55 protein-coding genes (2 of these 55 only partly in view) are annotated in these 56137 nt (G+C 69.9%); 27 read left to right on the top strand and 28 right to left on the bottom strand.

Translation table 11 applies throughout. From position 1 onward, the window contains the following. Nucleotides 1-616 carry the 5' portion of a CBS domain-containing protein gene (locus ACH413_RS05015; protein ID WP_360036137.1) on the bottom strand. Its footprint begins 5 nt before the window's first position, so only the first 616 of its 621 coding nucleotides appear in the window; it begins with the start codon at nucleotides 614-616; the stop codon falls past the left edge of the window. 8 nt (nucleotides 617-624) lie between these two features. Then, complete coding sequence (locus tag ACH413_RS05010) at nucleotides 625-1311, bottom strand: CBS domain-containing protein (RefSeq protein WP_360036134.1); 687 nt, start codon at nucleotides 1309-1311, stop codon at nucleotides 625-627. 225 nt (nucleotides 1312-1536) lie between these two features. Here ACH413_RS05010 and ACH413_RS05005 point away from each other — a divergent pair, with 225 nt between their 5' ends. The 3 genes from ACH413_RS05005 (at nucleotide 1537) to ACH413_RS04995 (ending at nucleotide 3140) form a co-directional block, all read left to right on the top strand. Then, nucleotides 1537-2031 (top strand): flavodoxin domain-containing protein, encoded by a 495-nt coding sequence (locus tag ACH413_RS05005; RefSeq protein ID WP_360036131.1) that lies wholly within the window; start codon nucleotides 1537-1539, stop codon nucleotides 2029-2031. Nucleotides 2032-2164: 133 nt separating this feature from the next. Continuing rightward, complete coding sequence (locus ACH413_RS05000; RefSeq protein WP_360036128.1) at nucleotides 2165-2500, top strand: spore germination protein GerW family protein; 336 nt, start codon at nucleotides 2165-2167, stop codon at nucleotides 2498-2500. 88 nt (nucleotides 2501-2588) lie between these two features. Next, nucleotides 2589-3140: a hypothetical protein gene (locus ACH413_RS04995; protein ID WP_360036125.1), complete on the top strand. Its 552-nt coding sequence runs from the start codon at nucleotides 2589-2591 to the stop codon at nucleotides 3138-3140. A gap of 99 nt (nucleotides 3141-3239) precedes the next feature. On the opposite strand, the gene ppk2 is transcribed toward ACH413_RS04995, so the two are convergent. From ppk2 to ACH413_RS04965, 6 genes are read right to left on the bottom strand one after another with little or no spacing between them, the layout of a single operon-like run. Beyond that, nucleotides 3240-4031 carry a polyphosphate kinase 2 gene (gene ppk2, locus ACH413_RS04990; protein WP_360037247.1) on the bottom strand — a complete coding sequence of 264 codons (792 nt, stop codon included), beginning with the start codon at nucleotides 4029-4031 and terminating at the stop codon, nucleotides 3240-3242. Further along, nucleotides 4031-6556, bottom strand: a complete 2526-nt coding sequence (locus tag ACH413_RS04985) for an HAD-IC family P-type ATPase (protein WP_360036122.1) — start codon at nucleotides 6554-6556, stop codon at nucleotides 4031-4033. Before ACH413_RS04985 ends, ppk2 begins: the two co-directional genes overlap by 1 nt. After that, nucleotides 6537-6932: a CBS domain-containing protein gene (locus ACH413_RS04980; protein WP_360036119.1), complete on the bottom strand. Its 396-nt coding sequence runs from the start codon at nucleotides 6930-6932 to the stop codon at nucleotides 6537-6539. The genes ACH413_RS04985 and ACH413_RS04980 overlap by 20 nt, the downstream gene beginning before the upstream one ends. Continuing rightward, the gene (locus ACH413_RS04975) at nucleotides 6929-7378 is read right to left on the bottom strand and encodes a universal stress protein (RefSeq protein WP_360036116.1); all 450 of its coding nucleotides are present in this window, start codon (nucleotides 7376-7378) and stop codon (nucleotides 6929-6931) included. Before ACH413_RS04975 ends, ACH413_RS04980 begins: the two co-directional genes overlap by 4 nt. A gap of 24 nt (nucleotides 7379-7402) precedes the next feature. Then, on the bottom strand, nucleotides 7403-9979 hold the full coding sequence (locus ACH413_RS04970) for a GNAT family N-acetyltransferase (RefSeq protein WP_360036113.1): 2577 nt from the start codon (nucleotides 9977-9979) through the stop codon (nucleotides 7403-7405). Then, on the bottom strand, nucleotides 9976-10479 hold the full coding sequence (locus tag ACH413_RS04965; protein ID WP_360036110.1) for a universal stress protein: 504 nt from the start codon (nucleotides 10477-10479) through the stop codon (nucleotides 9976-9978). Before ACH413_RS04965 ends, ACH413_RS04970 begins: the two co-directional genes overlap by 4 nt. 372 nt (nucleotides 10480-10851) lie before the next feature. Between ACH413_RS04965 and ACH413_RS04960 the strand changes: the two genes are divergently transcribed. Beyond that, nucleotides 10852-11298 (top strand): universal stress protein, encoded by a 447-nt coding sequence (locus tag ACH413_RS04960; RefSeq protein ID WP_360036108.1) that lies wholly within the window; start codon nucleotides 10852-10854, stop codon nucleotides 11296-11298. On the opposite strand, the gene ACH413_RS04955 is transcribed toward ACH413_RS04960, so the two are convergent. After that, complete coding sequence (locus ACH413_RS04955) at nucleotides 11295-12170, bottom strand: universal stress protein (protein ID WP_360036105.1); 876 nt, start codon at nucleotides 12168-12170, stop codon at nucleotides 11295-11297. The genes ACH413_RS04960 and ACH413_RS04955 overlap by 4 nt on opposite strands. Further along, nucleotides 12167-12733 carry a CBS domain-containing protein gene (locus tag ACH413_RS04950; protein ID WP_360036102.1) on the bottom strand — a complete coding sequence of 189 codons (567 nt, stop codon included), beginning with the start codon at nucleotides 12731-12733 and terminating at the stop codon, nucleotides 12167-12169. Before ACH413_RS04950 ends, ACH413_RS04955 begins: the two co-directional genes overlap by 4 nt. A 109-nt stretch (nucleotides 12734-12842) precedes the next feature. Here ACH413_RS04950 and ACH413_RS04945 point away from each other — a divergent pair, with 109 nt between their 5' ends. Both ACH413_RS04945 and ACH413_RS04940 read left to right on the top strand, forming a co-directional pair. Beyond that, the gene (locus ACH413_RS04945; RefSeq protein WP_360036099.1) at nucleotides 12843-13148 is read left to right on the top strand and encodes a hypothetical protein; all 306 of its coding nucleotides are present in this window, start codon (nucleotides 12843-12845) and stop codon (nucleotides 13146-13148) included. Nucleotides 13149-13225: 77 nt separating this feature from the next. Beyond that, nucleotides 13226-13882 carry a response regulator transcription factor gene (locus ACH413_RS04940; RefSeq protein WP_360036096.1) on the top strand — a complete coding sequence of 219 codons (657 nt, stop codon included), beginning with the start codon at nucleotides 13226-13228 and terminating at the stop codon, nucleotides 13880-13882. 167 nt (nucleotides 13883-14049) lie between these two features. On the opposite strand, the gene ACH413_RS04935 is transcribed toward ACH413_RS04940, so the two are convergent. Next, on the bottom strand, nucleotides 14050-15723 hold the full coding sequence (locus tag ACH413_RS04935; RefSeq protein WP_360036093.1) for a GAF domain-containing protein: 1674 nt from the start codon (nucleotides 15721-15723) through the stop codon (nucleotides 14050-14052). A 139-nt stretch (nucleotides 15724-15862) separates the two neighbouring features. Between ACH413_RS04935 and ACH413_RS04930 the strand changes: the two genes are divergently transcribed. Further along, the gene (locus ACH413_RS04930) at nucleotides 15863-16861 is read left to right on the top strand and encodes an Acg family FMN-binding oxidoreductase (RefSeq protein ID WP_360036090.1); all 999 of its coding nucleotides are present in this window, start codon (nucleotides 15863-15865) and stop codon (nucleotides 16859-16861) included. Nucleotides 16862-16875: 14 nt separating this feature from the next. After that, the gene (locus tag ACH413_RS04925) at nucleotides 16876-19251 is read left to right on the top strand and encodes a phosphoketolase (RefSeq protein WP_396424912.1); all 2376 of its coding nucleotides are present in this window, start codon (nucleotides 16876-16878) and stop codon (nucleotides 19249-19251) included. Nucleotides 19252-19257: 6 nt separating this feature from the next. Here the strand turns inward: ACH413_RS04925 and ACH413_RS04920 are convergent, their stop codons facing one another. Next, nucleotides 19258-21057, bottom strand: a complete 1800-nt coding sequence (locus tag ACH413_RS04920) for an ABC transporter ATP-binding protein (RefSeq protein ID WP_360042491.1) — start codon at nucleotides 21055-21057, stop codon at nucleotides 19258-19260. Between the two features lie 215 nt (nucleotides 21058-21272). On the opposite strand from ACH413_RS04920, the gene ACH413_RS04915 reads away from it, so the two are divergent. Beyond that, nucleotides 21273-21935, top strand: coding sequence for a Type 1 glutamine amidotransferase-like domain-containing protein (locus ACH413_RS04915; RefSeq protein ID WP_360042494.1), 663 nt, complete (start codon nucleotides 21273-21275; stop codon nucleotides 21933-21935). Between the two features lie 48 nt (nucleotides 21936-21983). Then, nucleotides 21984-22460: a hypothetical protein gene (locus tag ACH413_RS04910; RefSeq protein WP_360042496.1), complete on the top strand. Its 477-nt coding sequence runs from the start codon at nucleotides 21984-21986 to the stop codon at nucleotides 22458-22460. A 28-nt stretch (nucleotides 22461-22488) separates the two neighbouring features. Here the strand turns inward: ACH413_RS04910 and ACH413_RS04905 are convergent, their stop codons facing one another. From ACH413_RS04905 to ACH413_RS04880, 6 genes are all read right to left on the bottom strand, one after another. Beyond that, a complete protein-coding gene (locus ACH413_RS04905; RefSeq protein WP_360042499.1) occupies nucleotides 22489-23337 on the bottom strand; it encodes a hypothetical protein in 849 nt (282 codons plus the stop codon). Nucleotides 23338-23439: 102 nt separating this feature from the next. After that, the gene (locus ACH413_RS04900) at nucleotides 23440-24483 is read right to left on the bottom strand and encodes an aldo/keto reductase (protein WP_360042502.1); all 1044 of its coding nucleotides are present in this window, start codon (nucleotides 24481-24483) and stop codon (nucleotides 23440-23442) included. 21 nt (nucleotides 24484-24504) lie between these two features. After that, complete coding sequence (locus tag ACH413_RS04895) at nucleotides 24505-24879, bottom strand: DUF2255 family protein (RefSeq protein ID WP_360042505.1); 375 nt, start codon at nucleotides 24877-24879, stop codon at nucleotides 24505-24507. Then, nucleotides 24876-25910, bottom strand: a complete 1035-nt coding sequence (locus ACH413_RS04890) for a zinc-dependent alcohol dehydrogenase family protein (protein WP_360042508.1) — start codon at nucleotides 25908-25910, stop codon at nucleotides 24876-24878. Before ACH413_RS04890 ends, ACH413_RS04895 begins: the two co-directional genes overlap by 4 nt. Before the next feature lie 120 nt (nucleotides 25911-26030). Further along, entirely contained in the window at nucleotides 26031-26900 is an 870-nt protein-coding gene (locus ACH413_RS04885) for a helix-turn-helix transcriptional regulator (protein ID WP_360042511.1), read from the bottom strand. A gap of 85 nt (nucleotides 26901-26985) precedes the next feature. Continuing rightward, nucleotides 26986-27891 (bottom strand): AAA family ATPase, encoded by a 906-nt coding sequence (locus tag ACH413_RS04880; protein ID WP_360042514.1) that lies wholly within the window; start codon nucleotides 27889-27891, stop codon nucleotides 26986-26988. Between the two features lie 69 nt (nucleotides 27892-27960). Between ACH413_RS04880 and ACH413_RS04875 the strand changes: the two genes are divergently transcribed. Continuing rightward, a complete protein-coding gene (locus ACH413_RS04875) occupies nucleotides 27961-28863 on the top strand; it encodes a hypothetical protein (protein ID WP_360042517.1) in 903 nt (300 codons plus the stop codon). Here the strand turns inward: ACH413_RS04875 and ACH413_RS04870 are convergent. Further along, the gene (locus tag ACH413_RS04870; protein ID WP_360042519.1) at nucleotides 28854-29360 is read right to left on the bottom strand and encodes a helix-turn-helix domain-containing protein; all 507 of its coding nucleotides are present in this window, start codon (nucleotides 29358-29360) and stop codon (nucleotides 28854-28856) included. The two genes, ACH413_RS04875 and ACH413_RS04870, sit on opposite strands and share 10 nt — an antisense overlap. A 74-nt stretch (nucleotides 29361-29434) precedes the next feature. Here ACH413_RS04870 and ACH413_RS04865 point away from each other — a divergent pair, with 74 nt between their 5' ends. The 4 genes from ACH413_RS04865 (at nucleotide 29435) to ACH413_RS04850 (ending at nucleotide 32796) form a co-directional block, all read left to right on the top strand. Continuing rightward, nucleotides 29435-30145: a nitroreductase gene (locus ACH413_RS04865; RefSeq protein WP_360042522.1), complete on the top strand. Its 711-nt coding sequence runs from the start codon at nucleotides 29435-29437 to the stop codon at nucleotides 30143-30145. A gap of 47 nt (nucleotides 30146-30192) precedes the next feature. Continuing rightward, complete coding sequence (locus ACH413_RS04860) at nucleotides 30193-31011, top strand: SDR family NAD(P)-dependent oxidoreductase (protein WP_360042525.1); 819 nt, start codon at nucleotides 30193-30195, stop codon at nucleotides 31009-31011. A gap of 172 nt (nucleotides 31012-31183) precedes the next feature. Next, nucleotides 31184-31933, top strand: a complete 750-nt coding sequence (locus ACH413_RS04855) for a glycoside hydrolase (RefSeq protein ID WP_360042528.1) — start codon at nucleotides 31184-31186, stop codon at nucleotides 31931-31933. Nucleotides 31934-32172: 239 nt separating this feature from the next. Further along, nucleotides 32173-32796 (top strand): DedA family protein, encoded by a 624-nt coding sequence (locus ACH413_RS04850; protein WP_360042531.1) that lies wholly within the window; start codon nucleotides 32173-32175, stop codon nucleotides 32794-32796. On the opposite strand, the gene ACH413_RS04845 is transcribed toward ACH413_RS04850, so the two are convergent. Further along, the gene (locus tag ACH413_RS04845) at nucleotides 32786-33643 is read right to left on the bottom strand and encodes a LysR family transcriptional regulator (protein WP_360042534.1); all 858 of its coding nucleotides are present in this window, start codon (nucleotides 33641-33643) and stop codon (nucleotides 32786-32788) included. The genes ACH413_RS04850 and ACH413_RS04845 overlap by 11 nt on opposite strands. A gap of 183 nt (nucleotides 33644-33826) precedes the next feature. Here ACH413_RS04845 and ACH413_RS04840 point away from each other — a divergent pair, with 183 nt between their 5' ends. Genes ACH413_RS04840 through ACH413_RS04825 form a run of 4 tightly spaced genes read left to right on the top strand, consistent with a single transcriptional unit; the run spans nucleotide 33827 to nucleotide 37513 of the window. Next, on the top strand, nucleotides 33827-34942 hold the full coding sequence (locus tag ACH413_RS04840) for an FAD-dependent monooxygenase (protein WP_360042537.1): 1116 nt from the start codon (nucleotides 33827-33829) through the stop codon (nucleotides 34940-34942). Beyond that, a complete protein-coding gene (locus ACH413_RS04835) occupies nucleotides 34939-36696 on the top strand; it encodes a CocE/NonD family hydrolase (protein ID WP_360042540.1) in 1758 nt (585 codons plus the stop codon). The genes ACH413_RS04840 and ACH413_RS04835 overlap by 4 nt, the downstream gene beginning before the upstream one ends. Next, entirely contained in the window at nucleotides 36693-37178 is a 486-nt protein-coding gene (locus ACH413_RS04830; protein WP_360042543.1) for a nuclear transport factor 2 family protein, read from the top strand. Before ACH413_RS04835 ends, ACH413_RS04830 begins: the two co-directional genes overlap by 4 nt. 20 nt (nucleotides 37179-37198) lie before the next feature. Further along, nucleotides 37199-37513 carry an NIPSNAP family protein gene (locus tag ACH413_RS04825; protein ID WP_360042546.1) on the top strand — a complete coding sequence of 105 codons (315 nt, stop codon included), beginning with the start codon at nucleotides 37199-37201 and terminating at the stop codon, nucleotides 37511-37513. Between the two features lie 8 nt (nucleotides 37514-37521). Here the strand turns inward: ACH413_RS04825 and ACH413_RS04820 are convergent, their stop codons facing one another. Continuing rightward, nucleotides 37522-38106, bottom strand: coding sequence for a WHG domain-containing protein (locus tag ACH413_RS04820; RefSeq protein ID WP_360042549.1), 585 nt, complete (start codon nucleotides 38104-38106; stop codon nucleotides 37522-37524). Nucleotides 38107-38297: 191 nt separating this feature from the next. On the opposite strand from ACH413_RS04820, the gene ACH413_RS04815 reads away from it, so the two are divergent. The 6 genes from ACH413_RS04815 (at nucleotide 38298) to ACH413_RS04790 (ending at nucleotide 42462) form a co-directional block, all read left to right on the top strand. Continuing rightward, nucleotides 38298-39134: an alpha/beta hydrolase gene (locus tag ACH413_RS04815; protein WP_360042552.1), complete on the top strand. Its 837-nt coding sequence runs from the start codon at nucleotides 38298-38300 to the stop codon at nucleotides 39132-39134. Nucleotides 39135-39493: 359 nt separating this feature from the next. Then, complete coding sequence (locus tag ACH413_RS04810; protein WP_360042555.1) at nucleotides 39494-40627, top strand: glycosyltransferase; 1134 nt, start codon at nucleotides 39494-39496, stop codon at nucleotides 40625-40627. Beyond that, the gene (locus tag ACH413_RS04805) at nucleotides 40624-40893 is read left to right on the top strand and encodes a hypothetical protein (RefSeq protein WP_360042558.1); all 270 of its coding nucleotides are present in this window, start codon (nucleotides 40624-40626) and stop codon (nucleotides 40891-40893) included. The genes ACH413_RS04810 and ACH413_RS04805 overlap by 4 nt, the downstream gene beginning before the upstream one ends. After that, nucleotides 40890-41309 (top strand): HPF/RaiA family ribosome-associated protein, encoded by a 420-nt coding sequence (locus ACH413_RS04800; RefSeq protein WP_360042560.1) that lies wholly within the window; start codon nucleotides 40890-40892, stop codon nucleotides 41307-41309. The genes ACH413_RS04805 and ACH413_RS04800 overlap by 4 nt, the downstream gene beginning before the upstream one ends. A 111-nt stretch (nucleotides 41310-41420) precedes the next feature. Next, nucleotides 41421-41831 (top strand): STAS domain-containing protein, encoded by a 411-nt coding sequence (locus ACH413_RS04795; protein ID WP_360042563.1) that lies wholly within the window; start codon nucleotides 41421-41423, stop codon nucleotides 41829-41831. A gap of 136 nt (nucleotides 41832-41967) precedes the next feature. Next, complete coding sequence (locus tag ACH413_RS04790) at nucleotides 41968-42462, top strand: hypothetical protein (protein ID WP_360042566.1); 495 nt, start codon at nucleotides 41968-41970, stop codon at nucleotides 42460-42462. Nucleotides 42463-42549: 87 nt separating this feature from the next. Here the strand turns inward: ACH413_RS04790 and ACH413_RS04785 are convergent, their stop codons facing one another. Then, nucleotides 42550-43689: a nucleotide disphospho-sugar-binding domain-containing protein gene (locus tag ACH413_RS04785; protein ID WP_360042569.1), complete on the bottom strand. Its 1140-nt coding sequence runs from the start codon at nucleotides 43687-43689 to the stop codon at nucleotides 42550-42552. 498 nt (nucleotides 43690-44187) lie between these two features. On the opposite strand from ACH413_RS04785, the gene ACH413_RS04780 reads away from it, so the two are divergent. Beyond that, nucleotides 44188-44376, top strand: coding sequence for a transposase (locus ACH413_RS04780; protein WP_396424869.1), 189 nt, complete (start codon nucleotides 44188-44190; stop codon nucleotides 44374-44376). Between the two features lie 18 nt (nucleotides 44377-44394). On the opposite strand, the gene ACH413_RS04775 is transcribed toward ACH413_RS04780, so the two are convergent. Together ACH413_RS04775 and ACH413_RS04770 are read right to left on the bottom strand one after the other, a co-directional pair. After that, complete coding sequence (locus tag ACH413_RS04775; protein ID WP_360042572.1) at nucleotides 44395-45975, bottom strand: translation factor GTPase family protein; 1581 nt, start codon at nucleotides 45973-45975, stop codon at nucleotides 44395-44397. Nucleotides 45976-46187: 212 nt separating this feature from the next. Beyond that, nucleotides 46188-48599 (bottom strand): hypothetical protein, encoded by a 2412-nt coding sequence (locus ACH413_RS04770; RefSeq protein WP_360042575.1) that lies wholly within the window; start codon nucleotides 48597-48599, stop codon nucleotides 46188-46190. 351 nt (nucleotides 48600-48950) lie between these two features. Between ACH413_RS04770 and ACH413_RS04765 the strand changes: the two genes are divergently transcribed. Beyond that, nucleotides 48951-49844 (top strand): type II CAAX endopeptidase family protein, encoded by an 894-nt coding sequence (locus tag ACH413_RS04765; protein ID WP_360042578.1) that lies wholly within the window; start codon nucleotides 48951-48953, stop codon nucleotides 49842-49844. A gap of 7 nt (nucleotides 49845-49851) precedes the next feature. Here ACH413_RS04765 and ACH413_RS04760 read toward each other — a convergent pair whose 3' ends face one another. The 4 genes from ACH413_RS04760 to ACH413_RS04745 all read right to left on the bottom strand — a co-directional run. After that, nucleotides 49852-50376 carry a hypothetical protein gene (locus tag ACH413_RS04760; protein WP_360042581.1) on the bottom strand — a complete coding sequence of 175 codons (525 nt, stop codon included), beginning with the start codon at nucleotides 50374-50376 and terminating at the stop codon, nucleotides 49852-49854. A gap of 50 nt (nucleotides 50377-50426) precedes the next feature. After that, nucleotides 50427-50945: an RICIN domain-containing protein gene (locus tag ACH413_RS04755; RefSeq protein ID WP_360042583.1), complete on the bottom strand. Its 519-nt coding sequence runs from the start codon at nucleotides 50943-50945 to the stop codon at nucleotides 50427-50429. Between the two features lie 141 nt (nucleotides 50946-51086). Next, entirely contained in the window at nucleotides 51087-53930 is a 2844-nt protein-coding gene (locus tag ACH413_RS04750) for a M48 family metalloprotease (RefSeq protein ID WP_360042586.1), read from the bottom strand. Nucleotides 53931-54064: 134 nt separating this feature from the next. Further along, nucleotides 54065-56137, bottom strand: partial view of a molybdopterin-dependent oxidoreductase gene (locus ACH413_RS04745; protein WP_360042589.1) — the 3' portion only. Its footprint extends 171 nt past the window's final position; only the last 2073 of its 2244 coding nucleotides appear in the window; the start codon falls outside the window, past its right edge; it ends in the stop codon at nucleotides 54065-54067.

The raw sequence follows: 56137 nt of genomic DNA, 5'->3' as shown, positions 1-56137 counted from the left end.
TCCCCGCGCGCACGGCTTCGGTGGTGAACTCGACGTCGGTCACGCCCGCGATCGCGCGGACCAGCACGTCGACCACGTGCCGCTCGGTGGCGCTGTTCCCGTTGTCCACTATGGACACCCTGCCGTCGGTCACCGCGACCTGCCACCGCGTTGCGCCGCCGACCATGCCGAGCCGGTTGTGGATCTCGGCCTCGACGACCCAGTCCGCACGGGTGATGGACCGCAGCATGTCCCTGCGGGTCACGATGCCCGCGAGGTGGCCCTCGTGCACGACCGGCACGCTGCGCACACCGTGGTCGAGCATCAGGCCCGCGACCTCGGCCAGATCGGTGTTCGGACTCGCCGTCACCGGCGAGGTCGTCATGACCTGGGAGACCACGTCCGCGGGCGCCTGCCGGGCTTGGGCGGGTTCGCCGTGCACCAGTCCCCGCGGATCCTGAGGCAGGCGATCTCGCAGCAGATCGGCTTCGCTGACCATGCCGACCAACGCGCCCAGGGCGTCGACCACCGGCAGGGCGGTGAAGCCGCGGTCGGCGATCAGCCTGGCGGCGTCGCGCGCCGGGGTGTTCTGGTCGACGACCACGACGTCCGTCGTCATCACGTCTCGAGTCCTCATGTCGCTCCTCAGCCGAAGATCTCGGTCTGGTGGGTGTGGGTGGTGTCGTTCCATCCGGCCCGCAGTTGGTTGTGCACGTCCACCACGCCGGGCAGGGCGCGCACGAGGTGTTCGGCGATCTCGACCTCGCTTTGCCGCTCCAGCTGTCCCTGCACCGTCACCACGCCGCCGGTCACCGCGACGTGGAGGGAGTCGGGGTCGACCCACAGCACCCGGCCGAAGATCTCGTCGCGGATCGTGGTGCGCAGCTCGTCGTCCTCACGCACGAAGAGCTTCAGCAGGTCGCGGCGGGACAGCACGCCGACCAGCGCGCCGTCGGAGTCCACGACGAAGAGCCTGCGCACGCCGGTGGCGGCGAGTTCGCGGGCGGCCGCGCTCGCGGCGAGGTCCGGCGGGATGCTCCGGACCGGCGAGGTCATCACGTCGCGGGCGGTCACGCCACTCGCCTGCTCCCAGCGGTGCTTCGTCGCACGGCTCGCGAACAGACCAGGTGCTTCTCCGGTGCCGCCGCGGAACTCCTCCTTGGGCAGCAGGTCTGCTTCCGAGACGACGCCGACCGGACAGCCGCCGTCGAGCACGGGGACCGCGCTGATCTTGTCGTCCTCCAGCAGCCGCACGAGCTCCTTGAACGGGCACTCGACGTCTGCGGTGATCACCTCACGCGTCATCAGCGAGGCGACTGTCGGTTCACGCATGTCACCCTCCGGCACTCCCTGGTTCGTGTGTGACCAAGCCTCGTCGGCGCCGCGGCGGGCTGACACCTGCCAAGGACGTGGGCGAGCCGGGACGTTCCGACCTGTCGAGAGGACCGAACGACTCTGCGTCGGGCGGGCTCAGGTCTGCCACGAGCAACCGGCGACCCGTCGCCACTGAGCACAAGGGCTCTGTCCCCGTCTGGCCGGCGCGACGATGGTGCCGGTATGACAGAGATCCTCGTCGCCTACGCGACCAAGATGGGCGCTACCAAGGAAATCGCCGAACTGATCGCCGCACGGATCCGCTCGGCGTCGCACGAGGTCGTCGTGCTGGACGCCGCGGACGTCGGTTCGGTCGAGCCCTACAAGGCCGTCGTGCTCGGCAGCGCGCTGTACGCGGGCCGGTGGCGCCGGGAGGCGGTGAAGCTGCTGACCCGCAACGAGAAGCTCCTGCGCACCCGGCCGTTGTGGCTCTTCCACAGCGGACCGCTCGGAACCGACCTCGCCCCTCGGCAGGCGCCGCGGAAGGTGCGCGAGATCGCCGCGCGCATCGGGGCTGAGGAGCCCTTCACCTTCGGCGGCAGGCTCACGCCGGAGACCGCTGTCGGCTTCATCGCCAGGAAGATGGCGACAAGACCGATGGCGGGCGACTTCCGGGACCGGGACGAGATCGACCGCTGGGCGTACACGATCGCCCAGCGGCTGGTCGCGGCGCGCTGACTGCTCAGCCGCGTCTTCAGCAGCTGGAGCCCATCGCCCACCTGGCACGACCACGCGGAGTCGAAGGACCCTGCCCGGCGGGGCCCGTTCGCCGGATGCTGGGGGGCTGACGACCGACTGCTCAGGAGTGATGATGAAGATCGACGAACTGATCGCCAGCGTCAAGGACTCCGTGGAGGCGAAGAAGGTCTACGCCGAGCCGTACGAGCGCAACGGGGTCACGGTCATCGCCGCCGCGTCCATCTCGGGTGGCACCGGTGGTGGCTCCGGCCGGGACGAGAAGGGCCAGGAGGGCGAGGGCGGCGGATTCGGGATCTCCGCGAAACCGACCGGCGCCTACGTGATCACCGGCGACAACGTGCGGTGGGTACCCGCGGTCGACGTGAACCGGCTGATCGCGACCATGGGCGCGGTCGTGGTCGCGGCGATCTTCGTGGCCGCTCGCCGGTATCGCCGCGGCGGGTCGTGATGTCCCGGCCGGACCGGGACCAAGGGCTGCGTTCGCGGGTGGCGCCTCTGACCAGACTTCAACCAGAAGAACTTTCTGGGAGGTAAAGATGTCCGCTGTTCACGCTCCTGCTCGCACCCGAACCGGAACGGGTGCAGTGCCCCTCGCGGTGCTGCGCATCGTGACCGGGTTGCTGTTCCTCTGGGCGTTCCTCGACAAGGCGTTCGGTCTCGGCTACGCCACCCAGTCCAAGAACGCGTGGTTCTCGGGAGGCTCGCCCACGAAGGGCTTCCTCAGCCGGGTCGCGGTGGGGCCGTTCGAGTCGTTGTTCCACGACATCGCTGGGGCCTGGTGGGCGGACGTGCTGTTCATGGCCGGTCTGCTCGCCGTCGGGGTGGCGCTGGTGCTCGGCATCGGCCTGAAGATCGCGGCCGTGAGCGGTGCGCTGATGATGCTGCTCATGTGGGCCGCGGAATGGCCGCCGGCACAGCACACCTCGACCGGCGAGGCGACGATGTCGACCAACCCGCTCATCGACTACCACGTCGTCTACGCCCTGGTGCTGATCGCCCTCGCGGCCACCGCGTCCGGCGTCACGTGGGGTCTGGCGCGCTGGTGGAACGGTCTGCCGGTGGTCAAGGCGAACCCTTGGCTGCGGTGAACGACAAGAGAAGTGAGCGAGGGCGCCGCGGACGCGGCGCCCTTTCTCTTCGTCCGCGAGAGGTCGAGCAGCGAAGCGCGATCACCGAACTCCCCGCGTTCAGACCAGCTTGGCGGCGTGATCCGGTACTTCTCGTTGCAGAGCCCGGTCCGTGCGCTGGTAGCCGCTGGACGGCGGCCGCGCGGGCAGCTTGATCTTCGGCGCGGTGACCTCGTGGTAGTCGATCGTGCTGAGCAGGTGGGCGATCATGTTGATCCGCGCCCGTCGCTTGTCGTCGCCTTCGACCGCGTACCAGGGTGATTCGGCGATGTCGGTGTGGACCATCATCTCGTCCTTGGCGCGCGAGTAGTCCTCCCAGCGCGTCAACGACTCGAGGTCCATCGGGGAGAGCTTCCAGCGCTTGAGCGGGTCGTCGAGGCGCTTGCGGAAGCGGCGTTCCTGCTCGGCGTCGCTGACCGAGAACCAGTACTTGCGCAGCAGCACACCATCTTCGACGAGCATGCGTTCGAACTGCGGGCACTGCCGGAGGAACAGCCGGTGCTCCTCCGGGGTGCAGTAGCCCATCACGCGTTCGACTCCGGCGCGGTTGTACCAGCTGCGGTCCAGCAGCACGATCTCCCCCGCCGCCGGCAGGTGTGCGGTGTAGCGCTGAAAGTACCACTGGGTGCGTTCGCGTTCGCTGGGCGCGGGCAAGGCGACGATCCGGGCGACGCGCGGGTTGAGGTGCTCGGTGATCCGTTTGATCGCCGAGCCCTTGCCCGCCGCGTCCCTGCCCTCGAACGCCACCACGAGCCGGGCACCGGTGGCCTTCACCCACTCCTGCAGCTTCACCAGCTCGGTCTGCAGCCGGAGCAGCTCCTGCTCGTAGACCTCGCGCCCCAGCTTCGCCATCAGCTCCCGTTCCCGCGGCGCTGCCGCCACTTCTCCAGCTCCACGACGACGTACGCCGCCGCACTCAGCATGAAGACCACCAGCCAGGGCTGCCACCCGAGCGGTGCGGTGTGGAACAGGTCGTTCATGAACGGCACGTACGTGAGCAGCAGTTGCAGCCCGACGGTCAGTCCGACACCGACCCACAGCCACCGGTTCGGTCCGGTGCTCGGCCGCCACTTCTCCAGCGAGCGGCAGTTGACCAGGTAGGCGATCTGGGCGCCGACGAAGACGTTCACCGCCACGGTCCGCGCGACCTCCAGCGTGGCGCCCGAGGCGAGCTGCCAGCGGAACGCGCCGAAGGCGCAGGCCAGCAGGATCGCGGAGACGAACACGATCCGGCCGACGAGTTGCCGGGTCAGCAGCGGGAGCGACGGCGGCAGCGGCGGTCTGGACATCACGTCGGCCTCGCGGGGCTCGAACGCCAGCGTCAGTCCCAACGCGACGGCGGTGGTCATGTTGATCCACAGGATCTGCACCGGCAGGATCGGCAGTGCCGTGCCGAGCAGGATCGCGGTGAGGATCACCAGGCCCTCGGCCATGTTGGTGGGCAACGTCCAGATGATGAACTTGCGCAGGTTGTCGAAGACCGCACGCCCTTCCTCGACGGCGGCGCGGATCGAGGCGAAGTTGTCGTCGGTGAGCACCATGTCCGCTGCCTGCTTGGCGACCTCGGTGCCGCCCTTGCCCATCGCCACGCCGATGTCCGCGCGCCGCAACGCCGGGGCGTCGTTCACCCCGTCGCCGGTCATCGCGACGACCTCGCCGCCGGCCTGGATCGCCTTGACCAGCCTCAGTTTCTCCTCGGGCGCGACGCGGGCGTGCACGTCGGTGATGCCGAACTCCGCCGCGATGGCACGGGCCGTGGCCGGGTGGTCGCCGGTGATCATCTTGACCTCGATGCCCGCGGCCTGGCAGGCACGGACGGCTTCGATCGCCTCGGGCCGTGCCGGGTCGTGCATCGCGACCAGGCCGAGCAGGACCACGTTGCCCCGCAGGCCTTCCTCGGACAGCTCGACACCCGCGGCGCGACCGATCGCCAGCACCCGCAGCCCTGCGGCGGCCAGCTCCTCGGCTTCGACGCACCGGTCCAGACCGGCGAGGGTGAGGATCCGTTCGACCGCGCCCTTGACGTAGACGACGTCGCCGGCGTGCCGGGTCGCCATGAACATCCGTTCCGAGCTGAACGGCAGCACGTCCACCCGTTCCGGCACGTCGCTCTCGTCGAGCCCGGCCTTGCGTGCCGCCACGACGAGCGCGGCCTCGGTCGGATCGCCGACGGGGAGCCAGCGTCCGCCGTCCTCCACGATCCGCGCGTCGTTGCACGCGAGACCGGCCAGCAGGCATGCGCGCAAAGCCGAGTCCGGCTCAGGCGTGATGGCCCCGGCGGGCTCGTAGCCGATGCCCGAGAGCTCATGACGCGTGCTTCCCACCACGACCGCGCTGACCGTCATCGCGTTGGCGGTCAACGTCCCCGTCTTGTCCGTGCAGATCACCGTGGTGCTGCCCAGCGTCTCGACGGCGGGCAACCGGCGGATGATCGCGTTGCGCTTCGCCATCCGCGCCACCCCGATCGCCAGCGTCACGGTGACCGCGGCGGGCAGGCCTTCCGGGATCGCGCCCACGGCGAGAGCGACGGCCGCGGTGACCATCTCCGCGAGAGGTTCGCCGCGCAACAGGCCGACCAGGACGCTGAACGCCGCGAGCCCGAGGATCACCACGGTCAGGATCTGGCTGAAGCGCGTGAGCTTGCGGGTCAACGGGGTCTGCACGGTGGTGGTCGTGCTGACCAGCCGGTGCACGCGGCCGATCTCGGTGTCCGTGGCGGTCGCGACCACGACGCCACGCCCGCCGCCCGCGGTCACGAGCGTGCCGGAGTAGGCCATGTTGGTCCGGTCGGCCAGCGCGGTGTCCGAGGGCAACGCCACCGAACTCTTCGCCACCGGCAGGGACTCCCCGGTCAGCGCCGACTCGTCGACGCGCAACTCCTTCGTGGTGACGAGCCGCAGATCCGCGCCGACCTGGTCGCCCGCCTCCAGCACGACCAGGTCGCCCGGCACGAGTTCCGCCGACGGGACCCGTGCGGTGAGACCGTCACGCACGACGGTCACCTCGGTGCGCACCATCGCCGTCAACGCGTCCAAAGCCCGTTCGGCACGCGCCTCCTGGATGAACCCGATGACGGCGTTGACCACGACGACGCCGAACACCACGGAGGCGTCCACGATCTCGCCCAGTGCCGCGGTGATGCCCGCGGCCACCAGCAGGACGTAGATGAGCGGGTGGTGCAGCTGTCCGAGCAGCCGCACCACCCAGCTCTGCCCGCGCTGGGCGGGCAGCTCGTTCGGCCCGAGCGCGGCCAGCCGGTCCCGCCACTGGGTGGTGGTGAGTCCGGCGGCCTCGTCGGTCTCCGCGTTCAGGACGACCTCGGCCACCGCCAGTCGGTGGTGGAGGACGTCCTCGCGGTCAGCCGTGCTCAGCGGCATGGCCCACTCGCAGGTGCGGGTCGTCGTGGCTGAGGGCCCTCAGCACGTCCAGGCGGGTGACCACGCCGATGACCTGGCCGTAGTCGAGCACCGGCACGCAGAGCACCTCGTAGCGGGCCATCGCCTCGAAGAGCGTCGCCACGTCGAACTCCGGCCCGATCGTCAGCGCCGGCTGCGACATGACCTGCTCCACCTTGAGCGAGCCGCCCTCGCCACGGCGGCAACCGGCCTTGGTCACCACGGCGATGAAGACGCTCCCGTCGACGACAGGCAGCATCGTCAGGCCGAAGTCGTCCATCAGCCCCTCGGCGTGGCGGGCGAAGTCACGCGGCCCGACCGTGACGAGTGGACGGGCCATCGCGTCGGCGGCCTTCATCGCGCGGTCTCCGCGAGCTCGCGGTCGTTCACGGGGATGACGACGATCGGCGCGTGCGCGTGCCGCACGACGTGCATGCTCGTCGAGCCCAGGACGATCTGACGGATCCGGTGCCCGGTGTGCGAGGCGACGACCAGCAACTCGGCACCCTCCGACACCTTCTCGAGCGCCTCGGCGGCGTCGCCGCGCACGCTCGTGCGGACGATCTCGGGCAGGTCCTGACGCTGCTCCGACGCCTTCAGCACCGCCTTCTCGAGCAACGCCTCCGACTCGGCCCGCACGCGCTGTTCGGTGGTCTCGGTCCAGTCCGCGAGCGCCTCGAACGTCCAGGCGTGGACGACCTGCAACGGGCATCCCCGCACGACCGCCTCGTCCAATGCCCATTCCAGTGCTCGGTCCGACGCGGGCGTTCCGTCGACGCCCACCACGATCGGCTTGGTGCTCATGGCTTTCTCCTCTGGTTCGCGTTGTCAGGTGGTGCGCAGGCGGCGCAGGAACGGATCGATGTGCCGGGCGGGCGCGACGCGCACTCGTGCGTCGACGACCACGCATCCCTGGTCCGTCAGCACCAGGGGGTTGATGTCGAGCTCGACGACCTCGGGCAGGGCTCCTGCCAGTTCCGCGACTCGGAGCAGGACTTCGCGGACGGCGGCCTCGTCGGTGCCGGCGAGCACGTGGCCCGCGGTGCGGAAGCCGTGCAGCAGGTCGTCGGCGTCCGCTGTGGACAGTGGCGCGAGAGCCGCGGCGCGGTCGTCGAGCAAGTCGGTGTCCACGCCGCCGAGTCCGGTGACCACGAGTGGTCCGAACTTCTCGTCGGTGACCACGCCGACCAGCAGTTCCCGGCCGCTGGAGGCCATCGGCTGCACGAACACACCGCGCAACCGGTCGCCGAACCGCTCCTGGAACGCGCGGAAGGCTTCCGCCACACCGGCCGCGCCGGCGACTCCGAGCTCCACGCCTCCTCCCTTGCTCTTGTGCAGCAGGCCGTCGGCCACCGCCTTGAGCGCGACCGGAGCGTCGTAGGCCTGCTGGGCCGCCACCGCGTGCTCCGCGGTCGTCGTGAGCGTTCCGCCCAGCACCGGCAGGCCGAACGCGGTGAGCAGCGTCATCACCTCGTCCGGAGGCAGCCAGCCCTCCTTCTCGGCAACGAGCGCTTTCGCGGTGTCGAGGTCGATCCGGTTCAGGCGGGCGAATTCCCTCGGGCGAGTCAGCCAGTCCGCCCGCTCCACCAGCCGTGCGAGTGCGGCGGCGGCGCGAGCGGGTTCGGCGTAACAGGGCACGTCACCCGCGAGCCGTCCGGTCTGGCCGGTGCGCACCGCGAGCACGGGCTTGCCTTCGACGTTGTGCACACCGCCCGTGGGTTCACCGAGTGCGGTCGGCACCGTCACGGTGATCACGGAGTCGACCGCCGGGTCCGCGCCGACGAGGTCGAGGCAGCGGGCGAAGGTCTTCTCGTCGACGACCGCGGTGGTGTCGACCGGGTTCTGCACGCTGGCCGTGGGCGGGACGAGCTGCGCCAGCGCCTGGCGGGTCTCCTCGCCGAGCGTGGCCATCTGAAGGCCTTGGCGGACGCAGGCGTCCGCGGCCAGCACGCCGAGCCCGCCCGCGTTGCTGAGCACCGCGACCGACCGTCCACCGGGGAGCGGCTGCCAGCTCAGGGCCATCACGGCGTCGGTCAGCTCGGGCACGCTGCCGACCGCGATCACGCCCGCCTGCCGGAACAGCGCGTCCCTGGTGACCGACGGCGTCGCGGTCGAGGCGGTGTGCGAGGCGGCGGCACGCTGACCGGCTTCGCTGGTGGCGGCGCGAATGGCGAGCACCGGTTTGGTGGCGGCGACGCGGCGGGCGACGCGGGCGAACTTGCGCGGGTTGCCGAAGGACTCCAGGTACAGCGCGATGATCCGGGTGTCCTGGTCGTGCTCCCACCACATCAGCAGGTCGTTGCTGCTGATGTCGAGCTTGTCGCCGGTGGAGACGAGGTTCGACAGTCCGAGACCCAGCCGCCGCAGCTCTTCCTGCACGCCGATAGCGATGCCACCGGACTGGGTGATCAACCCGATGTGGCCGGGGAGCGTGCTGTGCGCCGCGAAGGTCGCGTTCATCCGCACGCCCGGCGAACTGGTCGACACACCAAGGCAGTTCGGGCCCACGAGCCGCATGCCGTGCGCGCGAACCGCGTTCAGCAGCTCTTCCGCGTCGACACCGGACGAGATGACGACCAGGGCCCGCACCCCGCGACGACCGCATTCCTCGGCGACGGCAGGAACGGCCTTCGCCGGCACGCACAGCACCGCCAGCTCCGGTGCCTCGGGCAGCTCGTTCACCGAGGTGTGGCAGTCGACGCCGGCCACGGACTTCGCGTGCGGGTTGACCGCGTACAGGTCGCCCGCGAAGTCACCCTCGGCGAGGTTGCGGAGGACCGCGTGACCCACCGAGTCCGGCGACCGGCCCGCTCCGATCACGGCGATCGAGGCGGGACGCAACACGTGCGTCAGACTCGCGACGTCGGCGCGCGACTCCCGTTCGCTCACCACGTCGAGGTAGTGGTCGCCGGGCTCGAGGACGAGCTCGACGTAGATGACCTCGCCATCGGGCACGATCGAGGTCACGAGACCCATGCTCGTGAACACGCGCAGCATCCGGCCGTTGATCGTGAGCACGTCGGCGGTGAACCGCCGCACGCCCCGGCTGCGCGCCAGCGACGCCAGGTGCTCCAGCAGCAGGGTGCCGACGCCGTGGACCTGCTCGGCGTGCGACACGACCAGCGCGACCTCCGCGAAGTCCGTCCGCCGCACCACCACGTAGCTCGCGGCCCCCAGCAGCCGGTCGTCGCGGTAGGCGCCGAGCACCACGTGGTGCGGGGAGTCCGGCGAGACCATCCGCTCGACGAAGTCCTCCAGCTGCCGCGGCGACGTGCTGAAGAACCTGAGGTACTGGTCCTCGATCGGCAGTCCGCGGTGCAGTTCGAGCAGCGCCGAGACGTCGTCCAGGCCCAGCTCGCGCACGGTGACGACCGAGCCGTCCGTCAGCAACGCCGCCGCGTTCACAGCAGTGGTCCAGGCGTCAGCGGTGCGGCCGCAGTGGCGAGCGCGTACTCCTTCTTGACCTTCGGCTCGCGGATCACGACGACCGGGCACGCGGCGTGGTGCACGCAGTAGGAGCTGACCGAACCGAGGACGGCCTCGACCACCGTGCTGTGCCCGCGGCTGCCGACCACCAGCAGTTCGGCGTCCTCCGACGCTCTGGTGAGCGCGTCCCTGGGGTCGCCCTCGACCAGGATCCGGCGGATCTCCACGCCCTCGAACCCCTGCACGGCACCGTCGAGTGCCTTCTGCGCCGAGTCCTTCATCGCCTGCGGCGACATCGCCATCAGCACCTCGGCGGGCACGGGGCCGATCATCCCGCCGTAGTCCGGGTGCCACGCCGTGATCACGTCGACCGGGCACCCGCGCCGACGAGCGTCCTCCACTGCCCACCGCAACGCCGACTGCGCGGCCGGTGATCCGTCAATGCCGACCACCACGGGCCGGGACTCGTTCTCGCTCATGTACTTCAGCCTCGCCGTCCGCACCGCGAGCGGTGAGTGCCCCGGGTCCCGCGCCGTCCGGGACCTTCGTCCCCGGCCTGCCAGGCCGTGCCCGGACCGACCGCGACCTGCTCTCCACTACTCAGCCCGCGTGAAGGCGTGCTGCCTCTACGCCAATGCTTGACCGCAGTGATCCGTCCGCGCCGCCGCCGGGATCTACCAGCCAGCCGCCCCTCTTCGCCTTCATCGCGTCCTCGGTTCGATCGATGTGATCGACGGTTCGCCACGCGCGTGCACGTCAGCGGTGCGGATGGGCTCGCCCGGCTCGTGACGTTGGCCCCTGCCGGCGCTCACTTCCAGGCCGCACGCTGGTTCCGAGCGATGGGAGCAGCCATGAGGACACCTGTGATCCTGGTCGGCGTCGACGGGTCGACCGAGTCGCGTGCGGCGTTGCGGTGGGCGATGGAGGAGGCAGCGCACCGCGGCGCGCGGGTGGAGGCGATGTTGGCCTACGAGAAGGAGCCGGTGGTCGTGCCGGCCGTGCCGATGGGGCTCAACCCGTACGGAGAGGTGCCGCGAAGGCATCCGGCGCGCGAACTCCACGACACCGTGCGGCAGGTGCGCGGCGCGATGCTCCACGCGCCGGACGTCGCCGAGTGCGTGGTCGTCGGCGACGCGGCCGAACACCTGGCGGAGGCGTCGAAACACGCCGCACTGCTGGTGATCGGCACGCGTGGCCGTGGGGCGGTTCGCGAGTTCCTCTCGCACGGCGTCGCCGCGAACTGCCTGCGCCAAGCCTGTTGTCCTGTCGTGGTCGTTCCCCCGGCGGCGGCCCGCTAGTCGGGTCGCACGATCGCCAACGGGCAAGGCGCGTTGTAGACGAGTGCCTGACTCGTCGAGCCGAGCAACATCCCGGTGAACCCGCCGTGCCCGTGGCTACCCACCACCACGAGCTGAGCCTCAGCCCCATAGCGCATCAGCGCCCGCACCGGCCGATCGCGCACGACCACCGGGTGCACCTGCACGTCCGGGTACTTCTCCTGCCACCCGGCGAGGCGTTGCGCCAGCAGCCTGCGCTCGTCGGCCTCCACCTGTCCCCAGTCCACAGTGAACCGTGAGGCGGTGTAAGCGCTCTCCACCATGAAGTCCTGCCAGCACATCACCACGGTGAGCTGCGCGTCGCGCATCGAGGCCGTCTCGAAGGCGAACGCGAGCGCGGCCTCGCTGGTCGGGAACCCGTCGACGCCGACGACCACCGGGCCGTCGGGAACGGCGGTGCCGCGGACCACGATGACCGGGCTCTTGCCGTGCGCTGCCAACGCCAGGGCGGTGGAGCCGACCAGCATGCCGGTCACCGTGCCAAGGCCCTGCGAACCGACCACGACCAGGCGCGCGGACTTCGACTCCTCGATCAGCAGCGCGGTGGAGCCGCAGCACACGATCTCCGTCGTCACCTCGACTTCCGGTGCCACCGCCCGTGCTGCCGCGGTGGCCTCCTCGAGTTTGTCGCGGCCCAGGTTCTCGATCGCCTGGCGGATCTCGTTGCCGGTGAGGATGACCTCGGGGTAGCCGCGGGTCGGCAACGCGTAGGCGTGCACGAGCCGCAGCGGCACCCGGTGGCGGGCGCATTCCCGCGCGGCCCAGGTGACGGCGGACAGCGCCGAGGCGGAGCCGTCGACGCCGGCCACGATCGGGGCGGATGGGGCTTTCATCGTCGTCCTCCAGTCAGAACGCGGGTGCGGAGCACGCCCGGCACCGCGTCGGCGAGTGCGACGAGGACCCGTTCGGTCTCCTCGTCGGTGGTGGCGGCGCCGATCACGGCTTCGCCGTCGTGGACCGTGACCGTCCACTTGCGACCGCTGCCGTACATGTCGAGCACCCGCTGGACTTCCGCGGCCACGGTCGTGTCGGCCCTGGCGAGCACTCGCACCAGGTCGCGGCGGGTGACGACGCCGATCACGGTCGAGCCGTCGACGATCGGGACGCACCGCCTGCGGTCGTCGATCATGACGCGGGCCAGCATCTCGGCGGGGGCGGCGGCGTCCATCGCCACGGCGGGGGTGGTCATCACGTCGGCGACCACGCCGCCGGTCTCCTCGAGGTAGCCACCGCGCACCAGGTCGGCCTCGGTGACAATGCCGACGAGACGCTTGTCGTCGTCGACGACGGGCAGCGCGGTGAACCCGTGCGAGACCATCAACGCGGCCGCGCCCTTGAGCGGGACGGCCGGCGTCACGGTGATCACCGGGCTGGTCATGATGTCGCGAGCACGCATGGCGGACTCCCTTCCGGCTTCAACGCTAGGAATCGGCGCGGCCCGCGGACGCGGTCGTTGGTCCCGTGCCGACCGGGCCCTTGGCACCGCCCGTGCGGACAGAGCGGACGTGCTCACCCGGATCGGGCACTTGGGCTCTCCGCACGACCGGTTCCACGGGAAGAGCCTGGACACGACAACGGAGGCGAAGATGATGAACTGGTACTACGGAACCGCGATGGGCTGGGGCGGGTTCCCGATGATGGCGCTGACCCTGCTGGTGTCCTGGGGCGGTCTGGTCGCGTTGGTGGTCGTCCTGCTGCGCCGATCGCCGCACACCGGTCCGGAGACCCGCGTGCTGGGGGAACGGCCGGCCAGGGGTGAGATCGACACCGAGGAGTTCGAGCGGGTGCGGAGCACACCGGCTTCCAGGTGACAGGGTCTTTGGTCCCTGTGTGCCGCGGGCCGGCTGAGAGATCGTGATCGCGGAACGATCGAAAGAAGGTGGTTGCGGTGGTGTCGCGAGTCTTCCTGGTGGACGACCACGAGATCGTCCGGGTCGGCATCAGGGAGCTGCTGAGCGCCTCCCCCGACCTGGAGGTCGTCGGGGAGGCGGCCTCGGTGACCGAGGCGCTCACGATGGTCCCGGCGACCAACCCCGACGTGGCGGTGCTGGACGTGCGGCTGCCCGACGGCAACGGCATCGAGCTGTGCCGGGAGCTGATGTCCCGGCTGCCGGACCTCAAATGCCTGATGCTGACGTCGTTCACCGACGACGAGGCGCTCTTCGACGCCATCATGGCCGGCGCGTCCGGGTTCGTCCTCAAGCGCATCCTCGGCACCGACCTCACGACCGCGGTGAAGACCGTCGCAGCAGGACAGTCGCTGCTGGACGCCCGATCGACCGCCGCGTTGCTGAACCGCATCCGCCGCGAGCGCGAGCAGGGCGACCCGGTCCGTGCGCTCACCGAGCAGGAGCGGACCGTGTTCGACTACATCGGCGACGGCCTGACGAACCGGCAGATCGCGGACAAGATGTTCCTCGCGGAGAAGACCGTGAAGAACTACGTCTCCCACCTGCTGGCCAAGCTCGGCCTCGAACGCCGCACCCAGGCCGCCGTGCTCGCCTCGCAGCTGCGCAAACCCACCCACGACAACGAGACCGGCTGAGGCCCTAGGTCGTGTCCTGCAAGTTCGTTCGGTGAGAGGCGCGGGCGAGAGACTCGGAGGCGGTGTCGCCGCAATGCCCTCATACCGGGCGTGTTCGGGCGTTGCGGCGGTGTCGTCTCCGGGTCCCTCGGCTGCCACTGTCGCCCAACGAACTTGCAGGACACGGCCTAGTCCAGGGGAACTCGCCACGTCACCCGCGTGCCACCACCGGGTTCCTCGCCGACGGTGAGCGTCCCGTTCAGCCCGGCCGCGCGCTGTTCGAGGTTGCGCAGTCCGCTCCGCGCGACTTCCAGCGGCATCCCCCGGCCGTTGTCGACCATGGTGATGACCAACGCGTCGCCCGCTTCGACGGTGAGCGTCAGTTCCGTGGCGTGTGCGTGGCGCAGTGCGTTGCTCACGGTCTCGCGAACGACTGCCTCGGAGTGCTCGCCGATGTAGTCGGGCACCAGGCTGTCGATCGTGCCCGACATGCGGATCGCCGGACTCAGCTCGGCGTCCTCGGTGATCTCGGCGACGATGTTGAGCAGGCGCCGCCGCAGGCCCGTGTCGCCGGAGTCCGCCTGCAGGTCGAAGATCGACGTGCGGATCTCCAGCACCGTCTGGTCCAGCTGGCTCACCGCCTTCGTCACCCGCCTGCGCGCCTCCGCGTGGGTCACCCAGGTCAACGCGCCCTGCAGGCTCATGCCGGTGGCGAACAGCCGCTGGATCACGTGGTCGTGCAGGTCGCGGGCGATCCGGTCGCGATCCTCCAGCACGTCGACCAGGCGCTTGGCGCTCTGGTTCGCGGCGAACTCGATCGCGACCACCGCCTGATCGGCGAACGACGCCAGCAACGGCATCAGGTCCGCACCGAACGGAGCGGCGTCCTTGTCCCGGACGGCGAGCAGGACACCGGTCACCGCGGCGCCGGCTCGCAGCGGCAGCACCACCGCGGCGCCCGTCTGCGCGGGCAGGTCGCCCAACTGGTCGTCGACCTCCTCGATCAACGCCGGTGCGGCCGTCTCGAGCACCTGCGCGAGCACCGGTGTGTCGGAGGAGAAGGCGTCAGGCACGGACTCGTTGCCCGCGTACGCCGCTTTGCGGAGCTCCTTCCCATCGCGCAGCAGCACCACCGCCCACGAGGCCGACGCCAGCTCCACGGTGCGTTGCGCGATCAACCGCAACGCGTCATCAGCCGTCGCGCCGGCGAGGAGCTGAGCGTTGATCTCCGCGGTCGCCTCCAGCCACCGCTCGCGCGTCCGCGAGCGTTCGAACAGGCGGGCGTTCTCCACCGCGACGCCGGCCGCCGCCGCCAGTGCTTCCAGCACGACCTCGTCGTCCGCGGTGAAGTCGCCGCCGCCGATCTTCTCGGTCATGTACAGGTTCCCGAAAACCTCGTCCCGCACCCGCAGCGGAGCGCCGAGGAAGCTGTGCATCGGCGGGTGGTTGGCCGGGAAGCCGACCGACGCCACGTGCGCGGACAGGTCGTGCAACCGGATCGACCTCGGGTCCTTGATCAGCAACCCGAGCAGGCCCTTGCCCTCGGGCAGGTGACCCATGTGCGCGCGGGTCTCGGGGGCGATGCCGACGTAGACGAACTGCGACAGGTTGTGCCGCGAACCGAGCACACCCAGCGCCCCGTAACGAGCGCCCACGAGCTTCACGGCCGCCTGCACGATCCGCTGCAGCGTCGAGTCCAGCTCCAGCCCGGCACCGACCGCCAGCACCGCGTCGAGCAGGCTCTGCATCTTGTCCCTGGTGGACCCGATCTCGGCGAGCCGGTCGCGCATCTCGTCGAGCAGATCGTCCAGGCGCAGCCCGCCGAGCAGGCTGCGTGGCGGCGGGTCCTGAGAGTCGACCATGGATCAAGCCTTTCACGGGGTCGCGGCAACACCAAGCAGTCCCGGCGAGGTCGGGACCTTCGACGGTGGGACCACCCGGCGGTTGCGCAGAAGGTGGAGCGAACAGGAGTTCCACCGGCAACACGACGGGGTGAAGGACATGGCCGAGGTGACCGCGGCGCTGGGACTGGGGCCCGAGCAGGTCGAGCGGGTGCTGAAGGCGGCCTCGCTCGCGCCGTCGGTGCACAACACCCAGCCCTGGCGCTTCCGCGTCCGGCCCGATCGCATCGAACTGCACCCGGACACCTCCCGCAGGCTGGCGGCGACCGATCCCGAGGACCGCGAGCTGCGCCTGTCGTGCGGCGCGGCGCTGTACAACGTGCGGCTGGCGTTGCAGGACATGGGAGTGCGTCCGCTCGTGACGATGCTGCCCGGTCAGGACGCGCCCGGCGCGCTCGCGATCGTGCGCAAGGGCGGCACGATCAAGCCCGACGGCGAGAACAGGGCGCTGCTCGACGCCGTGCCCCACCGGCGCACCAACCGCCATCCGTTCCACGAGGCTCGCGTCGACTCTCGTCAGCGTCACTCCCTGGTGCGGGCGGCCGAGCTGGAACGCTCGTGGCTGCACGTGGTCACGACCCCCGAGGGCCGGGCCCAGCTCAAGCGACTCGTCCAGCGGGCGCACCAGATCCAGCTGGGCGACGGGGACGTGCAGGCGGAGCTGGCCGCCTTCACCGGCCACCGCCCGGACGCGGCCGACGGCGTGCCACCCGCGTCGGCGGGGATCCTGCCGGCGCCACAGGACGAGTGGACTTTCCGCGACTTCCGCGGCCCCGAACGCCACCCCGGCAAGGACTACGAGTCCGACCCGCTCGTGGTGGTGCTCTGCTCGTTCTACGACGGTCCGCTCGGCGAACTGCAGGCAGGCCAGGCACTGCAACGCGTGCTGCTCACCGCGACCACGCACGGGCTGTCCGCGTCGTTCCTGTCCCAGCCGGTCGAGGTCCGGCCCGTCCGCGAGGAACTGCGGCGCTCACTCGGCGGGATGCTCGTCCCGCAGACGGTGCTGCGCCTGGGGTTCAGCACGCCGGTCCCCGCCACGCCGCGACGCCGCGTGGCCGAACTCCTGATGGACGCCAAGGATCGCGCCGGGTGCTAGGCCACCCCGATGCCCTGTCCGGATCACCACGTGGAAGTCCCCCGAACGAGGAGCGCGAGATGTCGAACGCCGACCTGGAGCTCGTCGACGCGTACTGGCGAGCCGCCAACTACCTGTCGGCCGGCCAGATCTACCTGATGGACAACGCACTGCTGACCGAACCCCTGGCACCGGAACACATCAAGCCGCGGCTGCTGGGCCACTGGGGCACCACGCCGGGCCTGAACTTCCTCTACGCGCACCTCAACCGGATCATCCGGGAGCGCGACCTCGACATGATGTTCGTGACCGGCCCCGGCCACGGCGGCCCCGCGTTGCTGGCCAACACGTGGCTGGAGGGCACCTACAGCGAGACGTACCCGGACGTGCCGCGCGACGCCGTGGGCATGCGAAGGCTCTTCCGGCAGTTCTCCTTCCCCGGCGGAGTCCCCAGCCACGTCGCGCCCGAGGTGCCCGGCTCCATCCACGAGGGCGGCGAGCTGGGCTACTCGCTCGCGCACGCGTTCGGCGCGGCGTTCGACAACCCCGGTCTGATCGTGGCGTGCGTGGTCGGTGACGGCGAGGCCGAGACCGGGCCCCTCGCGGCCAGCTGGCACGCCGGCAAGTTCCTCAACCCCCAGCGCGACGGTGCGGTGCTGCCGATCCTGCACCTCAACGGGTACAAGATCGCCAACCCCAGCCTGCTCTCCCGCATCCCGCACGACGAGCTCGACGCGTTGCTGCGCGGATACGGCTACACGCCGTTCTACGTCCAGGGCAGCGACCCCGAGGTGATGCACGCCCGCATGGCGGAAGTGCTCGACCAGGTCGTCGACGAGATCCACCGCGTCAAGGCCTCGGACGACCGGCCGCGCTGGCCGATGATCGTGCTGCGCAGCCCCAAGGGCTGGACCGGCCCGTCCGAAGTGGATGGAGTGCCGGTCGAGAACACCTGGCGGGCACACCAGGTTCCGCTGGCGGGTGTGCGGGACGACCCGGACCACCTGCGACAGCTGGAAGCCTGGCTGCAGAGCTACCGGCCGGCCGAACTCTTCGACGACAACGGAGCGCCGCGACCGGAACTCGACACCCTGGTGCCCACCGGCGATCACCGGATGGGCGCGACCCCGCACGCCAACGGCGGACTGTTGTTGCGCGAACTGAAGATGCCGGGCATCCGCGCGCACGCGGCCGAAGTCGTCAAGCACGGCACCACGCACTCCGAACCGACCAGAGTCCTCGGCCGGATGCTGCGCGACATCATCACGCTCAACGCCGACGCCCGCTCGTTCCGGATCTTCGGGCCGGACGAGACCGCGTCCAACCGGCTCGACGCCGTGTACGAGGTGACCGGAAAGCAGTGGCAGGCAGAGACTCTGCCGGTCGACGAGCACCTGGCGCACGACGGCCGGGTGATCGAGGTGCTGTCGGAGCACCTGTGCCAGGGCATGCTGGAGGGCTACCTGCTCACCGGCAGGCACGGCCTCTTCAACTGCTACGAGGCCTTCATCCACATCATCGACTCGATGTTCAACCAGCACGCCAAGTGGCTCAAGACGCACAAGAAGCTGGACTGGCGCAGGCCCGTGGCCTCGTTGAACTACCTGCTCAGCTCACACGTCTGGCGTCAGGACCACAACGGCTTCTCCCACCAGGACCCCGGCTTCATCGACCACGTCATGAACAAGAAGGCCGAGGTCGTCCGCGTCTACCTGCCACCGGACACCAACACCCTGCTCGCGGTCGCGGACCACTGCCTGCGCAGCAAGGACTACGTCAACGTCATCGTGGCCGGCAAGAACGAGACACCGGACTGGCTCGACGTCGACGAGGCGATCCTGCACTGCGCCCGCGGCGCGGGAATCTGGGAGTGGGCGAGCAACGACGACAGCATCGAGGAACCGGACGTCGTGCTGGCGTGTGCCGGCGACGCCCCCACCGTCGAGGTGCTCGCCGCCACCAAGCTCCTGCGCGAACACCTGCCGTCACTGCGAATCCGGGTCGTGAACGTCGTGGACCTGATGCGCCTGCAACCCGACACCGAGCACCCGCACGGCATGCCGGACCGCGAGTTCGACGCGCTGTTCACGGCGGATCGGCCAGTGATCTTCGCCTACCACGGCTACCCGTGGCTGATCCACCGCCTGACCTACCGCCGCACCAACCACCACAACCTGCACGTGCGCGGCTACAAAGAAGAAGGGACCACGACGACACCGTTCGACATGCTGGTGCTCAACGACATGGACCGCTACCGCCTCGTCATCGACGTGATCGACCGCGTGCCCGGCCTCGGTCCCAAAGCGGCCCGGCTGCGCCAGCACGTGCAGGACCAGCGCACCCGCCACCACAACTGGATCCGCGAGCATGGCGAGGACATGCCCGAGGTCCGCGACTGGACCTGGGCCTGACGGTCCTCAACGAGTGCTGACCGCCTCGTCGAGGAAGCCGCCGGACTGGTGCCGCCACAGCTTCGCGTACATCCCCTCGGCGTCGAGCAGTTCCGCGTGGGTGCCCTGTTCGACGATCCGGCCCCGGTCGAGCACGATCAGCCGGTCCATCCGCACGACCGTGCTCAGCCGGTGTGCCACGACGATCGCGGTGCGGCCCTCCATGAGCCGCCACAGCGCCTCCTGGACCAGCACCTCGCTCTCCGAGTCCAGCGCGCTGGTCGCCTCGTCCAGCAGCAGGATCGGCGCGTCGCGCAGGATGGCGCGGGCCAGCGCGACCCGTTGCCGCTGTCCGCCCGACAGTTTGATGCCGCGTTCGCCGACCATCGTGTCGAACCCGTCGGGCAGCGCGTCCACGAACTCCGTCACGTGCGCGGCCTGCGCGGCGCGGTGGATCTCGGCGTCGGTCGCGCCTGGCCGTGCGAACGCGATGTTCTCGCGCAGCGTCCGGTGGAACATGGCCGGGTCCTGGGGCACGTACCCGATCAGGCCGCGCAGGTCGGCCTGACTCAGGCGGGCGATGTCCTGGCCGCCGATGAGGACGCGGCCCCGATCGACGTCCATCAGCCGCAGGAGCAGCCGGGTGAGCGTGGTCTTGCCGCCGCCGGAGCGGCCGACGAGCCCTATCCGCGTGCCCGCGGGGATGTCCAGGTCGAGCCCGTCGAACAGCGGCTCGGCGCCGCCGTGCGTGAACACGACGTTCTCGAACCGGACCTGGGAGTCCTTCACGCGCAACGGTTCCGGGTGCGACAGGTCGAGCACGGTCGGCGGGTCGAGCAGCAGTTCGGTGAACTGGGCCGCCTCGGTGAGCGCGCTCTCCACCTGCCGGTAGATCTGGTTGAACTCGAACATGATCCGCGTCGCGTTCCCGAAGTAGGCGAACGTCACCACGATCGCCTCCACGCCGAGCCCGTCGCTGACCCCGATCGCGACCACGAGGCCGAGCACGTTGGTGAGCACGGACAGCGGCGCGATCACGGTGTCGATGCGCAGGTTGTTGTAGTCCCACGACCGCAGTGCCAGCGTTCGCTGCTTGGCGGCACGGGTCCGGTGTTCCGCGCCCTCGCGCCGCTCGGCGGCGAACGCCCGCACCGTCTCCATGTTCGTGAGCGTGTCCGAGACGTGCCCGGACACCTGGGCGATGGCGGCCTCGCGCTGGTCGACCAGCCGCTGGCGGTGGCGGATGAGCGGCGCGACCACACATCCCGTGACCAGGATCAGGCCGACCAGCACCGCGACGAGCATCGGGTGGTAGCTCCAGAGCACGACGCTCGCGAAGCCCAGCGGGATGAGGTTGGCGAAGATCTTGAACGCCAGCGAGTCCACGAAGTCCTCGAAGCGGAACGCGAAGCCCAGCACCCGTTTGGTGAGCGACCCGGCGAAGTTGTCGTGGAAGAACGCCGCGTCCTTCCCCAGCAGTTCGTCCATCGCGAGGGCGGACAGGTTCTCGATCCCGCGGCCGTCCACGCGGTTGAGGCAGTGCAGGCCGATGCGCCACAACAGTTCCGAGAGCAGCATGAAACCGCCGAAGGCCAGCACGTACGGCAGGACGGCTGCGATGCTCGTGCCGCCACCACCCGCAAGCCTTCCCACGAGCCCACCCACCGCCAACGGCGCGAGATAGAGCGCGCACGTGACGCCCAGGGCGGGGAACACGAGTGCGCACACGGACATGAATCCGTGGCGCCGCAGTTCTTTTCCGTACAGCCGCAGTGCGAGCGGCACCGCGTTCTTGCGGACAGGCCTTTCCGATCCTGGCACGACCATCCCACCCCCCTCCGGACACGTCGGCTTCCTCATGCTCCCGCAGAGGACCGGGTCGCAGCGATCGAATATCACCGCCTGGACGCGGGCCGGCCGATGTGCGTGCGAGGCTCGGGGCCGCCTCGGCGATGAGTTTCGCCGCTGGCTCCAGTCCGTCTTCCCATGGACCCGATCTCACGACTCTCGAGCAGAGCGACGACCACGTGCAGGAGGCAAGCGTGAGGCTTCTTCTCACGTCCGCAGGAGTCACGAACCCGAGCATCCGCGACGCGCTGGTCGACCTGCTCGGCAGGCCGATCGCGGACTCCAGTGCGCTGTGCATCCCCACTGCGACGTACGGCAGCCCCTGGGGCGGGCCGGCCTCGGCCTGGCGCTTCATCACCGGCGACACGCCACTACCGATGTGCGACCTGGGGTGGAAGTCGCTGGGCGTCCTGGAACTGACGGCGTTGCCCAGCGTCGGCGAAGACCGGTGGGTCTCCTGGGTGCGGGAGGCCGACGTCCTGCTGGTGGCCGGCGGCGACGCGATGTACCTGTGCCACTGGATGCGGCAGTCCGGGCTGGCGGACCTCCTGCCTTCGCTGCGGGACACCGTCTGGGTGGGGCTCAGCGCCGGGAGCATGGTGATGACCCCCCGAGTCGGTGACGAGTTCGTCGACTGGACGTCACCCGGTGGGGGCGACAGCACCCTCGGGATCGTCGATTTCTCGATCTTCCCGCACCTGGGTCTCGAGCCGGACAACACCATGGCCTGTGCCGAGAGATGGGCCGCCGAGATCGCGGGTCCGGCGTACGCGATCGACGACCAGACGGCCATCAAGGTGACCGGCGGCACCGTCGAGGTCGTCTCCGAGGGGCACTGGAGGTCGTTCCCCTCGTAGCCGCGGAGGACTCGTTCGAGGCTGACGCCGGGCTGGTTGGATGACGCCGTGCACTACAACGAGGTGGAACAGGCCGTCCGCGAACTGGTCACAGCCGCCGGCGACGAGCAGCGCCACCGGTTCGGCGCGGAGACCGTGGTCCTGCTGACCACGGGCGACGACCTCACGGACGCGGCGGGCGCCGAGTTCGACGACGACGCCCGGCAGGCGTTCGAACAGGCGCGCACGGATCCGGCGGGCAGCACGCCCGACCGGCTCCGGGCGTGGCTGGACACGATCGACGAGGGCACGCTGTCCGACGGCGACATGGACCCGCAGGTGCTCTGGGCGCTGGAGGCCCTGGAGCACTGGACCGGCTTCCTCGTCGACCACGACCCCGAGTTCGTCGTGCAACTGGCGATCCGGTCGCTGGAAGCGGTCGACTACGAGGTCTCCGCGCGCCTGGACGACTTCCTCGCGTCCCCGCAGATGTCGGCCGAGTTCGACCGGATCGGCAGGCACCTGGGCCGGCCGAGCAGGTCCTGAGAGCGTTCAAGAGCGGTTTGCGACGGCCTCAGACCGGCGTCGTCGCGAGATCCTTCTGCCGGGTGTCGGCCGCGTAGTGGGCGACGGCGATCGCTCCGACGATCGCCAGGACGAACCCGATGGCCGCGGCGGTCACGTATCCCTCGCGGACGTGGTCGTCGAGGTAGATCAGTCCGACGAAGGACGACAGCGCCGTGTTGGTGGTGAACATGATCGCGGTGACCCCGGTCGGGCCACCCTTCTGCAGCGCCATGGCGAACAGCACCGCCGCGATGAGTCCGTTGACGACGATGGACCAGGCCGCCGGTTCCAGGACGAGTCGCCACGCGGTGTCCGGCAGCTCGAGCGTCCGTGCCGAGATGCCGACGACGCTGTAGGCGATACCGGCGCCGAAGGCCAGTGCCACCGACGCCCAGACGTGCTTGTGGCGCCGGGCGTAGATGGCGATCACCGCCACCGGGATCGCCGCGGCCACGAGGATCCAGCGCCATTGCGTCGGCAGCGTCTGCGCGGGGCCCGGCTCCGCGGACACGCCCAGCAGCACCAGGCCCATCGCGCCGACGGCCAGCGCGACCCATCCCTGCGCACGCAGGCGGGAGCCCATGAAGGCGCTGATCGTGGCGGTCACGCCGACGCTGAACGCGAGCATCGACTGGACGAGGAACAACGGGAGCCGATGCAACGCCGCGGCGGCGGCGGCGAACCCCAGCATGTCGACCCCGAGGCCGAGGAAGTACAGCCACTGACGCCGGAGAGCGATGAGGTCGAGGGACCTTCCGCCGTACGCGCCGGCACGCCGGACACCCATCGACTCCAGGATCGAGCCACTGCCTGACGCCAGGGTCGCCAGCACAGCGAGGACGTAACCCAGTGCCATTCGTCCATTGTGTCAGGTGGTGTCCGTGGCGCTTTCAACGTCCCCGTCGAGGACGGCTGACCCAGCACCTCACCAGCGTCGACAAGGCCGTCCCTGCCGCCGTCACGACCCGCTCGGGTGCTCCTGACGGCGGCGGGCGGCCGGCTGCAGTGACGGGCTGGCCCAGCCGTTGTCGGCGGGGTTGAGGGTGACGCCGGGTGCCACGATCTGGTCGATCCTGTCCAGGACGTCGTCGGGCAGCGTGACGTCGGCCGCGGCGAGCTGCGACTCCAGGTGGTCCAGGGTGCGCGGGCCGATGATCGCGCTCGTGATGGCCGGGTGGCGCAGGACGAAGGCGATCGCCATCTGGATCAGGCTGATGCCCGCCTCGTCGGCGAGCCGGGCCAGCCCGGCGGCGGCGTCGAGCTTGCGCTGGTTCTCGGGCAGCGCCAGGTCGAACCGGTTCGCCAGCCGCTTGCGGGCCGGTGACGTCGGGCCGGTCTGGTCGTCTTCGCGGTATCGGCCGGTGAGCCAGCCGCCGGCGAGCGGGCTGTAGGACAGCACGCCCATGCCGTAGCGCTGGCAGACGGGTAGCACCTCGTTCTCGATGCCGCGGGTGAGGATCGAGTAGGTGGGCTGCTCGGTGACGAACCGCTCGCGGCCGCGGTCACGGGCGGTGTGCTGCGCCTCGACGATCGTGGACGCCGGGAACGTGGAGTGTCCGAAGTAGAGGATCTTGCCCGCGCGGACCAGGTCGGTGAGGGCGCCCAGGGTCTCGTCCAGGTCGACCGACGGGTCCCAGCGGTGCATCTGGTAGAGGTCGATGTGGTCGACGTCCAGGCGCCGCAACGAGTTCTCGACCGCGGTCGTGATCCAGCGGCGGGACGCGCCGCGGTGGTTGGGGTCGTCGTCCATGGGCATGAAGAACTTCGTGGCGAGCACGATGTCGTCGCGGCGGCCCTTGAGGGCTTTGCCGACGATGACCTCGGATTCGCCCTGCGAGTAGACGTCGGCGGTGTCGACGAACGTGATGCCGGCGTCCAACGCCCGGTGGATGGTCTTGATGCTCTCGTCGTGGTCCTTGGTGCCCCAGTCACCGAACATCATGGTGCCCAGGCACAGGGTGCTGACCGAGACGCCCGTGCGTCCCAGCGGTCGCTGCTCCACAGATCTGTCCTTTCTGGATTCTCAGCGCGGGAGGAGGCGGATGGTCACCGGGATCGCCTCGGCGCCGACGACGGTGCCGACGATGGCGGGCCCGTAGCGGTCGTACTTGGCGTGATAGGCCTCGTCGACGCCGGCGTGCACGTCCGGGGCCGCGTCGGCGAAGGTGACGTCGCGCTCAACTCCGCCTGCCCGGACGCGTCCGGCTCCCGCCGCCGTGGCGTTGCGGTACCAGGGGTTGTCCGGGCCGTGGGCGCTGCGCACGTAGAGGTCGTCACCGGCGCGGACGACCCACATGGTCACGTACGGCCGCAGCGTGTCGTCCTTGCGCAGTGAGGCGAGCTGCAGTTCTTCGGCGGCGCCGATCTTGTCGAGTTCTTCCGAGGTCCAGGTGGTCATGGCTGGATGAGGACCTTCAGCGCGGTGCGGTCGGCCATCGCCTGGTAGCCGGAGGCGACGTCGTCGAGCGCGACGGTGCGGTCGAAGACGCGGCCGGGTTCGATCCGGCCGTCGAGGATGTCGGGCAGGAGCTCCTCGATGTAGGCGCGCGCGGGTGCGACCCCGCCGGTGAGGGTGATGTTGCGGAAGAACACGCCGAAGTCCGCGGGCACGTCCGGGTACTGCGGCACGCCGACGCGGCTGACGGTGCCGCCGTTGCGCACGATGCCGAACGCGGTCTCGATCGCGGGCTTGAGGCCCACGCACTCCAGCACCACGTGGGTGCCGTCGCCGCCGGTGAGCTCCCGGACCCGTTCGACGCCTTCCTGACCGCGTTCGGCGACGACGTCGGTGGCGCCGAAGTCGCGGCCGAGATCGGTGCGGTCGGTGTGGCGGCCCATCAGGATGATCTGCTCAGCACCGAGGCGCTTGGCCGCCAGCACGGCGGACAGTCCGACGGCTCCGTCCCCGATCACCGTGACGGTGGTGCGGGGGTTCACGCCGGCGGTGACGGCGCAGTGGTGGCCGGTCGGGAACACGTCCGACAACGTGAGCAGTGAAGGCAGCAGGGCGGAGTCCTCACCGACAGGCAGCTTGACCAGCGTGCCCGCGGCCTGCGGCACGCGCACGGCCTCGCCCTGGCCGCCGTCGACACCCGGAGCGCCCCATCCCCCGCCGTGCCGGCAGGAGGTCTGCAGGCCCTCGCGGCAGAAGTCGCAGGTGTTGTCCGCCCACACGAACGGCGCCACCACCACGTCGCCCGCCTTCAGGCCGGTGACGTCGGAGCCGGTCTCCTCGACGACACCGAGGAACTCGTGGCCGATCCGGTCGCCGTGCTCCTGTGCCGGCTTGGCCTGATACGGCCACAGGTCGCTGCCGCACACGCAGGAACGGAGCACGCGCACGATCGCGTCAGTGGGTTCGTGCAGCTTCGGATCCGGCACGGTCTCCACTCGCACGTCGCCGGCACCGTAGATCAACGTCGCCTTCATGAGCCTCTTCCTGTCGTGGTCGGTCGGCCGCTCTCGGGCGGCTTCCCTGGTCTGTTTCGATCAAACGCCGACGGCCGGGCGCGCGGCAGTGCCTGCCTTCACCGGTACCGGCAGAACCCCTCAGGAGGTGGTCTCGACGTCCTGGGTGGCGGCCCAGCTCGCGAGCATCCGGAGACCGTCCGCGTCCGGGGTGCCCGCCGCCGCGGTGTAGACGTTGAGGGTCAGGCCTGGCTCGGAGGGCAGTTCCATCGACTCGAAGCTCAGGTCGAGCTGCCCGACGACCGGGTGGCGCAGCCGCTTCTGGCCACTGCGGTGGTACTGCACGTCGTGCGACGCCCAGCGCGAGCGGAAGACGTCGCTGCGGGTCGACAGCTCACCGACCAGCTCGATCAGCTTGCGGTCGTGCGGGTTGCGCCCGGCCTCCAGCCGCAGCATCGCGGCGGCGTCGTTGGCGACGCGGTCCCAGTCGACGAAGAACTCCCGCGCGGCCGGGTCGAGGTAGACGAACCGCGTCGTGTTGGCCGGACGGCGTGGATCCGCCAGCACCGGGGCGTAGAGAGCCCGGCCCAGGCGGTTCGTCGCCACGATGTCGTGCCGGCCGTTGCGCACCCAGGCAGGGGCGTCGGTGATCGCGTCCAGCACCTGCTGCACGACGGGACGCACCGTCGTCGGAGGCGTGCGGCGGCGGCGCTCGCCCGGTTCCGCCGCCTTGGCCAGTGCGAAGAGGTGCTCGCGTTCTGCCTCGTCGAACTGCAGCGCGCGGGCCACTCCGTCCAGCACGCCGTCCGACGCGCCGGAGAGGTTCCCGCGTTCCATGCGCACGTAGTAGTCGATGGACACCCCGGCGAGCATCGCCACCTCTTCGCGGCGCAGCCCCGTGACCCGCCGGTTGCCGCCGTACGCGGGCAGCCCGGCCTGCTCGGGCGTGATGCGCGCCCGCCGCGAGCGGAGGAACTCGCGGACCTCGGCGCGGTGGTCGATCTGGCCCATAACCCCAGCGTAGGCGCCCTGCCGGAAAGAGGGAGGGTCTGTCGTTACCCCGATGGGCACCGCGTGGACGAGCGGGCTGACGCCGTCAGGCGGTGATGTGCCGCATGACCGCGGCGAGGGACCGCTCACGTGGCTGAACGGTGTCCAGTGAGAGCGTCTCCCCTGCCCACGGGGGAAAGCTCGCCAGTCGCTGCCGCACGGTGTGCCAGTCGCCCGAGTCGTGCCAGCCGGCGATGCCGCGGCTGCGGTCTTCGAGCCTGGCCCGGTGCACTCGCGGGTCGGAGCAGTGGCACACCACCACGCGGAACTCCGCACCGGTCCCGCGGGCCAGGCTGCGCCAGCGCTCCCTGGTCGCGACCCGTTCGGTCGGATGATCGAGGATGACGGACTGTCCGGCGACGAGTTGCCGGAGAGCGAGCGTGGTCAGCACCTCTTCGGCCATCTCCAGCGGAGCCTCGAAGTGACGACCGCCGAACGGGGTCAGCGCGCCGAGCAGCCAGTCGGTGGCGAAGACCGGGATCCCCAGCTCGGCGCCGGCCGCGTCGGCCAGGGTGCTCTTCCCGCTGCCGGGCACCCCGGAGAACACGACCAGCCGAGCGTCCGCGGCGGCGGAAGGCAGGTCGTGGCCGGTGAAATCGGCCGGCAACCTCGGCGTCAGATCGGTCGGCACGAGTCCGGCGACCCACGTCGTGGCGATTCGATGCGGCCGCGTGGCCTCGACGACGCAGGAAACGACGTCAACGGAGCCGTCGTGACGGCGGATCCGCGCCCGCGCGGTGGTCTCGCCGACGTCGAGACCGACCACGACGACCGGCGCGTAGCCGGCAGCTCGACCGCGGGTGACCTCGACGTACCTCTCGGGCGTGACGACGGCGGTGAACGCGGGCGCGAGCACGTCGGACGCGTCAGCTCCCCAGCCGGGTCTCCCGTCCAGGCCGTCGAGAATCCACTCGAGCCGCGCGAGGGCAGGACTGGCCGCGAAACGGTGCACTGTTCCCCCCAGGCAGGATGGTGAGCCGATCAAGCCTGACGAGGCTGCCAGGAGACGGGAGGCCGGATGATGCCCGGCAGGACGGGTGTCGACCTCTTCGGCTCGAGCCGCGCGCGGTACCTCGGCCCGATCGACGGTGACGGGGTCTTCTGCGTCGGCAACGCCACCGAGTGCGACCACTACACGGAGGACGGCGCCGTCCGGATCCCGTGGGGACGCTCGCCGCGGCCTGAGGACATGGCGCGGATCCGCAGCCTGGCCCTGTGCCCGACGGCGGCGCAGCTGCGGAGGGCGGTGCTGCCCGCCTACCTGCCGGACCTGGTGAACCTGGAGTCGCTGACATTGCCCGCGCCGCTCGTGGCACATCTGACGTCCCCCGCGCTGAGGTCGCTCGTGATCGGCAACGACGACGGCCAGGTCCCCTCGGTCCCGCTCGCGGACACCGCCGTGCCGGGGCTGCGGGCGCTGATGTGGGTCAGCTCCCACACCACGCCGCGGTTGCCCCAGGTGGTCGACCCGCTGCCGCCGCTCGAGTTCCTCCGCACCAACGTGACCGGCGACGACGCGGTGCTGCGTCAGCTCGAGGGCCTCCCGGCGCTGCGGCACCTCGAGCTGGTGGACCTGAAGAACGTCGACTTCGTCGACCACCTGGTGGCGCCGCTGCGCGTGCTGGAGATCGCCGGCACCGGACGCGACTTCGCGGTGGCCCGGCTCGCCGCGATCCCGACGCTGGAAGCGGTGCGCCTCAACGGGATCCGCGCCGAGATCGACTGCACCGTGTTCCAGGCGCTGCCCGGCCTGGTCCAGCTGACCGTCCTGAACTCGAAGAGGATCGCGAACGTCGAGGCGCTGCTGGACTGTCCGGAACTGGCGAACATCGTGTTCGTCAACTGCGGCAACCCGTTCAAGAAGGACGGCAAGGCGCTGTTCAAGTCCAAGGCCTTCGCCAACCTGGACATCGACTACTCGTAGGCCGGCTGCTCGACCAGGCTTTCGGTGCCCTTTGCGCCCGCGTCGACCTGGGCCAGCAGACCGGGACCGGCCTCGGGCAGGACGTCGTGCGCCGTCATTCGTTCTCCGCAGCAGTCGCACGCCAGGGTGACCCGTGCCTCGCCGGCGCAGTCGCGGTGCCGGTAGTGCACCGGCGGCCCGTCAGGCGCCATGTGGGCGTCGCCCCAGTCCTTGATCGCCATCAGGATCGGGTAGAGGTCGTGCCCCTTGCGGCTGAGCCGGTACTCGGCGTGGTCCCCGTCGACCGCCTGCTGCCGCACCAGGATTCCGTGATCCACCAGCCGTCCGAGCCGGTCCTGCAGGCGGCTGCGCGGAATGCCCAGGTTGCCCTGGAACGCGTTGAAGCGCCGCACGCCCGCGAACGCCTCCTTCAAGATCAGCAACGTCCACCTGTCCCCCAGCACCACCAGCGGGCGGGTGATCGAGCAGGGCAGGTCGGCGAGCTGTTCGTACCGCATGCCCCCGACCCTACCGAAGATGGTCTCTTTTCGAGACCGCTTCGTGTTAGCGTCAGTCTCGAAAAGAGACCACCTTGGAGGTTCCCGTGAGCGCGGCCGCCGTCACGCCCCCAGACCCGCACGAGGCGCTGCGCCGACTGCTCGACGAGAGGTGGACCTGCCGCCAGTTCCTGCCCGAGCCGGTTCCGAGGGACACCATCGAGCAGGTGCTCGCACTCGCCCAGCGCACCCCGTCCTGGTGCAACACCCAGCCGTGGCACGTGATCGTCACCGAAGGCGCCGCGACGGACCGGATGCGCACTCGGCTGCTCGAGCACCTGCGGACCACTCCCGGCCAGCCGGACTTCCCCTTTCCCACCCGGTACACGGGCGTCTACCAGGAACGCCGGCGGGAGTGCGGCAAGCAGCTCTACACCAGCCTCGGCATCGAACGCGGCGATCACCAGGGCACGGCCCGGCAGATGCTGCGCAACTTCGAGCTGTTCGACGCACCGCACGTCGCGATCATCACCACCGAGGCCGACCTCGGCGTCTACGGCGCGATCAACTGCGGCCTCTACCTCAACTCGTTCCTGCTGGCCGCACAGAGCCTCGGCCTCGCCACGGCGCCCCAGGCCGCGCTCGCGGGGTACTCCGGCTTCCTGCGGGACCACTTCGGACTTCCGGACTCCCGGCGCGTCGTCGTCGGAGTCTCGTTCGGCTACCCCGACGCGACGCATCCGGCCAACGGCTTCCGCACCACTCGCGCGGACATCGACACCGCCGTGACGTGGCACTCCGCCTGACGTCGCCGGGGTAGATCGACAGCACGAAAGGGCGCGATACTCCTGCCATGACGGCGAAAGCAGGCGCGGTCGTGACCGGTGCCGGGCGCGGTGTGGGCAAGCTGGTCGCGCGGATGCTGGTCGAACGCGGCTACACGGTGCTGGTCACCGACGTCGACGAGGCCACCGCGACCGCGACGGCCACCGAGATCGGCGCGATCGCGCGAGTGCTCGACGTGCGCGACGACGCGGCCGTGCAGGCGGCGCGCGACGACATCGTCGCCCGTGCGGGCCGGCTCGACGTCTGGGTCAACAACGCGGGGGTTCTGGTGACCGGGCCCGCGTGGGAGCAGGACGCCGCCACCCGCAGGCTGATGGTCGAGGTCAACGCCCTGGGGACCATCAACGGAACGGTCGCCGCGATCCAGGCCATGCGCGGCCACGGCGGCGGGCACGTCGTGAACGTCGTGTCCCTCGCGGGCATCACGGCCGTCGTGGGCGAAGCGGTGTACGCCGCCTCCAAGCACGCGGCCATCGGCTTCAGCCTCAGCACCCTCGCCGATCTCCGCCAGGCGGGCGTCCAGGACATCGCCATCTCGTGCGTCTGCCCGGACGGCATCTGGACGCCGATGCTCTACGACAAGCTCGAAGATCCGGCGGCCGCGCTGTCGTTCTCCGGCACGTTGCTCCAGCCCGCCGACGTCGCCGCCGCGGTCGCGGCCGTGCTGGACAAGCCGAAACCGGTCACCGCCCTCCCGCGGTGGCGCGGTGCACTGGCCAGGCTGGCCGACACGTTCCCGCGCTTCGGGCTGCGCGCGATTCCGTTCATGGTGGCGCAAGGCCGCCGGACCCAGCGCAAGCTCGTGAACCGCGACCGGCAGGGCTGATCTCCCTCACGCACCTTCCCGGCCGAGCATTTCCGTCGATTCGACTCTGCATTCGACGGCTCGCCTGACCAAAAAAGCCGCGCATGACCAGCCGCTTTTATTCCGCGGCACTGCACGCACGCATTCGACGATACCCTGGGAGCGCTCCCATAACCCTGTCATTGGAGTTGTCATGCGAAAAACCATCCGCGCAGTGGCTGCCGCCGGCTTGCTGGTGGCGAGCACCTTCGTCGCGACAGCGGGGCCTGCTCACGCCGACGTGACCATCTGCGACCAGTACGGATCAACCACCATCCAGGGCCGTTACGTGGTGCAGAACAACCGGTGGGGCACCTCGGCCCAGCAGTGCATCAACGTCACGTCGTCCGGCTTTCAGATCACCAGCCAGCAGGGCTCGTCCCCGACCAACGGAGCGCCGGTGTCCTACCCGTCGGCCTTCCTCGGCTGCCACTACACGAACTGCTCCCCCGGCTCCACCCTGCCGATGCAGGTCAGCCGAATCCGCAGCGCCACGTCGTCCATCAACTACCGCTACAGCGGCGGCACCTACAACGCCTCCTACGACATCTGGCTCGATCCCACGCCGAAGACCAACGGCGTGAACCAGATGGAGATCATGATCTGGTTCAACCGCCAGGGCTCGATCCAGCCCATCGGCAGCGCGGTCGGCACGGCGAACGTCGGCGGACGCAGCTGGCAGGTGTGGCGCGGCAGCAACGGTTCCAACAACGTCATCTCCTACGTCGTGCCATCACCGATCAACTCCTGGTCGTTCAGCGTGCTCGACTTCGTCAACGACGTGCGCGCCCGCGGTGCGATCACGAACTCCTGGTACCTGACCAGCATCCAGGCCGGGTTCGAGCCGTGGAACGGTGGCGTCGGCCTGGCGGTCGACAACTTCTCGGCCTCGGTCAGCGGCTGAGCGGGCGGAGCAGGTGGCGGCGGTGACCTGATGACCGCCCCGATTGCGCCAGGGCGAACACGTCATTGCCGAGAACGCACTTGTCGCCACCTCGCTCCCTGCCTAGTTTCAAAGGGAAACCTCATGGCGGTCGCCATTACCAGGCGGCGCCAGAAAAGCACGATTTCGTGTTCGAAAATCAACGCGCGCACATCGGCGATCGTCGTCGTAGCTCACGACCATTCACGAAAGGATCATTCGTGATCGACTGGATGGGGCTCGCCGAGTCGCTCATCTCCTCGCCGTGGCTGTACGCCGTGCTGATCGCGGTGTCCTTCCTGGACTCCTTCCTCCCCCTGATCCCGAGTGAGCCCGTCGTGATCGTCGCGGGCGTCTACGCCGCGACCGGGCAGACCGGCATCGTGCTCGTCATCGCCGCCACGACGCTCGGCGCCTTCCTCGGCGACCTGGTCCCGTACGCGGCAGGACGCCTGTTCGGCACTCGCCTGCTCAAGCGTCTCCCGCCTGGCACCAAACGCCGCGCGGCGCACGACTGGTTCACCCGTGAACTCGACGCCCGCGGCGGCTTCGTCCTGGTGACCACGCGCTTCATCCCGGTCGGGCGTTACCTGGCCACCCTGTCCACCGGGCTCGTCGGCTTCCCGCTCGGCAGGTACGTGCTGTTCGTCGCGTTCGCCACCGCTTCCTGGAGCACCTACACCGCGCTCACCGGCTACCTCGGCGGCGTTCTGTTCCAGGAGAACACGCTCCTGGCGATCGCCGTCGGCGTCGGTCTCGCGTTCGTGGTGACCGGGTTCATCGAGGTCGTGCGCCGCCTGCACCACCGCGGGAGCCCCGCCGCACAGGGCGCCGTCACCGACTGACGCCCTCGGCGGCGATGGCCATGATGTGACGGGCGCGTTCGCGCAGCAGTCGGTGCGTGCGGTCGTGGTGGTTGCGTGGATGCCACGCCATGCCGACAGTCACCGACGGCAGTGCGAGAGGGATCGGGAACGCACGGAGCCCCAACGTGTCCAGCATCCGCTGCGCCAGCCTGGCCGGGGCGATGCAGACGACATCGGTCTCCGAGGCGAGGAACAGCGCGCTCGCGAACGTGGGCACCACGGCCACCACCCGTCGGCTCAGTCCCCTCTCTGCCAGCTGTTCGTCGATCGGACCCCTGGCCCGGCCGCGCCGCGACACGACGATGTGGTCGGCGGCGGCGAACCGTTGCGGCGTCACGGTCTTCGCCTTCGCGAGTGGATGGCCTGGACGCACCGCGGCGATCAGCGTCTCGGTGACGAGCGCTTCCGAGTGGATCTCCGAGTCGCCGGGACGGATGCTGCCGATCTCCAGGTCCACCAGGCCCTCTCGCAGGGCGGGGGTGTCCTCGAGGCTCTCCGGCCGCAGGCGCAACGAGATGCCGGGCGCCTGCTCGCGCAGGTCGTCGATGAGCGAGGGGATGAAGGTCGTGGAGAGCATGTCGGTGACCTGAAGGTCGAACATGCGCACCGCGGTTCGCGGATCGGCGGTGGTGGACGGCGCGAACAGCGCTCGGGCTCTGGTCGCGATCGCGTGCACCTCGCCGCGCAGTTCCAGCGCCCGCGGGGTGGGCACGAGATCACGCCCCGCCCGCACCAGCAGCGGGTCGTCGAAGGTCCGGCGCAACCGGGCCAGGGCACGGCTCATCGCGGGCGCCGAGGTGTGCAGCCGGGCGGCCGCCTTGGTCACGCTGTTCTCGGCGAGCAAGCGTCCAACGCCTCGATCAGATTCAGATCGATGTAGTCCACCCGCCGATTATCACATCCGCAATTCTTCCTTGCCAGAGTTGCACTGGAGTTAATCCGGTGCTGCTCCTACTGTCGGGAACAGGAAGAAATCGTTGGAGGACAAGCACATGACGAGGGAACGACAGTGACGCGAGCTGTGGTGATCGGCGCCGGAATCGTCGGGCTGACGACGGGAATCGCCCTGCGCCGGGCGGGGTTCGACGTGGTGATCTGCGAGCAGGCGCAGGAGATCCGCGCGGCCGGAGCCGGACTCGGACTCTGGGCGAACGCGCTGGCGGCGTTCGACGAGCTGGGCGTCGGCCAGCAGGTGCGCGCCATCGGCAAACCCAGCGAGATGTACTTCCACGACCCCTCCGGGCGTCTGCTCGAGACCCCCGAGTTCGGTGTCGAGGACCACCGGTACCTGTTGGTGCACCGCGCGAAGCTGACCGATCTGCTCGCCGATGCCGTGGGACGCGAGAACATCCGCCTCGGCACGGGTTTCCGCGGCTACGAGGAACACGCTGACGGCGTCACCGTCCAGTCGACCGACGGTGGCAGCACGGAGGCCGACGTGCTCGTCGGAGCGGACGGGGCGTACTCGGCGGTGCGCTCGCGACTGGTACCGGGCAGTCCGGCACAGGAACACCGCGGCCATCAGGTCTGGCGCGCGGTCGTTCCGGCCGACGGCATCGACGTCGAGGGGAACCGGCTGATCCTGGGCGCCAACGGGTGCCGCGGTGGGTACGTGCGCACCTACGACGGCAGCGTCTACTGGCTGGTGAACCAGTTCAAGTCACCACCGCTGACCGGTACCCGCAAGCAGCAGGCGTTGGAGCGCACCCTCCACCTGGAGGACGGCCAGGAGGGCGTTCTGGCCCGGCTGATCGGCGCGACGCCGGAAGAGCTGATCCTGCACAACCAGATCATGCTCGTACCGCCGCTGCCGCACTGGGTCTCCGCACGGGTCGCGCTGGCCGGAGACGCGGCGCACGCGATGTCGCCGCACATCACCGCCGGTGCGACGCTCGGCATCGAGGACGCCGCGCTGCTCGGCGACATGCTCGCCGTGACCGGCGACGTGCCCACCGCACTGGCCGCCTACCAGGCCGACCGGATTCCGCGGTACGCGCGCGTCGCGGAACTGTCCGCGGCGGTTGAGCACGCTCCCACGCCACAGGAGTTCGCGCGGCACTACGCCGCGTTCAGCCACTGGATGATCACGCCCCAGAACGCCGGCCAGGTCCAGGTGCGGGCATGAGGTTCTCCGTCGACGTGGACGTGACCGTGCCGATGCGCGACGGCATCGCCCTCGCCACGAACGTGTGGCTACCAGAAGGTCCAGGTCCCTTCCCCGTTCTGCTGATTCGCACTCCCTACGGCAAGGACGACGCCGGAACGTACGGCAACCCGAAGCTGCCGGACGTGTTCGCGTTCGTGGCGGCCGGATACGCGGTGGTGGCACAGGACGTGCGCGGGACCTCCCGATCATCCGGGACGTTCGTGCCGGGCGTTCACGAAAGCCGAGATGGTGCCGACACCTTGACGTGGCTGACCGGGCAACCGTGGTGTGACGGCACGGTCGGCATGTGGGGCGGTTCCTACATGGGCTTCACACAATGGCTCGCCGCCGTGCACGCCTCACCGGCGCTGCGCGCGATCGCACCCGTGATGAGTTCCGCCGACCTGTACCGCGCGCCGTGGTACTCGCCCGGCGGCGCGTTGTCCCAGGACACCCTGCTCACGTGGAGCACGCTTTCCGCACTGCGCAACCTGCGCCGCGATCTCGCCGACGGCCGCGGCGACCCTGCCGACGCGCGGCAGCTCCTGTCCAGTGTGGACGATCCTCGGCTGTTGCACGATCCGTTGCCGCTGTCCGGGCGGGACGCCGTGACACGCAACCTTCCATGGTTCGGTGACGTGCTCGGCCATCCTGAACACGACGCGTTCTGGCGGGAGGTCGCCCCGATCGGCCACTGCGGCGGCATCACCGTCCCGGCACTCCAGATCGGCGGCTGGTACGACGTGTTCATCGGCGAGACCATCCGGTCGTACCAGATGATGCGCGAGCACGGCGGCAGCGCCGCGGCCCGTGACGGCCAGCGGCTCGTCGTCGGTCCCTGGGCGCACCCCGACGGCGCCGACCTGGGCACGTTCCCGGACCGGTCGTTCGGCCTCGCGGGCAGCATCAAGGCCGCCGAGGTCACCGACGAGCACCTGAGGTTCTTCGACCGCTGGGTCCGCGGCCGGACGGACGCTCCCGACGACCGCCACCGCGTCCGGATCTTCGTCATGGGCATCGACCGGTGGCGCGACGAGGAGGACTGGCCGCTGCCCGGCACCGCCTACACCGACTTCTTCCTCGCCGGCGGCGGTCGCGCCAACACCGCGGCGGGCGACGGAGTCCTGACACGCGACGGCGTGCGGGCAGAGGCGACGGACACCTTCCTCTACGACCCGCGCCACCCTGTCCCCACGCTGGGCGGCACCGTGCTGGCCGGCGCGTCCGGTGACCACCCCGGTCCGGCCGACCAGGCCGCGGTCGAGGCACGGGACGACGTGCTGTGCTTCACCACCGACGTCATGGAGCACCCGGTCGAGGTGACCGGGCACGTCACCCTGGTGCTCCACGTGTCCAGTTCGGCGCCGGACACCGACTTCACCGGCAAACTCGTCGACGTGCATCCCGACGGCAGGGCGATCCTGCTGTGCGAGGGAATCCAGCGCGCCCGCTACCGCGACTCCCTCACCGACCCGGCGCCCATGGAGCCGGGCACGGTGTACGAACTGACCATCGACACGGGCGTCACCTCGAACGTCTTCCTCGCGGGACACCGCATCCGGCTCGAGGTCTCCAGCAGCAACTTCCCCCGCTACGACCGCAACACCAACACCGGCGGCACCATCGCCACCGAGGACGCCCTGACCGTCGCCGTCAACCGGGTCCACCACGGACCGGCGCATCCCAGCCACCTGGTGCTGCCGCTGGTCGAGCGCGCGGAGGTACGGGCGTGAACGCGCTCGAAGAACTGGCCGACCGCGCGGCCATCGCCGATGTGGTCACCGGCCTCGCCCACAGCCAGGACGACAGGGACTGGGCCGCGCTGCGCCGGCTGCTCGCCGACGAAGTGCTGCTGGACCTGTCCACCCACCACTTCGGCACACCACCGGCCACCGTGGCGGCCACCGACCTGGTCGCGCTGGCGAGCAGCACCCTCACCGGCTTCGACTGCACCCATCACGCCACCTCCAACCTGGAGGTGCGGCTGTCAGGCGACGTCGCCGAGTGCCGCGCACACGTGGTCGCCTACCACCACGTCCCCGCGGACCCCGGCGTCGTCGACCACTGCACCATGCGCGGGTACTGGCAGCTGAAGCTGCACAGGCTCGGCGGCCGCTGGCTGGTCACCCACTGGGCCGTGCGGCGCTCCTGCCCGTGGGAAGGGTCCCCGGACGTCTACGCACTCGCCGCCCAACGCTCCGCACCACCATCGTGACGGCCGACGAGGAGAACTCGATGTTCTACGAGATCCGGACAGAACACGCCCGCGCCGGCCTCGGCACCGAACTGGCGCTGTACATGGACGAGACCGTCATCCCCCTGCACCGCGAGATGGGCATGACCGTGGTCGGCTCCTTCACCGTGGCAGGCGACGAGGACAGCTTCGTCTGGATCCGGCGTTTCGAGGACGCCGCGGACCGCGAACGGGTCCTGGACGCCGTCCACGGCCACCCTCGGTGCGCGACAGTCGTCGACACGGTGTCGGCGCTGCTGGGCGGGGCCGAGTCCACGGTGCGGCTGGAACCGACTCGCGGGTCCGGTCTCCGCTGATCCAGCGATCAGGGACTCCCGGCAGGCGGCACGGCCCTCTGCTCCAGTCCCGCGATCAGGACTTCGATCAGCACGCGGTAGCTGTCGTCGACGTCACGGGGCAGACCGAAGCCACCGGCGCTCTCCAGGCTCGCGAAGCCGTGGACCGCCGATCGCAGCGCGCGGGCGGCGTCGAGCGCGTCGGCGTCGCGCAGGCCGAGTCCGGCGAGGATGGCGAACAGCGCTCGCAGCGAGTCGTCACTGACGCGGCGGCCTTCCTCGTCGTCGGCCGCGGGTGCGCGAACGGTGGCCGTGTAGCGACCGGGGTGCGCGATGACCCAGCGGCGGTAGGCGTCGGCGAAGGCGTGGATCGCGTCCGCACCCGCTTTGCCGACGGCCGCTCTGGCCGCCACCTCGCCGAGTTCGCGCTGGGCCTGCAGGGCGATGCCGCGACGGAGGGCGTCCAGGGACTCGACGTGCCGGTAGAGCGAGGGAGCGCGCACGCCGACCCGTTCGGCCAGCAGCCCCATGGTCAGCGCTTCGAAGCCGACCTCGTCGGCGAGTTGCGCGCCGGCCGCGATGACCGCGGCCGGAACGAGGCCCGCCCTAGGCACGGGCGGTCGCCGTGGGAAAGGTCAGCATCAGGATCACCACTTCGCCGGGACGCGCGGGCGGCCCCGCACCGTCGATCTCAGGCTCGCCCGGTCAAGCGCGCCGCGACGGCGTTCACCGCGGCCCCTTGACAGGGTTAGCTAATCGTCTTAGCTTAAGGCTAACACGATTAGCTTTCGCTTCGGAGGACGGCATGACCGAGTACCTGAACATCGCCGGAAACACCATCGCCTACGACGTGACCGGGCAGGGCCCGCTCGTCGTGCTGGCCCACGGCATCGGCGACAGCCGCCACTCCTACCGCTTCCTCGCCCCCGCACTGGCCGCGCGGGGATACCGGGTCGCGAACGTCGACATCCGCGGTTGCGGTGACTCGAGCCTGGGCTGGAACGGCTACACCCGCACCGACATCGCTTCCGACCTGGTCGCCGTCGCCCGCCACCTCGGTGGCCCGGCCGTGATCATCGGCCAGTCGATCAGCGGTGGCGCCGCGACCATCGCCGCCGCCACCGCACCCGACGTGATCACCGGCGTCATCGAGCTCGCGCCGTTCACGCGCGCGCAGTCCCTCGATCTCGCAGGACTGTTGCGCGTCAAGCACTTCCGCGCGGGCTACACCCAGCTCGCGAAGGTCATGGTCGGCGGCAGCCTGGAGAGCTGGAAGAAGTACCTCGACCTGGCGGTGCCGGCCAAGCCCGCCGACTGGGACGCCGAACTCGCCCGCATCGACGCCAAGCTGCGCGAGCCCGGCCGGATGAAGGTCCTCCAGGCCATGTGCAAGACCAGCCCCGCCGACGCCGGTGCGCAGCTGGCCAACATCACCTGCCCGGTGCTGGTCATCATGGGCAGCGCCGACCCCGACTGGGCGGACCCCCGCGCCGAGGGCGAGAAGGTCATCGCCGACCTCCCCCGAGGACGTGGCGAACTGGCGGTCATCGAGGGCGCCGGGCACTACCCGCACGCTCAGACACCCGACGAGGTCCTCGCACTCTCCCTGCCGTTCCTGGCCAAGACGCTGACGCGCGCCTAGGGGCTCAACGGCCGCCGAGCGGCCCACCGCCGAGCAGAATGGATTTTACTTTCCGACGAATTTTGTGTTTCACCTCGCGTTGCGCGCCCACGACAATTTCCGCTTGACATTTGATGGCCCAGAAAAATCTGAACACACATTCTGCTGATCAATTCGGAATTGGTGTAGTGTCGATTTCACCGGGAACACCTCGTACGTGGGCGGTCAAGCCCATGTCGTACCCGGCGAAAAGCTGAACCGGCTGCCTTTCCGGCCGGGGAACGGGAGTCCCGGCGTGACGCCGGCATCACGCCGCAGGCGCACGCCTGACCCGTCCACAGTGGAGCGTCTGCTTCCGACAATCCGAAGGGCCCCGCTTCGTGGTTCGCACGTACGGTTTTCTGAGCACGTATCCGCCCACGCGATGTGGACTCGCCACGTTCACCGCTTCTCTGCTGCGCCATCTGACCGCGGTGACGCCGGGAAGCACGGGCCGGGTGGTCCGCGTCCTCACGGAGCCGGACCACGAGCCGGTCGCCGCCGCGGAAACCCGGATGGTGCACCAGATGACGCCCGGCGCGGCCGAGGACGCGGCCGAGGTGCTCAACCGCTGCGACGTGGCCGTGATCCAGCACGAGTACGGGATCTACGCCGGCCGCGACGGCGAGGACGTGCTCGGCGTGCTCGCCCGGCTGCGCGTGCCGGTGATCGTCGTGCTGCACACGGTGCTCAGCACGCCCACGCCTGGCCAGCGGCGAGTTCTCGAGGAGGTCGCCGGCCACGCCGACGCCGTGGTGACCATGTCGATGGCCGCGCGGCAGCGGCTCGTGGACGGCTACTCCGTCGAGCGGCCCGATGAGGTCGTCGTGATCCCGCACGGCGCACTTCCCGTCGCCCCACCCGCCCGCACTCCGTCCGCCGGCCGGCCGTTGATCCTCACCTGGGGTCTGCTGGGCCGCGGGAAGGGCATCGAGTGGGGTATCTCCGCGCTCGGTGCGCTGCGCGACCTGAAGCCCCGGTACCTGGTGGCCGGTCAGACCCACCCCGAGGTGCTGGCGCACGAGGGTGAGATCTACCGCAGGAACCTGCGCAACCGCGCGGCCACGTTCGGCGTCGCGGACCTGGTCGAGTTCGACCCGGCCTACCGCGAGGCCGACGCGCTGGCGGAGCTGGTCGGCCAGGCCGATGTCGTCCTGCTGCCCTACGACTCGTCCGAGCAGGTCACGTCCGGTGTGCTCGTCGAAGCCGTGGCCGCCGGCACACCCGTGATCGCGACGGAGTTCCCGCACGCGGTCGAGCTGCTGGCGGACGGCGCCGGGCTGCTGGTGCCCCACCGCGATCCGGCCGCCATCGCCGCGGCGTTGCGGCGGGTGCTGACCGAACCGGGACTCGCGGCCGGGATGAGCGAGCGTTGCGCGCGTCTCGCCCCGGCACTGAGCTGGCCGGCGGTCGCGAACCGGTATCGCCGTCTGGCGGAGCGCGTGCTCGCCGACCGAGTCGTGGTGGCCACGTGACCGGCGAGTCCCGCCTTTCGCCGACCTCTGCAGGTGGCTGGCGCATCGGTGAACCCCGCCCGGCGTTCGACCAGCACCCCGACGAGGTCGCGGCGCTCGCCGACGCCCGCGCCCATCAGGCCACCGGCGACCTGAGGTGGCAAGCCGGTGTCCGTCACGCGATCGCGTGGTTCAACCGCGACCAGGGCGCCGAATCGACACTGGCGCGGCGCCGCGCACCCCGTCCCCCTCGCGCAACACTCCACAAAGGACAAGTGAACAGATGAACGAACGGCCAGAGGACACCGCGGTGATCACCAACCGGCTGCACCTCGCCACCGGCTTTCTCGCGAACGAACGCGGCTGGGTCGTGGAACGCCTGGCCGCACTCGGCTCGCGCCTGCGCTCGTTCCACGACGACCAGATCGACCTCGAGATCAGCGTGAAGGACCGCAGCGGCGCCGAGCAGCGAGTCACCCTGGAGTGCTGGATCAACCGCACTCCCCGCCTGCACCTCGTCGCCACCTCGTCCGAGCCGGATCTGGCGGCCGCGCTCAACGAGGTCCGCACCGAGCTGATCCGGCAGGTCGACGAGGCCAAGACGCGAACCGAACCGCGCCACAACCGCGCGCTGCGGCTCGTTCCCGCACTGACTGTGCCCGAGCACGGCCGAACGGGCACCAATGGCAACACGATCGAGTGATGGCACCCCGGCGTGGCTTGCGCGCGGACTCCGCTGATACCTAACGTGCGGCTTCTCTGTCCTCCGCCCGCCCGGACCCCGCGGTCGCCACGGTTCCCCGAGGAGAATCCCGTGAGCACCGTCCGTCTGCCCAGGGCGCCCGCGACCGCCCGGAGTGTCTCCGGCCAACCGGGCCGATCCCCCGGCACCGCGCGATTCACCGTCACAGAGCAGCTCGTCCGTCGAGGGTCCGTCGTGATCGCGGTGCTCGGCGAGGTCGACTCGCGCAGCGGTCCGGTGCTGCACACCCGTCTCCAGGAGCACGTCCGCAGGGCGGGCCCGGATCTCATCGCCGACCTCACCGCGGTCAGCTTCCTCGGCATCGCGGGCCTGGCCACCCTGATGGCCGTGTGGGAGACGACGGTGACCGCGGAGGTCGAGTTCATCGTGGTAGCGCGCACCCGCGCGGTCCTCCGGCCGCTCCGGCTCACCGGATTGGACCGCAAGTTCGACGTGGTCCACGATCTGGCGACGCAGCGGTGACGGATCGGCGAGGTCCGGCCGCTCGGCCATCCGCGGTACCGCTGTCAGGCCGAACGTCTCCTTCTCCAGGCTTCGCTTCCACATCGGTTTGCCCGTGGGAGATGCCGACCGCTTCTCAGAGCCTGTTGGCGAATGGTTGCGCGAGGTCGGCGCCTCCATCGACGCGGCGGAACGGGTGCTGCTCGGCGAGCTGCGCTACCCGAATCAGCGCTTCGGCGTGGAACTGGCGTGGGACGAGCGCGGTCAGCCGCACGTGTCGCCGCAGGCGGTCCCGGTGTTCCCCCGGGTCACCTCGCCAGCGCAGGTGCCGGACGCCGACGGGCGGATGCCCCGGCGACGGTTGGACTTCGAGCCCGATTGTCGGCACGCCCGCAGGCACAGCGAGATCTACCGGCGCGGCGACCGGCCGTGGCTGCGCACGGTCGCGGTGACCGGAACGCTGCTGGCGGTCGGTGGCGCACTGTTCGTCCTCAGTGGACAGTGGCGGGGGTCCCGCTCGTATGGCCCGCAGGTGAAGGAGTCCCACGAATCGTCGAGGGACTGGAACTGCCGCCCCCGCTCAGACCCCCCGTCGCCGCCCCCTCGGTGTTCACCGGCCCGTTCTCCCGCCGTGGCCGGGGCGTCCGGCTGAATACGTCCGACTGACACATATCGGCCGCAAGGCCTACCAGCGCTCCGGCGCGCTGAGCTCGGTCGAGGCCCAGATCACCGAGCCGGATCAGCTCACCAGCGCGACGAGCTTCGACACCAGCTCCGATGGCAGGGGGCGTGCGGCGTTCTCCGCGCGGAGTCGCTCGCACGCCGCCCTGATCTCCTTGTCCTCCAACAGCTTCGTGAGATGCGAAGCGTCCACAGTGGCGTCTTCGAGCCACAGGCCGATACCAGCGTCGCGGACGAGTGTCGCGTTGTCGAACTGGTCGGCGGCGTGCGGAAGCAGCAACTGCGGCACTCCGGCGGCCAGCGAGGTGAAGGTGCTGCCGGAGCCGCCGTGGTGCACGATCGCGTCGCAGTGCTCCAACAGGGCGTTCAACGGGATCCACTCGACGAGGCGCACGTTCTCCGGCAGCTCGCCCAGTTCCGCGACGTCGGAGTCGCCGAGCGCGAAGATGAATTCCGCGTCGATCTCCTTGGCCGCCTCGACGATCTGGCCCAGCGCGCCGACGGACATCAGGCCGACCGCGGTGCCGAGGGTGACGCACACCCTCGGCCGTTCCCGCTTGGCAAGCAGCCACCCCGGCAGCACCCCGCCCGCGTTGTACGCGACGTAGCGCATCGGCCACCCGATCTGCGGGGTGCCGAGCCCCTCGGTGGCGATGTCGATGATCGCGTCGGCCTCGGTCGGCCGCGTCACGCCATGCCGGTCGTAGGCGTCGGTGTACTTGGCGTACAGCGCGAGCTCGTCGGTCCCGCGCGCCGAACCGAAGTTGTGCTGCACGGCGGGAATTCCGAGCTTCGCGGCGATGAACGGGCCCGCGGAGTCCATCTGCTCGAAGACCACCAGGTCCGGCCGCCAACCCTGGGCGGCGGCGAGCATCCCCTCGGTGAGCCGGTCGCCGAGCGCGGCGAACACCCGCGCGACGAGCTCCATCGCCCGCCTCGGGTCCTCCACGAACAGCTCGTTGATCGAGGCGAAGTCCCCGAACCGCTCGTTCTCCCGCACTGTGGTCCCGAAGAACTTCATCATGTCCAGCCCCGGCGCGGCCTCCACCGCGGGCAGCCCAGCTTGCGCGGCGCGCTCGACGACGTCACCGGTGCTGGCGACCAGCACGTCGTGACCCGCGGTCCGCAGCGCCCAGGCGAGCGGGATCATCGGAAACAGGTGGCCGAGCCCCGGCGATGACGAGAAAAGAACTCGCACGACTTCCTCCCTGGGAGTCTGTTGGCGAACGGTGCGGGTTGGTCGTGAGCATGGGGGCATGAAGGTGGGGCTTCTGGCAATCGAGATGTACCAACAACTTGATCATTAAAAGCCCCAGGACGTCTGTCTACCGTGTCGAGGCCGCGAAGGCGAGTTGTGGCGTGTCTGGTTGCGCATGTCGTGACCGGACACGTCGGTATCCGCCTGATCTGACCGATGAGCAGTGGCAGGTGTTGGAGCCGTAGTTGCCGGTCGACTTCCCGCCCTGGGAAGCGGTGTGTGCGTTCTTCGAACGGTGGAGCGAACGGGGCCTGCCGCAGCGTCTGGTCGACCGGTGCGGGGACGCATCCGGATCGCGTGTGGCCGGGCCGAGTTGCCTACCGCAGCGGTCATCGACGCCCAGACCGTGCGCGGTGCCGACACCGTGGCGGCCGACGGCGCCGGCTATGACGCGGGGAAGAAAACCAAGGGGCGTAAGAGAAAAATTGGGCCAAAGCCGTGCTGTGCCTGACACTCACCGTTGCCAAACGCACCGACGACACAAAGGGCTTCGTGGTACTGCCCCGCAGATGGGTCGTCGAGAGGACGTTCGGCTGGCTGACCCGCCGCCTAACCCGAGAACTCTCCGGCGACCCACCACCAGCACGCTGGAGCCAGCCCGGACAACCCAGCTCAACCACGGCATGACCATCTACCAACAGGCTCTCAGGCGTAGTGATCGAACTCGCTTTCCAGCACACCTTCCCCTCGGGTCAGGGATGGCAGTCGGCGTTGCAGCTCACGCACCCGTGCCGCCGGGATGTGTCCTTCAAGGACGGTGGCGGACGTCGTCAGCGCAACGGCGCCGACCTTGCCCAGCGCGGCGAGCACCGCGGCGAGTGCGTCCTCCGGAATCTCCAGCCGGAAGCGGTGCATCGGTTCGCACGTCGCAGTTCCTGCTCGACGCAACGCTTCCCGCAGCACGATCGGTGCGAGGCCGCGGAAGTCGCCCGCCGCGGTCACCGGTGAGGAGTATCCGGAGTGCGTCATCGTGACCGCGCAGTCGTGGATCCGGTCAGCGCGCAACGTGTCGCGCACGGCGTCCTCCGCGGCCCTGAAGAAGGCGAGCGGCAACGAGCCCAGCTCCACCTCCAGCCGGAACTCCTCCGGTCCCGGTTCCACCCGGAACCCGATGGTGGCCGCGAACGGGCTCTCACCCAGGAACCGCACCGCCTCGCCCACACCCAGGGGACGCTCCACGCGGATCGTTCTCGTTTCGCGGAACGTGACGGCAACGCCGTACTCCAGCGCGAGCGTCGCCTCGATGACCTCCTTCTGCACCTCGCCGTACAACGAGACCACGATGTCGTCGCCGTCGAGCCGCAGGTCGATCAACGGATCCTGCTCGGCGAGTTGCCGCAACGCGGAGTGCAGAGCCACCCGATCGTGCGACTGCACAACGGTTTCCAGCGTCGGCGGCGCGATGTGGTGGACCCGGTGGTGGCGAGCGGCGCCGATCGTGTCGCCAATGCGGACGTCGAGGCCCCACAGCTTCGCGATCTGCCCTGCCCGTGCGGCGGCGCGACGTGGCGCCGAGCCGCCCTCGAACACCGCGATCGCGGTGACTTTCCCTTCGCTGTCACCGATCTTCACCCGATCACGCACCCGCACGGTCCCGGAGAACAGCCGTGCGAACGCGATCTTCTCCCCCGCCCTGCCACGTTCGATCTTGAACACCGTGCCGGACAGCGGACCGTCGACCACATCGGTCACCGGCGACAACGACGTGACGCCGGCGACCAGCTCGTCCAGGCCGTCACCGGTGATCGCGGACCCGAAGTAGATCGGCGCCTCGGTCGCCAGCTTCTCGACCACGTCGCGCGCCACGCGCTCCCCGTCCGCGCCACGACGGTCCATCTTGTTCACGAACACGACAGTCGGGATCTCCAGGCGCCGCAACGTGCGCATGAGCACGCGGGTCTGCGCCTGCACGCCCTCCACCGCGGACACCACCAGCACGGCGCCGTCGAGCACGTCGAGCACCCGCTCCACCTCGGCGATGAAGTCCGGGTGGCCCGGTGTGTCGATCAGGTTGACCACGACGTCCCCGACGACGAACGACGCGACGGCGGACTTGATCGTGATACCGCGCTGCCGTTCGAGCGCGAGCGAGTCGGTCTGCGTGTTCCCCGCGTCCACGCTGCCGAGTGCGTCGATCACACCGGCGGCGTGCAGCAACCGCTCGGTGAGGCTGGTCTTACCAGCGTCGACGTGAGCCAGAATCCCCAAGTTCAAGGTGCGCGACAAGCGTCATGTCCTCTAGATAGGCAACGAATACCTTCTGGGTGAACACGAACGCCACGCGCATGTGCCTCTCCTCGTCCGGACGACTGGTCGGGTTCAGTCGATCAGGCCGCGAGCCGCGGCGCAACCGAGATTGTCGTGTCGTCTCAAGCTCGTCCGCACCCTGCTGCCTGTTCGCTCGAGGGTGCGTTCGACGCCGAGCCCGGTGCGGCGGATCAGTCCGACGCGATTGCCCCGCCGGCGTGTCCGGACGAGTCAGTAGTACGGGTTGAGCCATCGGCGCGGAGCCCCTTCTTGAGCAGGCTCACCGCGGCCTGGTGAGCTGGATGCCCCGGCGCGGAGGCCAGCCAGCCCAGCTCGGCGCTCGCCCAGTCGTCTCCGCGCCACGCTCGCCGCCCCAGTTCGTACACGCGGCCGAGACCGGAGAGCACCTCGACCAGCCGCCGGTTGGCCCGCACGTCTCCGCTGTCGGCCGCCATCGCCAGCGGTCCCGTGTCGCCCAGCTCTCCTGCGAGGTTCAGCTCACGCCACCTCGCGTACTCGCACCCCGCTTCCGAGAGGGCCCGAAGCTGCGGCAGATCCTGTTGCTCGGCCAGTCGATTCGCGCGACGGTGCCGTTCAGTCGGGTAGAGCGCGGCGGGCACTGTCAGCGCCGGCTTCGAGACACGCCGCGGCACAATCCGCATGTCCGCGACGTAGTGCCGCGCCGTCGCGTCGCCTGCTTCGGCCATGGCATTCATCAACGACCGCGCCTCGTCGTTGTAGCCGTGCTTCCACAGGGCCAGAGCGAGGTTTCGCCGTTGGGGAACCTCGGCGGCGTCGGCGAGCAGCATGAGGCGGTCGAGGTCTCCGCGCTCGATCAGCAACTCGGACAGTTGAGTCTGTGCGTGCTTCACGCACATGTCTCCCAACACGCAACGGTCATTCAGGTGCTCGAAGTTCGCCAGATCATCTGCCATGCCGTGATCACGCAGGATCGCGATCAGACGCAGGTGAGCCGAGGAGTCGCCGACACGAAGTACGTCGACCGCCTCACGAACCCTGCCCAGCTCGGCCAGGACCTCCCCCAGCCGCACCCGCCACAACCTGCCGTCATGCTTCCCGAGCAGGTCCAGCAAGGCGCCGAGGTCTCCGCGCTGCTGGAGCACGTCCGCCATCCGCCAGGCCGCGTAGTCGTCTCCGGCGTGGACCATCTGCCAGAGCTCGTCCATCGCGTCCACTCGCACCATCAGGTCGACAAGGCGTTTGCGGGCCTCCGGGAAACCCTGGGTGACGAGTTTCCGCAGGCGTGCGAACGCCTCCTCGTACCGGCCCTGCCTCGTCAGCAGCTCCACGAGGTCGTATCCGGCACCGCTGAACCCGTCTTCGGCCGCCTCGGTCAGCAACGGCTCCGCGATGTCGTAGATCAGTCGCGCGCTCGCGCTCCGTCCAAGCGACGCCTTGTCCAGTGACGAGTAGGTGTGGCGGTCCAACGCCTTCCACAGCGCCGGTTCGATCGGCATCATGCGGCGGGACTGCCAGCTGTGTTGCTCGAGGTAGTCGTGCAGCTCGTAACTGTCCGCAGCGCCAGGCAGGCCATCGGAGATCCGGCACGGCAACAGCGCGGTGACACCGTGCGTCTGATCCCGCGCGGCCCTGCGCAGACCTCCCTCGAACCAGTCCTTCGGAACGTCCACCCGATCGGCATCGCTCAGGTAGGTGCCCGCAACAGCTTCCAGCAACTCCGTTTTGAACGGCTGTTGGTGGCCCAGGCGGCGCGCGTCGAGTGCCACGGACACCACCGCCGCGGCGTATCTGTCCACCACCGTCGCCGGCGACTCGAACCTTCGAACAAGCCCCGGCCCACCGACCAGAGTTTGGATCACCGCCCCGTGTGCACCCGCCGTGTTCGCCGCGATCTGGACTCGCGGATCGACCAGCGGGTCGGTGCGGAGCGCCAGCAGCGATTCCTTGCCGAACAGCTCGGCGACGACGACCAGGGTTCCGCTCTCCAGCAACAGCCGCGCGCAGCTGTACGGATCCTCCAGCGACACCGGCTCCGAGATCAATCTCTCCCAGAACTCGGGCCAGAGAGTTCCGACGACGAGCACGGGTCCGACGTCGGAGTCCTCGTTGATCAAAGCGTGCAGCTTCGCGGCGACCGCGCTACCGGAGGACCGGGTGATGTAGTTGTGCATCTCGTTGAGCCACAACACCGTCCTGGGCGCGATCTCGTCTGCCTCCAGCAAGTCGTGGAGTTCGTCCCCGGTCCTCGGGTACCTGAGCAACCACGTCCGGAGGATCGGATGAGAGGAGATCGCCTCCCACAACGCCCGCGTCTTGCCGGTCGCTGAACCTCCGACCATGACGATCAGCTTGCTGCCGCTCAGATCTGCGAGGTCTTCGTCCAACTTGTCGTCGTGCTCTCGGCGCACATATCCCGTCAACGCGGGTAGCGGCTCGTCCAAGCCCGGCACCTCGAGCGGACGGTGGATCTGCAGAGCGAAGGGGTCCCAGCTCTCGACCGGGCGTCCTGCCGGCCGCCTGCCCGTTCGGACGGAGTTGATGTGCACCGCGCCGACCTGATCCGCCTGCACCACGGCGTGCGCGTTCCCTTTGACGCTGTTCGCACTCTTCCGCTTGGCCATGCCGCTGGACCTTCACCTCACAGGACCGGATCACTGGAGACTTCCGTTCCATGACCGTGGTCCAAGACGGCGGACACCGCCACATTGTTCCAAGGCCAATCCCTGGCCAGAAAGCTGACAGTTCGCGTCTGCCAGATCTTTGTCGGCCAACGGGTCGAGCGTGATGCCGCTGGTGTACTGCTTGGTCAGACCGCGCGCGTGGATCACCGGACCATTGGCGGTACCCGTGACGGCGGTGTCGGCCGGAGAGCCACGGCGATGCGGCCGGACGAGCACGGTGGAGTGGGCTCTACCGTCAAGAGGCCCCTTGCCTCGACTGACTCGCGGACCCGCGATTTCTAGCTTGGTGCCATGACTTCAACGGACACGGACGGCGCACGGGCACTGGTCCTTCGCCACCCGCTGATCACGTTCTTCACGCTGGCCTACGGCATCAGCTGGCTCGCCTGGACGCCGTACGTCCTGTCGCTGGACGGGCTCGGCGTGCTGCACTTCCGCTACCCGGACTTCCTCGTCGGCAACCAGCTGACGGCGATCATGCCCGGCGCGTACCTCGGGCCGTTGACCGCGGCGTTCACGGTCACCGCGATCACCGAGGGGCGGGAAGGGTTGCGCCGCTGGCGCAAGCGGCTGTTCCAGTTCCGCGCCGGCGTGCGGTGGTACGCGTTCGCGTTGCTCGCGGTTCCTGTGGCGGTCCTGCTCGGCACGCTGGCGATGGACGGCGCGGAGGAGGCCGTGCGGCTGCCGTCCCTGATGGTGGTGGCCGTCTACGTTCCCGCGCTCGTGGTGCAGCTGCTGACCACCGGTCTCGCCGAGGAGCCCGGCTGGCGCGACTTCGCGTTGACCCGTCTGCAGACCCGGCACCACCCGCTGGTGGCGACCGTCATCCTCAGCGTCCTGTGGGCCGGCTGGCACCTGCCGTTGTTCCTCACCCCGTGGGCCGGGCCCAACACCGGCGCCGAGACGATCGCGCTGTTCTTCGTGGTGGCGCTGGAGATGAGCATTCTGATCACGCTCGTCTACAACAAGGGACGGCAGAGCGTGCCGTTGGTCATGCTCCTGCACTGTTCCATCAACAACTTCCAGTCGGTCGTGTGGTCCGAGGTCTTCCCCGGAGACGACCCCCGCTGGCTCTGGGGTCCCGCGCTCGGTCTCGGCCTACTCTCCGCTGTCGTCATCGCCGCCACCCGCGGCAAGCTCGGCTACGGTTCCGGTGTCCAGCAGACGGTGAGGGCCGAGGCATGAACCCCGGTCACACGCCCAGCTCGTCCTTCTCCCCCAGGCGGCGCAACGCGTCGGCGAGCCGTTGCCTGCGGACGCGTTCCGCACGCGACGCGATCCACAGGCAGAACAGGCCGAGCGGCAGCTCGACGAACAGCGCCTGGGCCCAGGCGAGCGGGCGGTCGCGGCGCGGGCTGGACATCGTGTCGAACCAGGCGTCCACGAACAGCAACGCGCCGGTCACCGCGGCGGGCAGCTGCACGTGGTCGCGCCGCCGCAGGGCCAGCCAGCCGGTGACGACCAGCATCGTCGCGAGCGCGACGTCGAAGACCACCCAGGACAGGATGTACTGGCGAAGCGAGGTGGTCAGGAACGCGCCGCAGCGCACCTTGGTGTCCGGGCAGCGGGTGGGCACGTTCAGGAAGTCGTTGAACAGCACACCCGCCCAGACCAGCGTGATCACGCCGGCGGCCAGGTAGAACGGGCCTGCCCAGCGCGGCAGCCCAGCGCGTTTCCTCTTGCCCTCCACGCCGCCGAGCCTAGTGAAGCTGATCATCTCCCGCTGGCCGGCCGCGGCGGCCACAGGTCGCCGCGGCCGGACCGCCGTCAGACGGGGAAGACGCCGAACGACTGCGAGGCGGTGCCGTTGCAGACCCAGATCTGCATCGCGGCACCCTCCGTGGACAGCCCTCCCGGTACGTCGAGGCAGTGGCTGCTCGTGCCGGCGACCCGCGACCTGAGGGTCACGAAGTCGGGCAGGTTCCGGCTCGCCTGGAACCGCTGGTTGCTGATGTTCGCACAGGGCCACTGGACGACCGGCGTCCCGTTGGTGTTGCTGCCCAGCGCGTCCATGCACTTCAGGGTGACCGCGTTGCGGATCTGGACGACGTGGTTGTTGCGATCGATGAAGTCCCAGCGCTGGAACGCGCTGCCGTTGCAGGAGACCTGGACGATCGGCACGCCGTCCGCCGTCGACTCGCCCTGCGGCGCCAGGCACTTGCCGCTGACAGCGCTCCGGACGGTCACGTCGAAGTGGTCGTCGGCCATGGCCGGAGCGGCGGTGCCGAGCAGACCCGCCACGGCGGCGGTCATGGCCAGCGCTGTGGTGGCGATCCGTTTTCTCATGTGAGCAACCTCCCCTGAGCTCAGGCGCCGAACCCGGGGCCGCCTGAGGTGGTGCACGATGGGTCGTCACGCACGATGGCAAGGCCCGTCGACAACCCGTCGACAGTGCGCAGACAACGGCCCCTCAGGAGGGCTGACAGTTCACCCGGTGTGACTCGTCCTGGCCAGCTGGATGGTGAACGAGGTGCCGGTCTGCGTCATGACGTCGCCCTGACAGACGTAACTCTCCGGCTCCACACCCGCCTCGAGTGCACGGGTCTCCTGCACCACACCGTCGAGCGTTACCACGGTGGTCCCGCTGGCCGTCGGGCTGCTGTACACGATCTGTCCGGCTTCGGTGGTGTACTCGAAGGTGATCGTTCCCGAGCTGACCGATTGGATCGTCTTCCCGTTGAGCGTTCCGGTCGTGACGTTCCCGGTGCCGAAGTCGAGAACCGCGGTGCCGTCCGTCCGGAACCGTTGGACACGACCGGTACTCGTGAACCGCACGTCCACGCCCGCAGGGGACTTCACGTGCGACTCGTTGGCGGTCTCGACCCACGTCCCGACCACGCAGGTGTCCACTGTGGTCTCTTGCGGGCTGATGTCGTTTCCCGCAGGGGTCTCGTACCCGGTCCACCAACGCCAGTCTCCTGCCAGTCCGGGCAGAGGAGCCGTGATCATGACGGCAGCCAGTAGCGCGGTCACCACCACGGCGACAGCGGGCACGTCACGGGCATCGACGGGACCAGGCCGCCGACGCAGGGCACCGACTGCCGCACCGAGCAACGCGCCCGGAACCGCCACGATCAAGCCCTTGACCAGGATCGTGTGCAGCTGTCCGGTGAGGTCGGTGAGGCTGACGGCCGGGACGCAGCTCGCGGGCGCGGTTCCGTACAGGTCGATGCAGCGGCTGAACAGGAGGACGCCGAGCCAGCCGATGGCGGCGAGGGTTCCCGTCAAGGACACCGCGAGCGCGACGAGGGCGGGGCGGTGCCGGCGGGCGCGAGCGGCGACGAGGCCGGCGACGACGGCTTGTGCGAGCACTGCCACGGTGATGTACGTGCACAGCTGCACGTAGCCGAAGTAGGTGGTCTCGGTCGTGAAGCTGGTGTCGTGCCGAACGTTCAACGGCAGGGCGGACTTGGCCACATAGGACAAGACGACACCGATGACCATCACGGCGATGCCACCGCCGAGTCCGGTGATCAACGCCCGGCCGAGACTCACGGCGGGCACCCCGGCCGGAGCGCCGGTTCCGCCGCGACGAAGTGTGATGATGATCGGGACGAGCCAGAGCAGGGCCAGGCCGGGCAAGGTGAGCGGGTTGCCGTCCACGTACTGCAACGGGAGCCAGGTGATGTCGGTCCACCAGGCGAGGGCGCGGTACCAGCCGATGTCCGCACCGGTCCCGGGAACGGATCCGAAGATCGGTGTCCAGAGCGCCAGGTCCAGGCCGCGCAGGACGAACCACGCCGCGAACCAAGGCGCGGCAACGACTCCCGCGGCCGCGACCACCGCGAAGGGCGCCCACCTACGACGCGGCACGGTGGTCAGTGCGAGACGCAGAACAGACTGCGTCCATCCGGCCAGCAACACCCCGCCGGCCACCAGCGGCAGCGCGGTGACGACCACGGCCAGGCCGGTGCCCGAGGAGTCCCACCCGACGCTCGTGTGGAGCAGCGACAGAGATTCGCCGAGCACGAATCCGGCGGCGAGCACCGTCGGGCACAGCAGCCAGGTCCACCGGGGCGGCCGCCGCGCCGGGTCAGCGGCGGCCGCCTGCCACAGCGTGACCGCGAGCAGCCCGCTGAGGACCAGCGCGATCACCAGCCCGACCAGGCCCCGGTTGAGGACGGCGGTCGTCACGAACAGGAAGTCGACCGCGTAGCCGAGATTGCCGGTGAGCATGCCCGCGGCGATCCCGGCACCGGCCAGCACCCACGGGCTCGGGCGTGCCAGGACGGCCGGGTCGTCGATGGCGGCCAGCCGCTGCCGGGGGTCGGGATGCGTGCTCAGCAACGCCCGCCACCGCGGACCGGCCGGTGCCCGGAGCCGGCCGACGAGGCCGCGGAGCGCCCCGTCCGGTCCGTCGTGGACGGCGGCGATCGCGTCGGCCTCCGTTTCCCGGGCGCGCAGGATCGCGTTGCGGGTCAGGTACACCAGCACGGTGAGCACCAGCAGCGAGCCGAGCACGGCCAGCGTTCCCGTCCAGTGACCGGTCAGGGCCGTCACGGGCCAGCCGAGCGGAACGGCCAGCAGCAGCCCGATCGCGAACGGGATCAGGGCGACGACCACGTACGCCCGCCAGATCGCCATGGTCAGGTAGGTCTTGTCCACGTCCCGGTGCCACAGGTGCGCCAGCTCGTGCAGCACCACCGCGCGAAACGCCGCCCGATCGGTGCTGAACAGGACCACCAGGCCCGCGTCGAGCTGCACGTGGCGGCGCCGGACGTGACCGAACGCCCGCCCGCCGGCCGTGAGGTTGTAGGGCGCGAGCAGCCATGCCGGGGGCCGAGCCAGTCCGACCTGCCGGCTCATCTCGCCGAGGTGGGCCAGCAGCTCACGGCTGCTTTCGGCGGAGATCGGCACCAGTCCACGCCGGCGAATGATCCACCACGGATTCAGCCAGTACAGGACGACCGCCAGGCCGAACAGCAGCGCCAGCCCGCACCCCGCCCAGGACACCTCGTCGAGGTACACCGGCGCCAGGCACCGCGTCACGCGTGCGGCGGCCTCCGCACGCGCCGCCACGTCATCCGGGCCGGCCAGGGGCGGCAGACCGGACACCTCCGCGAAGCAGCGCTTCTGGGCATCCACCTGCCGAGCCGAGTTGGCCGGCACCAGCAGGTGCAGGAGCATGAACATGGTCGAGCTCGTGGCCACGACCACAGCGACCAGCAGCGCGAACCGCGTCGTCGTCCCCGCGGGCACACCGTGCGGATCGAGCACCGGTCTGTGCGCGGGGCCGTCCTGGCTTCCGCTCTCGAGCTCCGTGCCTGTCATCGCAGTCCTCGCCCGTCGACCTACGAAGATCGGACGCAGCAGAGCGTTCTCCAGGTCGTTCGGACATGCGAGAGTTTGCGCACTTCTCACTCGATCGTCGTAACACCAGTCCGCTTCGGCAGCGACAGGTGGTCCTAAGTGGACAGTGGCGGCCCGAGTCGTTCGAGCCTGGCCGGTACGTGCTTGTGCCACGGTGTGCCGGCCCACTCGTCGCGGTCCTCCGCAGCGGTGAGCTCGTTGGGAGCGACACCCGTGCGCTCCTTCACCGTGAGCCCGAGGCCGTTGGGAAGCGAGATGTGACCGGAGCGCATGGTGTCCGTGGCGTCCACGGACACCTCCGCGCTGCCGCGCCGCGTCGTGAGCCTGACCCGGTCGCCCGTCGTGACACCGAGCCGCGTCGCGTCGGTGACGCTGATGCGCAGGCGGCCGTCCGGGTCGCGCCGTCGCCAGCTGGGGTCGCGCATGATCGTGTTGGCGGTGAAGGCACGTCGTTCTCCCGCGGACAGCACGAACGGCCAGTCCGGATCCTGGCGCGGAACGGGCCGGTCGCCCAGCGCGGCCACCGCGGCGAGCAGGTCCGGCACGGCGAGGGTGATCCGCTCACCGCGCAGGCGCTGCCACGAGGCGTCGTACTCGTCGTCGGTGATGTGCACGCCGTGCGAGCCGTCGACGATCGCGTCGAAGAGCCGCTCCCCCGCCTCGAACCCGGACCCGTAGCCCGCTTTCTCGACTCCGGCCGGGTTCTTGCGGGCGCACTCGTGCGCGGCCATCCACAGCACCCCGGCCGCCGAGGCGTCGTGCGGCAGCGTCGGACCGAGCGTGCGGTACAGCAGGACGGACGCGAGCCGCCGCTTCGCCGGATCCGCGAGAACGGTGAGGAACGCCTGCGCGAACTCGGCTCGGCCGGCGTGGGCGGCCGCGCGCAGCGGTGCGTAGTCGTCTTCGGTGAGCGCGCCGGACGCCTCGACCAGACGGGCGTGGATCTCCGGTTCGGGCAGCACGCCTTCCGGTGCGGCCACGACGGGGTGCCGCAGGTGGAAGATGTTGCGCGGGAAGTCGAAGTTGAAGAACGTGGCCTCGAACTTCTCGAACTGCGTCGGCGCCGGCAGCACGTAGTCGGCCAGGCGCGCGGTCTCGGTCATCGCGACGTCGATGACGACCACGAGTTCCAGTGCGGCGAGCGCCTCCCTCATCCGGGCCGAGTCGGCCAGCGAGTGCGCGGGGTTCGCGCTCTCGACCAGCATCGCCCGGTAGCGCGCCGGATGGTCGGTGAGGATCTCCTCCGCGATCACGTTGCACGGCACGAGTCCGCTGATGATCCGTGCGCCCGCGACCGGGCTGCGCGGGCCCTCGCCGCCGGCGTGCCCGCGGTCACGGCCGATCGGCACCAGGCTGGAGGGCACGTACTGGGCGCCTCGTTTGCCGAAGTTGCCGGTGAGCAGCCAGACCAGCTTCTCGACGTAGCTCACGAGCGTGGAGTCGCGGTTCATCTGGACCCCGAGGTCCTCGAACACGGCCACGGAGCCCGCGGCGGCGATCCGGGCGGCGACCGCCCGCACCAGCGATTCCTCGACATCGGCGATGGCGCAGTAGTCGCCGACCGGTACCTGCCGCAGGACGGCGGTGACGGCGTCGAGGCCGTCCGCGTGCTCGGCGAGCCAGTCGGCGGCGATCAGGTCCTCCTGCACGAGCACGGCGGCCAGCGCGGTCAGCAGGTAGACGTCGGTGCCAGGGCTGACCTGGAGGTGGAAGTCGGCCAGCTCCGCCGTCTCGGTCCGCACGGGGTCGATCACGATCATCGACCGGGCGGGGTCCTTGGCGATCTCCTTGAGCACCGAACGGGCACGCGGGAAGCCGTGCGACTGGTAGGGGTTCTTGCCGACGAACAGCGCGACCTCGCAGTGCTCGAAGTCCGCGCGGGTCATGTTGCCGAGCATGCGGGCGCTGACCCAGAACTCGCCGGTCTTCTCCTGCGCGAGCGCGGACGAGCGGTAGCGGCCACCGAACGCGGCCATCGTGGCGGGCGAGTACGCGCCGCCGAGGTGGTTGCCCTGACCGCCGCCGCCGTAGTAGAAGATCGTCTCCCCGCCGAAGGTGTCGCGCACCTCGCCCAGCCGCTGCGCGATCTCGCTGATCGCGGTGTCCCAGTCGATCTCCTCGAAGGTGCCGTCGGGCCGCCGGCGCAGCGGGTGCGTGATCCGGCCCGT

It is taken from the genome of Lentzea sp. NPDC020367 (genome assembly GCF_044387305.1).
Taxonomy (GTDB): domain Bacteria; phylum Actinomycetota; class Actinomycetes; order Mycobacteriales; family Pseudonocardiaceae; genus Lentzea.
The sequence above is the reverse complement of the archived record's forward strand: the minus strand, read 5'-3'. Positions and strand labels throughout refer to the sequence as shown.

Bases quoted from the DNA above. Each gene is read 5' to 3' on its own strand.
- ACH413_RS04950 (WP_360036102.1), bottom strand. From the start codon at position 12,733: ATGCGTGCTCGCGACATCATGACCAGCCCGGTGATCACCGTGACGCCG.
- ACH413_RS04750 (WP_360042586.1), bottom strand. From the start codon at position 53,930: ATGACAGGCACGGAGCTCGAGAGCGGAAGCCAGGACGGCCCCGCGCAC.
- ACH413_RS04825 (WP_360042546.1), top strand. From the start codon at position 37,199: ATGTTCTACGAGATCCGGACAGAACACGCCCGCGCCGGCCTCGGCACC.
- ACH413_RS04760 (WP_360042581.1), bottom strand. From the start codon at position 50,376: ATGATCAGCTTCACTAGGCTCGGCGGCGTGGAGGGCAAGAGGAAACGC.
- ppk2 (WP_360037247.1), bottom strand. From the start codon at position 4,031: ATGGCGAAGCTGGGGCGCGAGGTCTACGAGCAGGAGCTGCTCCGGCTG.
- ACH413_RS04930 (WP_360036090.1), top strand. From the start codon at position 15,863: ATGGCCGAGGTGACCGCGGCGCTGGGACTGGGGCCCGAGCAGGTCGAG.
- ACH413_RS04875 (WP_360042517.1), top strand. From the start codon at position 27,961: ATGCCCGGCAGGACGGGTGTCGACCTCTTCGGCTCGAGCCGCGCGCGG.
- ACH413_RS04985 (WP_360036122.1), bottom strand. From the start codon at position 6,556: ATGCCGCTGAGCACGGCTGACCGCGAGGACGTCCTCCACCACCGACTG.
- ACH413_RS04935 (WP_360036093.1), bottom strand. From the start codon at position 15,723: ATGGTCGACTCTCAGGACCCGCCGCCACGCAGCCTGCTCGGCGGGCTG.
- ACH413_RS04860 (WP_360042525.1), top strand. From the start codon at position 30,193: ATGACGGCGAAAGCAGGCGCGGTCGTGACCGGTGCCGGGCGCGGTGTG.
- ACH413_RS05005 (WP_360036131.1), top strand. From the start codon at position 1,537: ATGACAGAGATCCTCGTCGCCTACGCGACCAAGATGGGCGCTACCAAG.
- ACH413_RS04890 (WP_360042508.1), bottom strand. From the start codon at position 25,910: ATGAAGGCGACGTTGATCTACGGTGCCGGCGACGTGCGAGTGGAGACC.
- ACH413_RS04920 (WP_360042491.1), bottom strand. From the start codon at position 21,057: ATGGTCGTGCCAGGATCGGAAAGGCCTGTCCGCAAGAACGCGGTGCCG.
- ACH413_RS04960 (WP_360036108.1), top strand. From the start codon at position 10,852: ATGAGGACACCTGTGATCCTGGTCGGCGTCGACGGGTCGACCGAGTCG.
- ACH413_RS05000 (WP_360036128.1), top strand. From the start codon at position 2,165: ATGAAGATCGACGAACTGATCGCCAGCGTCAAGGACTCCGTGGAGGCG.
- ACH413_RS04765 (WP_360042578.1), top strand. From the start codon at position 48,951: ATGACTTCAACGGACACGGACGGCGCACGGGCACTGGTCCTTCGCCAC.
- ACH413_RS04975 (WP_360036116.1), bottom strand. From the start codon at position 7,378: ATGAGCACCAAGCCGATCGTGGTGGGCGTCGACGGAACGCCCGCGTCG.
- ACH413_RS04800 (WP_360042560.1), top strand. From the start codon at position 40,890: ATGAACGAACGGCCAGAGGACACCGCGGTGATCACCAACCGGCTGCAC.
- ACH413_RS04815 (WP_360042552.1), top strand. From the start codon at position 38,298: ATGACCGAGTACCTGAACATCGCCGGAAACACCATCGCCTACGACGTG.
- ACH413_RS04965 (WP_360036110.1), bottom strand. From the start codon at position 10,479: ATGAGCGAGAACGAGTCCCGGCCCGTGGTGGTCGGCATTGACGGATCA.
- ACH413_RS04885 (WP_360042511.1), bottom strand. From the start codon at position 26,900: ATGGGCCAGATCGACCACCGCGCCGAGGTCCGCGAGTTCCTCCGCTCG.
- ACH413_RS04955 (WP_360036105.1), bottom strand. From the start codon at position 12,170: ATGAAAGCCCCATCCGCCCCGATCGTGGCCGGCGTCGACGGCTCCGCC.
- ACH413_RS04835 (WP_360042540.1), top strand. From the start codon at position 34,939: ATGAGGTTCTCCGTCGACGTGGACGTGACCGTGCCGATGCGCGACGGC.
- ACH413_RS04870 (WP_360042519.1), bottom strand. From the start codon at position 29,360: ATGCGGTACGAACAGCTCGCCGACCTGCCCTGCTCGATCACCCGCCCG.
- ACH413_RS04855 (WP_360042528.1), top strand. From the start codon at position 31,184: ATGCGAAAAACCATCCGCGCAGTGGCTGCCGCCGGCTTGCTGGTGGCG.
- ACH413_RS04895 (WP_360042505.1), bottom strand. From the start codon at position 24,879: ATGACCACCTGGACCTCGGAAGAACTCGACAAGATCGGCGCCGCCGAA.
- ACH413_RS05010 (WP_360036134.1), bottom strand. From the start codon at position 1,311: ATGCGTGAACCGACAGTCGCCTCGCTGATGACGCGTGAGGTGATCACC.
- ACH413_RS04980 (WP_360036119.1), bottom strand. From the start codon at position 6,932: ATGAAGGCCGCCGACGCGATGGCCCGTCCACTCGTCACGGTCGGGCCG.
- ACH413_RS04905 (WP_360042499.1), bottom strand. From the start codon at position 23,337: ATGGCACTGGGTTACGTCCTCGCTGTGCTGGCGACCCTGGCGTCAGGC.
- ACH413_RS04770 (WP_360042575.1), bottom strand. From the start codon at position 48,599: ATGGCCAAGCGGAAGAGTGCGAACAGCGTCAAAGGGAACGCGCACGCC.
- ACH413_RS04755 (WP_360042583.1), bottom strand. From the start codon at position 50,945: ATGAGAAAACGGATCGCCACCACAGCGCTGGCCATGACCGCCGCCGTG.
- ACH413_RS04995 (WP_360036125.1), top strand. From the start codon at position 2,589: ATGTCCGCTGTTCACGCTCCTGCTCGCACCCGAACCGGAACGGGTGCA.